Annotated in this window: 66 protein-coding genes and 1 tRNA gene (1 of these 67 only partly in view); 11 read left to right on the forward strand and 56 right to left on the reverse strand. The window is 55.0% G+C overall.

Going from position 1 to position 56,673, the window contains the following annotated elements:
* Positions 1-213, forward strand: a 213-nt coding sequence (locus G583_RS16795; protein ID WP_040895794.1) for a hypothetical protein, incomplete at its 5' end; no start/stop codon positions are given.
* A 151-nt stretch (positions 214-364) separates the two neighbouring features.
* On the opposite strand, the gene G583_RS0111650 is transcribed toward G583_RS16795, so the two are convergent.
* On the reverse strand, positions 365-1,279 hold the full coding sequence (locus G583_RS0111650) for a VOC family protein (protein WP_022871357.1): 915 nt from the start codon (positions 1,277-1,279) through the stop codon (positions 365-367).
* Positions 1,280-1,469: 190 nt separating this feature from the next.
* On the opposite strand from G583_RS0111650, the gene G583_RS15830 reads away from it, so the two are divergent.
* Positions 1,470-2,372, forward strand: coding sequence for a LysR family transcriptional regulator (locus G583_RS15830; RefSeq protein ID WP_022871358.1), 903 nt, complete (start codon positions 1,470-1,472; stop codon positions 2,370-2,372).
* Here the strand turns inward: G583_RS15830 and truA are convergent.
* From truA to G583_RS15840, 35 genes are all read right to left on the reverse strand, one after another.
* A complete protein-coding gene (gene truA, locus G583_RS0111660; RefSeq protein ID WP_022871359.1) occupies positions 2,350-3,213 on the reverse strand; it encodes a tRNA pseudouridine(38-40) synthase TruA in 864 nt (287 codons plus the stop codon). The two genes, G583_RS15830 and truA, sit on opposite strands and share 23 nt — an antisense overlap.
* 82 nt (positions 3,214-3,295) lie before the next feature.
* Positions 3,296-3,814 carry a 50S ribosomal protein L17 gene (gene rplQ / locus G583_RS15835; protein WP_022871360.1) on the reverse strand — a complete coding sequence of 173 codons (519 nt, stop codon included), beginning with the start codon at positions 3,812-3,814 and terminating at the stop codon, positions 3,296-3,298.
* Between the two features lie 60 nt (positions 3,815-3,874).
* Positions 3,875-4,867 (reverse strand): DNA-directed RNA polymerase subunit alpha, encoded by a 993-nt coding sequence (locus G583_RS0111670; protein WP_022871361.1) that lies wholly within the window; start codon positions 4,865-4,867, stop codon positions 3,875-3,877.
* Positions 4,868-5,005: 138 nt separating this feature from the next.
* Positions 5,006-5,404, reverse strand: a complete 399-nt coding sequence (gene rpsK / locus G583_RS0111675; RefSeq protein WP_022871362.1) for a 30S ribosomal protein S11 — start codon at positions 5,402-5,404, stop codon at positions 5,006-5,008.
* 57 nt (positions 5,405-5,461) lie between these two features.
* Positions 5,462-5,830 (reverse strand): 30S ribosomal protein S13, encoded by a 369-nt coding sequence (gene rpsM, locus G583_RS0111680; RefSeq protein ID WP_022871363.1) that lies wholly within the window; start codon positions 5,828-5,830, stop codon positions 5,462-5,464.
* 222 nt (positions 5,831-6,052) lie between these two features.
* On the reverse strand, positions 6,053-6,166 hold the full coding sequence (gene rpmJ / locus G583_RS16655) for a 50S ribosomal protein L36 (RefSeq protein ID WP_084677383.1): 114 nt from the start codon (positions 6,164-6,166) through the stop codon (positions 6,053-6,055).
* Between the two features lie 38 nt (positions 6,167-6,204).
* Positions 6,205-6,426: a translation initiation factor IF-1 gene (infA, locus tag G583_RS0111685; protein WP_029629545.1), complete on the reverse strand. Its 222-nt coding sequence runs from the start codon at positions 6,424-6,426 to the stop codon at positions 6,205-6,207.
* 198 nt (positions 6,427-6,624) lie between these two features.
* Complete coding sequence (gene map, locus G583_RS0111690) at positions 6,625-7,449, reverse strand: type I methionyl aminopeptidase (RefSeq protein WP_022871365.1); 825 nt, start codon at positions 7,447-7,449, stop codon at positions 6,625-6,627.
* 184 nt (positions 7,450-7,633) lie between these two features.
* On the reverse strand, positions 7,634-8,251 hold the full coding sequence (locus tag G583_RS0111695) for an adenylate kinase (RefSeq protein ID WP_022871366.1): 618 nt from the start codon (positions 8,249-8,251) through the stop codon (positions 7,634-7,636).
* Positions 8,252-8,297: 46 nt separating this feature from the next.
* Positions 8,298-9,605 carry a preprotein translocase subunit SecY gene (gene secY / locus G583_RS0111700; protein WP_022871367.1) on the reverse strand — a complete coding sequence of 436 codons (1,308 nt, stop codon included), beginning with the start codon at positions 9,603-9,605 and terminating at the stop codon, positions 8,298-8,300.
* A gap of 191 nt (positions 9,606-9,796) precedes the next feature.
* Positions 9,797-10,258: a 50S ribosomal protein L15 gene (rplO, locus tag G583_RS0111705; RefSeq protein WP_022871368.1), complete on the reverse strand. Its 462-nt coding sequence runs from the start codon at positions 10,256-10,258 to the stop codon at positions 9,797-9,799.
* Positions 10,259-10,260: 2 nt separating this feature from the next.
* The gene (rpmD, locus tag G583_RS0111710; protein WP_022871369.1) at positions 10,261-10,482 is read right to left on the reverse strand and encodes a 50S ribosomal protein L30; all 222 of its coding nucleotides are present in this window, start codon (positions 10,480-10,482) and stop codon (positions 10,261-10,263) included.
* 2 nt (positions 10,483-10,484) lie between these two features.
* Complete coding sequence (rpsE, locus tag G583_RS0111715; protein WP_022871370.1) at positions 10,485-11,213, reverse strand: 30S ribosomal protein S5; 729 nt, start codon at positions 11,211-11,213, stop codon at positions 10,485-10,487.
* Positions 11,210-11,584 carry a 50S ribosomal protein L18 gene (rplR, locus tag G583_RS0111720; protein WP_022871371.1) on the reverse strand — a complete coding sequence of 125 codons (375 nt, stop codon included), beginning with the start codon at positions 11,582-11,584 and terminating at the stop codon, positions 11,210-11,212. The genes rpsE and rplR overlap by 4 nt, the downstream gene beginning before the upstream one ends.
* The gene (gene rplF / locus G583_RS0111725) at positions 11,584-12,117 is read right to left on the reverse strand and encodes a 50S ribosomal protein L6 (RefSeq protein WP_022871372.1); all 534 of its coding nucleotides are present in this window, start codon (positions 12,115-12,117) and stop codon (positions 11,584-11,586) included. The genes rplR and rplF overlap by 1 nt, the downstream gene beginning before the upstream one ends.
* 18 nt (positions 12,118-12,135) lie before the next feature.
* Complete coding sequence (gene rpsH / locus G583_RS0111730; RefSeq protein WP_029629547.1) at positions 12,136-12,534, reverse strand: 30S ribosomal protein S8; 399 nt, start codon at positions 12,532-12,534, stop codon at positions 12,136-12,138.
* 73 nt (positions 12,535-12,607) lie between these two features.
* Entirely contained in the window at positions 12,608-13,189 is a 582-nt protein-coding gene (gene rplE / locus G583_RS0111735) for a 50S ribosomal protein L5 (RefSeq protein ID WP_022871374.1), read from the reverse strand.
* Positions 13,189-13,530 carry a 50S ribosomal protein L24 gene (gene rplX / locus G583_RS0111740; protein ID WP_022871375.1) on the reverse strand — a complete coding sequence of 114 codons (342 nt, stop codon included), beginning with the start codon at positions 13,528-13,530 and terminating at the stop codon, positions 13,189-13,191. The genes rplE and rplX overlap by 1 nt, the downstream gene beginning before the upstream one ends.
* Positions 13,531-13,533: 3 nt before the next feature.
* Positions 13,534-13,902 (reverse strand): 50S ribosomal protein L14, encoded by a 369-nt coding sequence (rplN, locus tag G583_RS0111745; RefSeq protein WP_022871376.1) that lies wholly within the window; start codon positions 13,900-13,902, stop codon positions 13,534-13,536.
* Between the two features lie 396 nt (positions 13,903-14,298).
* Positions 14,299-14,583, reverse strand: coding sequence for a 30S ribosomal protein S17 (gene rpsQ, locus G583_RS0111750; RefSeq protein ID WP_022871377.1), 285 nt, complete (start codon positions 14,581-14,583; stop codon positions 14,299-14,301).
* Between the two features lie 17 nt (positions 14,584-14,600).
* A complete protein-coding gene (gene rpmC / locus G583_RS0111755) occupies positions 14,601-14,873 on the reverse strand; it encodes a 50S ribosomal protein L29 (protein WP_029629548.1) in 273 nt (90 codons plus the stop codon).
* 2 nt (positions 14,874-14,875) lie between these two features.
* A complete protein-coding gene (rplP, locus tag G583_RS0111760; protein ID WP_022871378.1) occupies positions 14,876-15,292 on the reverse strand; it encodes a 50S ribosomal protein L16 in 417 nt (138 codons plus the stop codon).
* Positions 15,292-16,062, reverse strand: a complete 771-nt coding sequence (gene rpsC, locus G583_RS0111765) for a 30S ribosomal protein S3 (RefSeq protein ID WP_022871379.1) — start codon at positions 16,060-16,062, stop codon at positions 15,292-15,294. The genes rplP and rpsC overlap by 1 nt, the downstream gene beginning before the upstream one ends.
* On the reverse strand, positions 16,063-16,434 hold the full coding sequence (gene rplV, locus G583_RS0111770) for a 50S ribosomal protein L22 (protein ID WP_022871380.1): 372 nt from the start codon (positions 16,432-16,434) through the stop codon (positions 16,063-16,065).
* Positions 16,435-16,468: 34 nt separating this feature from the next.
* Positions 16,469-16,747 carry a 30S ribosomal protein S19 gene (rpsS, locus tag G583_RS0111775; RefSeq protein ID WP_022871381.1) on the reverse strand — a complete coding sequence of 93 codons (279 nt, stop codon included), beginning with the start codon at positions 16,745-16,747 and terminating at the stop codon, positions 16,469-16,471.
* A 13-nt stretch (positions 16,748-16,760) separates the two neighbouring features.
* A complete protein-coding gene (gene rplB, locus G583_RS0111780) occupies positions 16,761-17,600 on the reverse strand; it encodes a 50S ribosomal protein L2 (RefSeq protein WP_022871382.1) in 840 nt (279 codons plus the stop codon).
* Positions 17,601-17,633: 33 nt separating this feature from the next.
* Positions 17,634-17,939, reverse strand: a complete 306-nt coding sequence (gene rplW, locus G583_RS0111785; RefSeq protein WP_022871383.1) for a 50S ribosomal protein L23 — start codon at positions 17,937-17,939, stop codon at positions 17,634-17,636.
* An 11-nt stretch (positions 17,940-17,950) separates the two neighbouring features.
* The gene (gene rplD / locus G583_RS0111790) at positions 17,951-18,559 is read right to left on the reverse strand and encodes a 50S ribosomal protein L4 (protein ID WP_022871384.1); all 609 of its coding nucleotides are present in this window, start codon (positions 18,557-18,559) and stop codon (positions 17,951-17,953) included.
* Positions 18,560-18,563: 4 nt separating this feature from the next.
* Positions 18,564-19,214 (reverse strand): 50S ribosomal protein L3, encoded by a 651-nt coding sequence (gene rplC, locus G583_RS0111795; RefSeq protein ID WP_022871385.1) that lies wholly within the window; start codon positions 19,212-19,214, stop codon positions 18,564-18,566.
* A 23-nt stretch (positions 19,215-19,237) separates the two neighbouring features.
* Complete coding sequence (gene rpsJ / locus G583_RS0111800; protein WP_022871386.1) at positions 19,238-19,546, reverse strand: 30S ribosomal protein S10; 309 nt, start codon at positions 19,544-19,546, stop codon at positions 19,238-19,240.
* Between the two features lie 514 nt (positions 19,547-20,060).
* Positions 20,061-21,251 carry an elongation factor Tu gene (gene tuf, locus G583_RS0111805; protein ID WP_022871387.1) on the reverse strand — a complete coding sequence of 397 codons (1,191 nt, stop codon included), beginning with the start codon at positions 21,249-21,251 and terminating at the stop codon, positions 20,061-20,063.
* 268 nt (positions 21,252-21,519) lie between these two features.
* Positions 21,520-23,637, reverse strand: coding sequence for an elongation factor G (fusA, locus tag G583_RS0111810; RefSeq protein ID WP_022871388.1), 2,118 nt, complete (start codon positions 23,635-23,637; stop codon positions 21,520-21,522).
* A 91-nt stretch (positions 23,638-23,728) separates the two neighbouring features.
* A complete protein-coding gene (rpsG, locus tag G583_RS0111815) occupies positions 23,729-24,199 on the reverse strand; it encodes a 30S ribosomal protein S7 (RefSeq protein ID WP_022871389.1) in 471 nt (156 codons plus the stop codon).
* Positions 24,200-24,202: 3 nt separating this feature from the next.
* A complete protein-coding gene (gene rpsL, locus G583_RS0111820) occupies positions 24,203-24,577 on the reverse strand; it encodes a 30S ribosomal protein S12 (protein ID WP_022871390.1) in 375 nt (124 codons plus the stop codon).
* 255 nt (positions 24,578-24,832) lie between these two features.
* Positions 24,833-26,104, reverse strand: coding sequence for a carboxylate--amine ligase (locus tag G583_RS15840; RefSeq protein WP_022871392.1), 1,272 nt, complete (start codon positions 26,102-26,104; stop codon positions 24,833-24,835).
* A gap of 83 nt (positions 26,105-26,187) precedes the next feature.
* Here G583_RS15840 and G583_RS0111835 point away from each other — a divergent pair, with 83 nt between their 5' ends.
* A complete protein-coding gene (locus G583_RS0111835; RefSeq protein ID WP_022871393.1) occupies positions 26,188-27,369 on the forward strand; it encodes a lipid II:glycine glycyltransferase FemX in 1,182 nt (393 codons plus the stop codon).
* Positions 27,370-27,533: 164 nt separating this feature from the next.
* Complete coding sequence (locus G583_RS0111840) at positions 27,534-27,749, forward strand: hypothetical protein (protein ID WP_022871394.1); 216 nt, start codon at positions 27,534-27,536, stop codon at positions 27,747-27,749.
* A gap of 93 nt (positions 27,750-27,842) precedes the next feature.
* Here G583_RS0111840 and G583_RS0111845 read toward each other — a convergent pair whose 3' ends face one another.
* The 4 genes from G583_RS0111845 to moaC all read right to left on the reverse strand — a co-directional run bounded on the left by G583_RS0111845 (position 27,843) and on the right by moaC (position 37,858).
* On the reverse strand, positions 27,843-31,733 hold the full coding sequence (locus G583_RS0111845) for a DNA-directed RNA polymerase subunit beta' (RefSeq protein ID WP_022871395.1): 3,891 nt from the start codon (positions 31,731-31,733) through the stop codon (positions 27,843-27,845).
* Between the two features lie 54 nt (positions 31,734-31,787).
* Positions 31,788-35,294, reverse strand: coding sequence for a DNA-directed RNA polymerase subunit beta (gene rpoB, locus G583_RS0111850; protein WP_029629549.1), 3,507 nt, complete (start codon positions 35,292-35,294; stop codon positions 31,788-31,790).
* 264 nt (positions 35,295-35,558) lie between these two features.
* Entirely contained in the window at positions 35,559-37,364 is a 1,806-nt protein-coding gene (locus tag G583_RS16455) for a molybdopterin-binding protein (RefSeq protein ID WP_022871397.1), read from the reverse strand.
* Positions 37,361-37,858 (reverse strand): cyclic pyranopterin monophosphate synthase MoaC, encoded by a 498-nt coding sequence (gene moaC, locus G583_RS0111860; RefSeq protein ID WP_022871398.1) that lies wholly within the window; start codon positions 37,856-37,858, stop codon positions 37,361-37,363. Before moaC ends, G583_RS16455 begins: the two co-directional genes overlap by 4 nt.
* Before the next feature lie 116 nt (positions 37,859-37,974).
* Here moaC and moaA point away from each other — a divergent pair, with 116 nt between their 5' ends.
* Together moaA and mobA are read left to right on the forward strand one after the other, a co-directional pair.
* Entirely contained in the window at positions 37,975-38,997 is a 1,023-nt protein-coding gene (moaA, locus tag G583_RS0111865) for a GTP 3',8-cyclase MoaA (protein WP_022871399.1), read from the forward strand.
* 3 nt (positions 38,998-39,000) lie between these two features.
* Entirely contained in the window at positions 39,001-39,624 is a 624-nt protein-coding gene (mobA, locus tag G583_RS16460; RefSeq protein ID WP_022871400.1) for a molybdenum cofactor guanylyltransferase, read from the forward strand.
* Here mobA and G583_RS0111875 read toward each other — a convergent pair.
* The 11 genes from G583_RS0111875 to G583_RS0111925 form a co-directional block, all read right to left on the reverse strand.
* Entirely contained in the window at positions 39,621-40,727 is a 1,107-nt protein-coding gene (locus G583_RS0111875) for an ABC transporter ATP-binding protein (RefSeq protein ID WP_022871401.1), read from the reverse strand. The genes mobA and G583_RS0111875 overlap by 4 nt on opposite strands.
* A gap of 2 nt (positions 40,728-40,729) precedes the next feature.
* Positions 40,730-42,454 (reverse strand): ABC transporter permease, encoded by a 1,725-nt coding sequence (locus G583_RS0111880; RefSeq protein WP_022871402.1) that lies wholly within the window; start codon positions 42,452-42,454, stop codon positions 40,730-40,732.
* A gap of 6 nt (positions 42,455-42,460) precedes the next feature.
* On the reverse strand, positions 42,461-43,489 hold the full coding sequence (locus G583_RS0111885) for an ABC transporter substrate-binding protein (protein ID WP_022871403.1): 1,029 nt from the start codon (positions 43,487-43,489) through the stop codon (positions 42,461-42,463).
* Positions 43,473-44,324, reverse strand: a complete 852-nt coding sequence (locus G583_RS15855) for a metallophosphoesterase (RefSeq protein ID WP_022871404.1) — start codon at positions 44,322-44,324, stop codon at positions 43,473-43,475. Before G583_RS15855 ends, G583_RS0111885 begins: the two co-directional genes overlap by 17 nt.
* Positions 44,321-45,037, reverse strand: coding sequence for a tyrosine-protein phosphatase (locus G583_RS0111895; protein WP_022871405.1), 717 nt, complete (start codon positions 45,035-45,037; stop codon positions 44,321-44,323). The genes G583_RS15855 and G583_RS0111895 overlap by 4 nt, the downstream gene beginning before the upstream one ends.
* Before the next feature lie 144 nt (positions 45,038-45,181).
* Complete coding sequence (locus tag G583_RS15860; RefSeq protein ID WP_022871406.1) at positions 45,182-46,075, reverse strand: MurR/RpiR family transcriptional regulator; 894 nt, start codon at positions 46,073-46,075, stop codon at positions 45,182-45,184.
* Between the two features lie 6 nt (positions 46,076-46,081).
* Positions 46,082-46,609, reverse strand: coding sequence for a histidine phosphatase family protein (locus G583_RS15865; protein WP_022871407.1), 528 nt, complete (start codon positions 46,607-46,609; stop codon positions 46,082-46,084).
* A gap of 258 nt (positions 46,610-46,867) precedes the next feature.
* The gene (gene rplL, locus G583_RS0111910; RefSeq protein ID WP_022871408.1) at positions 46,868-47,254 is read right to left on the reverse strand and encodes a 50S ribosomal protein L7/L12; all 387 of its coding nucleotides are present in this window, start codon (positions 47,252-47,254) and stop codon (positions 46,868-46,870) included.
* Between the two features lie 58 nt (positions 47,255-47,312).
* Positions 47,313-47,831 (reverse strand): 50S ribosomal protein L10, encoded by a 519-nt coding sequence (gene rplJ / locus G583_RS0111915; RefSeq protein ID WP_022871409.1) that lies wholly within the window; start codon positions 47,829-47,831, stop codon positions 47,313-47,315.
* 272 nt (positions 47,832-48,103) lie between these two features.
* Positions 48,104-48,775, reverse strand: coding sequence for a response regulator transcription factor (locus G583_RS0111920; protein ID WP_022871410.1), 672 nt, complete (start codon positions 48,773-48,775; stop codon positions 48,104-48,106).
* Positions 48,776-48,807: 32 nt separating this feature from the next.
* Positions 48,808-50,040 carry a sensor histidine kinase gene (locus tag G583_RS0111925; RefSeq protein ID WP_084677384.1) on the reverse strand — a complete coding sequence of 411 codons (1,233 nt, stop codon included), beginning with the start codon at positions 50,038-50,040 and terminating at the stop codon, positions 48,808-48,810.
* A 172-nt stretch (positions 50,041-50,212) separates the two neighbouring features.
* Between G583_RS0111925 and G583_RS0111930 the strand changes: the two genes are divergently transcribed.
* On the forward strand, positions 50,213-51,049 hold the full coding sequence (locus tag G583_RS0111930; RefSeq protein ID WP_022871412.1) for a DUF308 domain-containing protein: 837 nt from the start codon (positions 50,213-50,215) through the stop codon (positions 51,047-51,049).
* A gap of 112 nt (positions 51,050-51,161) precedes the next feature.
* Here G583_RS0111930 and rplA read toward each other — a convergent pair whose 3' ends face one another.
* The 5 genes from rplA to G583_RS0111955 form a co-directional block, all read right to left on the reverse strand.
* Positions 51,162-51,872, reverse strand: coding sequence for a 50S ribosomal protein L1 (gene rplA, locus G583_RS0111935; protein ID WP_022871413.1), 711 nt, complete (start codon positions 51,870-51,872; stop codon positions 51,162-51,164).
* Positions 51,873-51,949: 77 nt separating this feature from the next.
* A complete protein-coding gene (gene rplK, locus G583_RS0111940; RefSeq protein ID WP_022871414.1) occupies positions 51,950-52,381 on the reverse strand; it encodes a 50S ribosomal protein L11 in 432 nt (143 codons plus the stop codon).
* A 133-nt stretch (positions 52,382-52,514) separates the two neighbouring features.
* The gene (gene nusG, locus G583_RS0111945; RefSeq protein WP_022871415.1) at positions 52,515-53,432 is read right to left on the reverse strand and encodes a transcription termination/antitermination protein NusG; all 918 of its coding nucleotides are present in this window, start codon (positions 53,430-53,432) and stop codon (positions 52,515-52,517) included.
* An 87-nt stretch (positions 53,433-53,519) separates the two neighbouring features.
* Positions 53,520-53,705 carry a preprotein translocase subunit SecE gene (secE, locus tag G583_RS0111950; protein ID WP_245540636.1) on the reverse strand — a complete coding sequence of 62 codons (186 nt, stop codon included), beginning with the start codon at positions 53,703-53,705 and terminating at the stop codon, positions 53,520-53,522.
* Positions 53,706-53,820: 115 nt separating this feature from the next.
* A tRNA-Trp gene (locus tag G583_RS0111955) sits at positions 53,821-53,893 on the reverse strand.
* A gap of 224 nt (positions 53,894-54,117) precedes the next feature.
* Between G583_RS0111955 and G583_RS0111960 the strand changes: the two genes are divergently transcribed.
* The 4 genes in view from G583_RS0111960 to G583_RS15870 are tightly spaced (at most 53 nt apart) and all read left to right on the forward strand, a layout consistent with a single transcriptional unit that may run on beyond the window.
* Positions 54,118-55,326: a pyridoxal phosphate-dependent aminotransferase gene (locus G583_RS0111960; protein ID WP_022871417.1), complete on the forward strand. Its 1,209-nt coding sequence runs from the start codon at positions 54,118-54,120 to the stop codon at positions 55,324-55,326.
* Positions 55,327-55,379: 53 nt separating this feature from the next.
* Complete coding sequence (locus G583_RS0111965; RefSeq protein ID WP_022871418.1) at positions 55,380-55,787, forward strand: TOBE domain-containing protein; 408 nt, start codon at positions 55,380-55,382, stop codon at positions 55,785-55,787.
* Positions 55,788-55,813: 26 nt separating this feature from the next.
* The gene (gene modA, locus G583_RS0111970) at positions 55,814-56,575 is read left to right on the forward strand and encodes a molybdate ABC transporter substrate-binding protein (RefSeq protein ID WP_211210764.1); all 762 of its coding nucleotides are present in this window, start codon (positions 55,814-55,816) and stop codon (positions 56,573-56,575) included.
* A protein-coding gene (locus G583_RS15870) for an ABC transporter permease (protein WP_022871420.1) crosses the window boundary here: on the forward strand, positions 56,572-56,673 show its start. 738 nt of this gene lie beyond the right edge of the window; only the first 102 of its 840 coding nucleotides appear in the window; it begins with the start codon at positions 56,572-56,574; its stop codon lies off the right edge, out of view. The genes modA and G583_RS15870 overlap by 4 nt, the downstream gene beginning before the upstream one ends.

Genomic DNA, 56,673 nt, shown 5'->3' on the forward strand with positions numbered 1-56,673 from the left:
TCCGGGATCCTGTCACAGCCCCAGCTTGATGAGTTAGAGGCCCTATATCGCAGTCTCAACCCCGCTCAACTGACCCGGCAGATCTTGACCTACCAGGACCGGTTGATGAGCCGGGCTAAAGATAAAACCCTGGCCATGGTCGCCAACATCGAAGACAAACAACACGCCCGCACCGCCCGCCAGAAAACTGGGGTCAAAACCAAAACCGCCTGACCCGGCCATTTCGCGCTCAAATACTGTGAGGCACAACAACCCGCTCACTTGAGCCTTGGCGCTCACGATCTATGAGGCACCACTTAGCGTTCGCGCTCACCTTGACATGAGGCACTCCGAACGGGACGAGACAAGGGTTCTTGTCTTGGATCTAGAAATCCTCAATGATCAACTTTTTCATGTTCATCATACGTTGGTGCGCATTCGGCCGTTGCAACAGTTCAGCAATATTATCAGGCACGATCTGCCACGACACCCCAAACTGGTCCTGACACCAGCCACAGACTTCGGCTTCCTCAACAGCCGACAGCTCCCTCCAGTACCGGTCGATCGTTGACTGATCCGCACAGGCAACCGCCAGGGATACGGCCTCGTTGAAGGTGAAGTCCTGGTCCACCCCGGCGTCCATGGCGACGAACCACTGTTGCGTCAGCTGGAAGTCGCTAAACATCACCGAACCGTCAGTCGCTGGCCCTACGGGTTCTGGGTAATAGACCCGCTGTCCAATGGTTGAGTCAGGAAATATCTGTGTCCAATGGTCAACTGCTTCAACCGCACGGTTTTGGTTGGGCCCGCCAAACATAAACGCCGGCATGATGAATGGTCGCGGGTCACCGGCGGGGTCGGTCAGGAGCAGTTGCCATGAAAAACCGTACCGATCTTGTACCCATCCGTAGTGCTCACTAAACGGATAGCGGTCCAACGGCATCAGTATTTCGCCGCCGTCGGCAAGTTTTACCCATAGCTCGTCAAGGTCTTGACGGGCAGCGGTGCTATCCGGGTAGTTCAGCGGGTCGAAGTTGAGCATGAAGGAAATCGAGGGGTTGGGCGAAAAACTCTCCTGTCCGGCATTCATCAGAGTGAGCGAGTAGCCCCGCAACGACAACTCAGCGGTTAAGAGTTTTCCAGCTAAGTGTTGTTGAAATTCGGGAAGGTCCGTGTCCGGGTAGTGCGCGGTCTCGATGAGCTCTGAGGCACCACCGAAGCTTGTGACATAGAATTCTGCAGCTTCTGCAGCGTTGCCGGGAAACCAGAGATTCGGGGTGATGGAAGCCGACTGTGCCATGCCTCCCACGCTGCCACCGAGCACCTTTCACCGTCTAGGCAATCGCATGAATGGTTCGTAAAATCCACACTGACGTGCATGAGTAGCTCAGGCTATGGTGAACAATACTGTCGTAGGGCGATCCGGCGTCAAGCGTGTCGGCTAGAGTTATCTTGATCGGCATGGCTTATGCGGATCAGAAGGATATATCGTGGAATTACGCCAACTCGAATATTTTATGGCTGTCGCAGAAGAATTGCACTTCGGCCGGGCAGCAGCACGTTTGCATATCTCTCAGCCACCCTTGACGGTCCATATTAAACGGCTCGAGGAGGAACTGGGTGTCTCGCTGTTTGATCGCACCTCGCGTCGAGTATCGTTGACCTCTGAAGGCGGACGTTTTCGCGATCTCATTCGTCCGATCCTGCAGGACCTCGATGAGGCTGTTGAGGATATCCGTGAGATCAAAGCTGGGCGACGCGGTCGAGTCCGTATCGGCTTCGTTTCGTCGGCCAGCTATGAACTTGTGCCAGCAGGGGTACGAGATGTTCGGCTACAGCATCCCGGCATCCAGCTCGATCTCCAACCCATGGCTACCGGGGAGCAAGTTGAGGCCCTGTTAGAAAATCGCTTAGACATCGGTGTCATGCGAGACGCTCCGCTGCAGGCCGGGTTGAAGTTCACCACCTTGCTCACCGAGCAGATGGTGGCCGTCTTACCGGCGAACCATGCGCTGGCGACTCGGCCAGAAATCGACCCCGAGGATCTCATTGAGGTGCCCTTGGTGCTATTCCCCTACCAGTCCATGCCGGGTTACGTCACCAACATCATGGAGATCTTCCACCCACTGGGCCATCCCCCGCGGATCGTGCAGCGCGCGATAAACCAGGAGAACGTGATGGGCTTGGTCGCTGCCGGTGTTGGGGCATCGATTCTGCCGGCTTCGTTTTCGTCGTTTTCGATTCCCGGTGTGGTGACCAAACCCATTTCTACTGGCCCCACGTCCCGCTTGGAATTGGTGACTGATCAGCAGCAGGTCACCGCTAATACCGCGGCGGTGGTTTCGGTCATTACCGATGCTGCTGAGCGGATCAGTCGCAAGGCAAACACGTAGGATCTCGCCTGGCCCGCGTTTGTTGTGCCCGTTGTTCTACTTCATCGTTGTTGGGGTAGGTCACCGTGTCGAGGATGAGTCCCAGTGCCGGGGCAAGCATCATGTGTGAATCTCGGACCGGGTTGGCTAGGCGGTCTTGTAACCAGCCGCATGGCCTGGTCCCATCTCCCACCTGGACCAGGGCCCCCACCAGCGCACGCACCATGTGGTGACAAAAGGCATCGGCGGCCAGCCATACGGTGGTGAGTTCTTGTGTCACGTCGAGGTCGAACCGGTGCAGTGTTCGCACCGTGGTTGCACCCGACCTGGGTTTACAGAATGACCCGAAGTCATAGAGTCCCTGAATATCAGCAATTTCTTCTGCCATGGCCTCAAAATTTAATGGTCTGCGGTGCTGATAGGTGAAATGTCGGGTCAGTGGATCCGGGGTGCCATTATTGATTCGATAGCGGTATTGGCGAGATAACGGAGAAAACCGTGCGTCAAAGCCTTCGGGCACAATCTGGGCAGACAGGATGCGAATCGCACCTGATTCACGGGCTAGCACACCATTGAGTTTGGAAACCAGGGCTTCTTCTGGCCGTCGTGTTGGCCGATTTCCCACGAGTCTTTGCCATGGTGTTTGTGGAATGTCGCAATGGATGACTTGGTTTGCCGCGTGGACCCCAGCGTCTGTGCGGCCTGCGACCGTTACGCTTAGGGGCTGCCGGAGGATGGTAGCAAGTCCGGTCTCGACGGCTTCCTGCACGGTTGGCAATCCCGGTTGTGTGGCCCAGCCGTGGTATGGCGTGCCGTCGTAGGCTAGGTCAATTCTGATGCGGTAGGTTGTCTGGTCATCCATGGTGTTCATAGTAGTCCCGTTAAATAGCTTCCGGCCCTACACCGTGGGGGTGGAGGGCCGGAATACTACGCGTAGCTACGACTTATTTGTCGTCCTCTTCAGTCTTTTCGGCTGATTCGGTGACTTCTTCAGTCTCTACGGTTTCTTCAGCTGTTTCGGCTGGTGCTTCGTCTGCAGCATGTCCGGCGACGCCTTCAGCTTCGCTGACGACGGCCTGTTTTGGTGAGACGGGCTCCATAACCAGTTCGATGACTGCCATTGGGGCGTTGTCACCGGAGCGGTTACCGATCTTGGTGATGCGGGTGTAGCCGCCTTCACGGTTTGCCATGGCTGGGCCGATGACGGTGAACAGTTCGTGCACAACAGATTTGTTGGTGCGCGAGTTCCCGGCGATGAGCCCCTGCACTTTACGACGAGCGGTCAGGTCACCCTGTTTTGCAAAGTTGACGAGACGCTCAGCGTATGGCTGGAGGCGCTTAGCCTTGGTCACCGTAGTTTTGATGGACTTGTGCTCGAACAGGCTCACCGACAGGTTAGCCAGCATGTGACGCTGGTGTGACGGTCCGCCACCCAGGCGCGGTCCTTTTGTTGGGGTAGGCATGAATACTCCTTGTATGATCTTCGGCTGTTAGAGCCGAAGCATCAGTGGTTCAAAATTGACTTACAGCCCGTACTCGTTTGACTCCTGGGAGTCAAAAGGCGATTCGAAGCTGCCAGGGCCGCCGTCTTTGAGGGACAGGCCCAGACCTACTAGCTTTTCCTTGACTTCGTCAATGGACTTTGCACCGAAGTTCCGGATGTCCATGAGGTCTGTTTCGGAACGAGCTACGAGTTCGCCAACGGTATTAATGCCTTCACGTTTGAGGCAGTTATAGGACCGTACGGTGAGTTCTAGGTCTTCTACAGGTAGTGCAAGGTCTGCTGCAACGGTTGTGTCGACCGGCGATGGGCCAACCTCGATGCCTTCGGCTTCGACGTTGAGTTCGCGGGCAAGACCGAAGAGTTCCACCAGGGTTGAACCAGCCGAGGCCAGGGCATCACGTGGTGCCATGGAAGGTTTGGTTTCAACGTCGATGGTGAGTTTATCGAAGTCGGTGCGCTGTTCCACACGGGTGGCATCGACTTTGAAGGTGACAACCATGACTGGTGAGTAGATCGAGTCAACCGGGATGCGGCCGATCTCGGCGTCTGGTGACTTGTTCTGTGCAGCGGTGACATACCCACGGCCTCGTTCGATGGTGAGTTCCATATCGAACTTACCTTTTTCGTTGAGGGTGGCGATGTGCTGGTCCGGATTGTGGACCTCTACACCTGCCGGTGGGGTGATATCTGCTGCAGTGACAACACCTGGACCCTGCTTGCGCAGGTAAGCAACTACTGGTTCGTCGTGGTGGGATGACACAGAGATTTGCTTGACGTTCAAGATGACTTCGGTGACGTCTTCTTTTACACCCTGAATGGTGGTGAACTCGTGCAGTACCTGGTCGATACGTACCGAGGTGACAGCAGCACCTGGGATCGATGACAGCAGGGTACGACGCAGTGAGTTACCCAGGGTGTAGCCGAAGCCCGGTTCTAGTGGTTCGATGACAAACCGGGAACGGGTTTCCGAAACGGGTTCTTCAGTCAACGTGGGGCGCTGTGCAATGAGCACTGACATTTCCTTTCGGCACGCTATCCGCCATTTGATGCGCGCAGTTGGGGGAAACGATGGAAATTAGTTTCTTAGGGTTTTCCACAACCGTTGTCGAACATGGCTGTCCTCCAACGGTTCTGGGGTGCTCAAAAAGCCTTAGACGCGACGACGCTTTGCCGGGCGTGCACCGTTGTGCGCAACCGGGGTGACGTCTTGGATGGACCCAACTTCGAGGCCTGCGGCCTGCAATGAGCGGATCGCGGTTTCGCGTCCAGATCCTGGACCCTTGACGAAGACGTCAACTTTGCGCATGCCGTGTTCCTGGGCGCGCTTAGCTGCATGTTCAGCCGCGGTTTGAGCAGCAAACGGGGTAGATTTACGGGAACCTTTGAAACCCATCTCTCCGGCTGATGCCCAGGAGATCACAGCACCGGTGGTATCTGTGATGGAAACGATGGTGTTATTGAAGGTTGATTTAATGTGGGCTTCGCCCTGAGTTACGTTCTTCTTGGAGCGACGTCCCTTACGAGGGGCCGCACCGCGTGCCTTTGCCATAGAATGCTCTCCTACAAAAAGCTTGGTTTATCAAATACTGAGTGGGACGGGAAGTCGTTACTTCTTGCGTCCAGCAACAGTCTTCTTCGGGCCCTTACGGGTACGTGCGTTATTTTTGGTGCGCTGTCCGCGGACTGGCAGACCACGACGGTGGCGCAGACCCTGGTAGGAACCAATTTCAACTTTGCGACGAATGTCTGCTGCAACTTCACGACGAAGATCGCCTTCGACCTGAAGGTTGCCCTCGATGTAGTCGCGCAGCTTCACCATTTCGTCATCCGAGAGATCTTTGACGCGGGTACTTGCGTCAATGCCGGTTGCGTCCAGAATCTGGACTGCGCGGCTGTTGCCAACACCATAAATGTAGGTGAGAGCGATGACGACACGCTTTTCACGTGGAATATCAACGCCTGCTAGACGTGCCATATGGCCGTTCTCCTGTTCTTTATGACAAAGGTCTTCAACAACACGTCCTTACCCGATAGTCGTTCTGCTGCGAAGAGCTGTGACGGATATGAAGAACTCGACACATCCATACACAATTCTCGTCAGCGGGTAAGTCTTCGGCCTTTGTCTTGTCCGAAGGTTGAGTCTTGAACTCTGTGTTGCTGTGGCCCGGTATTGGGCCAATGTCTTTCGCGTTAGGGCTTAGCCCTGACGCTGTTTGTGGCGTGGGTTAGAGCAGATCACCATGACGTGGCCATGGCGGCGAATAACCTTGCAGGCATCGCAGATCCGCTTCACGCTTGGCTGAACCTTCACAGGGTTCCTCCTTGAGCGTTCCAGAGGTGGATAGTTATTTATTTATAGCGGTAGACAATACGGCCTCGTTCGAGGTCGTATGGGCTAAGTTCAACCACCACACGGTCTTCAGGCAGGATGCGAATGTAGTGCTGACGCATTTTGCCCGAAATGGTGGCAAGTACGACGTGGTCGTTATCTAACCGGACCCGGAACATTGCGTTCGGCAATGCCTCAGAAACGGTTCCTTCAACTTCAATGACGCCTTCTTTTTTAGCCATGTCCTCCACAATCTGTTATCTTTCGCCGTCCAACTAGACCGCACAGCGATAGAGTCGAAAGCAAAAGCATGAGTGTATGCGCTGACTTCGGCCTTGACCGCAGATTATTGGGCACACCAAGAATCTTAAAGGCAGAAACAGCCAAGATACTATGTTAGCGCATCTTTGCAAATAATGCCAAGTAGTGTTGACAGTGACTTACTTTTGTGGGATTGGGACGGGTACGACACCGAAACGGGCCAGCTCGGCCGCTCCCCCATCAGGCGACGTAATCACCCAGATGCCCTCTTTGTGCCGTGCAACCGAGTGTTCCCATTGTGAGGCGTTGGCGCCGTCTACGGTTACAACGGTCCAATCATCGCTCAAAGTCTTAGTCGCGATATCACCGCGTACCAGCATCGGTTCGATTGCTAATACCATGCCAGCTTTAATCTTTGGCCCGCGCATACCTGATCGGTAGTTGAAGACATCGGGCGCTTGGTGCATGGCTGAACCAATGCCGTGACCAACATAGTCTTCGAGGATACCGAGGTGCGCACCGTCTTGAGCACGAACATAATCTTCGATTGCATTCCCGATTTCGCCCACATGTTTTGCCTTCGCATATGCGGCAATACCGGCCCACATGGCATCCTGGGTTACGGCGGACAGGCGTTGGTCTTCTAGACTCACGTTGCCCACAAGCACGGTGCGAGCTGAGTCCGAATGCCAGCCATCTATGATGGCACCGGCATCCACGGAGATAATGTCGCCGTCTTGTAGGACACGGTCGCCGGGGATGCCATGAACAACTTCGTCATTGACCGACGCACAGATGGTCGCGGGAAAGCCGTAGTAGCCCAGGAAGTTCGATGTGGCACCATTATCTGCCAGGACTTTGCGAAAGACCTGGTCTAAGTCGTTGGTGGTTGCTCCTGGCTTTGCCGCTTCCACGACGGCGTCTAAGCCTTGATGCAGGATGAGTCCTGCCTCGTGCATTTTTGCGATTTGGGCATTGGTTTTGAGTTCGATGTGACGTGACATATGTGGTGCTACCTTTATAACCCGTAGGTCACGCCGACTCCGAGGTTGGCTGCGACCAGCGATATTGAGCAGTTTTCCAGCGCAGTGTCGATCAGTGTGAGACCACCTGCTAGATGTGATCATTCTACGACCAACGAAAAACCGACCCACGGTTTGTGGATCGGTTTTCAGACGCTGTGATTAGTTATTTGTCATTGCGCGGCTTAACGGCTGGCAATGTTCCGGTGCGTGCCCGGATATTGTAGATCGTCTGCAGGAGCCGCTCGGTAATATCGTCGATTGCTCCGGTACCATCAACACGTCCGACGATGCCGAGGTCGATATACGCTTCAATAAGGTCGGAGGTCTCTTGATGGTAGAGCTCCAGACGACGCTTGATGACATCTTCGGTGTCGTCTGAGCGTCCTTCAGTTTCAGCGCGAGCTAGGAGTCGCTCGACGATCTCTTCATCTGGAACTTCAAGCACGAGCACTGCGGTAAGGGTTTCACCCTGTTCTTGCAGCATTTCGGACAGCGCTTCTACCTGGCCCGAGGTGCGTGGATAACCGTCGAGCAGGAAACCGTTCGAGACGTCGCTCCGGTTCAATCGGTCAGCCACCATACGGTTGGTGACATCGTCCGGTACGAAGTTTCCGGAGTCAATGTAGGTCTTTGCTTCTTTGCCAAGCTCTGTGAGCTCTTTGACGTTATACCGGAAGATGTCGCCAGTGGAGATAGCTGGGATAGCCATCTTGTCGGCAATGCGCACTGCTTGCGTACCCTTACCCGACCCTGGAGGGCCCATGATGAGCAAACGAGTCATAATTTGTCCTGTCCTTGCTAGGGAAACATGTGGTTCTGAAAACAGCTTACCGGAGCAAACCTTCGTAATGACGCTGTTCCATCTGTGCGTCGATCTGTTTGATGGTGTTCAATGCGACACCAACCATAATCAGAATTGAGGTACCGCCGAATGGGAAGTTCTCATCGGCACCAATCAGTACGAACGCGATCAGCGGGAGCATTGCGATCATGCCGAGGTACAGGGCGCCCACAAAGGTGACGCGCGAGATGACGTATTCGAGGTACTGGACGGTCGGACGTCCTGCACGAACACCTGGAATAAATCCGCCCTGGCGTTTCATGTTATCTGACACATCTTGTGGGTTGAAAGTAATCGTCACGTAGAAGTATGTGAAGAAGATGGTCATGAGGAAGAAAGTGGCCATGTAAATCGGATGTGACCCGCTACCGAAGTACTGCTGCAGGAACACAACCCATCCGGCTGGTTCCGACCCGTCTGTTGGCATGTTGAACTGGATCAGAATCTGGGGCAGCATCAAAATCGAGGATGCGAAAATTACTGGTATGACCCCGGCCATGTTGACCTTGATTGGAATATAGGTCGTCGTTGATCCGACGGTGCGTCGTCCAATCTGGCGACGAGCGTACTGGACTGGCACGCGACGCTGGGAATCTTCCACGAATACGATCAGCATCATCACCGCGATACCGATGACCATGACCAGCGCGAAGGTGCGCCAGCCCTGGGTCTGCCAGATGGCTCCTAGTCCAGCCGGGAAACCCGCTGCGATGGATACGAAGATCATCAGCGACATGCCGTTGCCGACGCCGCGTTCGGTGATCTGTTCACCCATCCACATGATGACGATGGCTCCCATTGCCAGGGTCATCACAAGCAGCAGGGTGGCCCAGATGCCACTATCGTTGAGCAGGGACTGGTTACAGTTCAACAATGCGCCAGAACGTGCCAGCGTCGCAATCGTTGTTGCGTTGAGGAGCGCGAGCCCGACGGTGAGATATCGTGTGTACTGGGTCAGCCGAGCTTGACCCTCGGGTCCCTCTTTTTGCAGACGCTCAAATGCTGGAATCACGACGCGCAGCAACTGCGTGATAATGGCCGCGGTAATGTACGGCATGATGCCGAGTGCAAAGATGGAGACTTGGAGTAGCGCCCCACCTGAGAACATGTTGACGAACGAGTACAGGCCCCCGGAGGTATCTCCTTGAGCCAAACACATCTGGACGTTACCGTAGTCGACACTGGGCGCCGGAATGAATACACCGATGCGGTAAATCGTGATGATACCAAGTGTAAACAGGATCTTGGTCCGCAGATCTGGGGTCTTAATAACCCTGGCTATCGCGCTGAACAAGTGTCCTCCTGAAAGTAGTGCTGAGCGCACTTTGATGGATCCGGTGAACACCAGATCGTTTGTACACACTCGCGCCTATTCTAGGCACGAGTAGAATTCTAACGTTAAAACCTGCGGCCCTCGACCTGTGACGAGACTCGTCAGAGATCGAGGGCCGCAGTCAGATAACACCGCCATATTAGTGGAGAGTGTTATGCACTGGTTGTAGATCCTCCGGCAGCAGCGATCTTCTCGACTGCAGACTTGGAGAATGCATCAGCGGTAACGTTTACAGCTACCGAGATGTCGCCGGTGCCCAGCACCTTGACCGGCTGGTTCTTGCGAACCAAGCCTTTTTCCACGAGTGCGTCGACGGTGACGTCGCCGCCTTCTGGGAAAGCCTCGGACAGCTTGGCCAGGTTGACAACCTGGAAAGTGACCTTGGCTGGGTTACGGAAGCCGCGCAGTTTTGGAAGGCGCATGTGCAGCGGTAGCTGTCCACCTTCGAAGCCTGCTGGCACGGTGTTACGAGCACGCGTACCTTTGGTACCGCGGGTCGCGGTTTTACCGCCCTTACCCGATTCACCACGACCATAGCGCAGCTTGGACTTGTTAGAGCCTTTTGCTGGGCGTAGGTCGTGAAGTTTGATGGCGTCTTGTTGTTCTTCAGCCATTACTAGACCTCCTCGACCTTTACCAGGTGGGACACGGCGTTGACCATGCCCACGGTGACGGCGTCGGCCGAACGGGTAACGGAATTACCGATACCTTTCAGACCGAGTGACCGTAGGGTTTCACGATGCTGTGGTTTACGTCCGATTGCCGAGCGCACCTGGGTGATGGTTAGGTTTGCTGCGGATGGGGAAATGTTTTTCGGTGTCGAATCGAAGTTAGACATTCCTATGCACCTGCCTTTTCTTCGGCACGCTTGGCGCGGTCTTCAGCGATCGTACGCAGCATGTAGCTTGGCGCAACTTCATCAACTGGGAGTCCACGACGAGCAGCGACCTCTTCTGGGCCCTCTAGCTGACGCAGAGCTTCGACGGTTGCACGCACAATGTTGATGGCGTTTGCCGAACCCATGGATTTAGACAGTACGTCATGGATACCTGCTGCTTCAAGTACCGCACGTACCGGACCACCGGCGATAACACCGGTACCAGCTGACGCTGGGCGCAAGAGTACAACACCAGCGGCATCTTCACCCTGTGACAGGTGAGGAATGGTGGTGCCAACCATTGGAACGCGGAAGAAGTTCTTCTTGGCTTCTTCTACACCCTTAGCAATGGCTGCTGGTACTTCTTTTGCTTTACCGTAGCCAACGCCAACCATGCCGTCGCCATCGCCGACAACGACGAGTGCGGTAAAGGCGAAACGACGTCCACCCTTGACCACTTTGGCAACACGGTTGATCTGTACAACGCGCTCCAAGAACTGATCGCGGTTGTCATCGCGGCCACCTTTACGTGAACCACGATCACCGCGGTCAGAACGCTGGCCACGACCTGATCGGCCGCCACGTTCTTGACGTTCGGTGCTCTGGCTTTCGGAGCCTGATGAGGTCTCCGATACAGACTCTTGAGTTGTTTCGGTTACCGTAGTGTCTTTTTCGTTATTTGCTTCGGTCACAGCTGCAGTCCACCTTCCCGTGCGCCGTCAGCAACAGCGGCTATACGACCGTGGTATCGGTGACCTGCGCGGTCGAAGACCACCTGAGTCACGCCAGCGTCGTCTGCGCGCTGCGCGATGATTTCGCCTACTTTGCGGGCTTTTTCCGTTTTCTCGGCATCCAGTGCTCGCAGGTCAGCTTCCATAGTGGATGCTGAAACCAGGGTGACACCGGCTTCGTCGTCGATGACTTGAGCAAAGATGTGACGCGCCGAACGGTTCACTACCAGACGCGGACGTACCGCGGTGCCGTGAATCCGTTTGCGGACACGAGAGTGACGGCGACGGCGGGCAGCGCTTTTGCCTTTGCCTTTGATACTGACAGTTGACATTACTTACCTGCCTTTCCGGCCTTGCGGCGGATGGTCTCACCCTCGTAGCGAATACCTTTGGCCTTGTAAGGTTCGGTAATACGCAACTTACGGATGTTGGCGGCTGTTTCGCCGACCAGTTGTTTGTCGATACCCGAGACGGTCACGGTGTTGCCTTCAATGGCGAACGTGATGCCCTCTGGGGCGGCGACGTCGATGCTGTGCGAGAAGCCCAGCTGCAATTCGATGTCATTGCCCTTTGCAACTACGCGGTAACCCGTACCGTGCAATTCCAATTTTTTGGAGTAACCCTCGGTTACACCGACGATCATGTTGTTGATCAGGGTACGCGTCAGACCATGCAGTGAACGTGATTCGCGTTCCTCGTCTGGGCGCATGACAGTAATAATGTTCTCTTCAAGCTTGGCTTCAATCGGGCCGTCAATTGACATGCCCAGCTCACCTTTGGGTCCTTTGACGGACACATCGGAGCCGTTGATTGCAACTTCAACGCCGGAAGGTACGGTGATCGGAAGCTTTCCAATACGTGACATTGTTTTCCTTCCTTTCCGTTACCAGACGTAGGCGAGGACTTCCCCACCTACACCTTTGGAAGCTGCTTGACGGTCGGTCAGCAGGCCTGACGAGGTCGACAGGATGGCGATGCCCAATCCACCCAGCACATGTGGCAGGTTGTTGGATTTGGCGTATACGCGCAAGCCTGGTTTAGAGATGCGGCGTAGACCAGCAATGGAACGTTGACGCTGTGGACCGAACTTCAGGTCCATGACGAGGTTTTTACCTACGCGTGCGTCTTCTTCTTTCCAGTCGGTGATGTAGCCTTCGTTTTTCAGGATCTCGGCGACACCGGTCTTCAATTTTGAAGACGGCATGGTCACGACATCGTGATGCGCCGAGTTGGCGTTGCGCAGACGAGTTAACATGTCTGCGACTGGGTCGGTCATACTCATATGTGGCTTTTGCCTTTTCTCGTTGTGGTTTCCTGAGTCGGTACACCGAAACAGGACCTATAACGTAGTTGGATTACTGGTCTGCCTTGAACGGGAAGCCCAGAGCGCGCAATAGCGCGCGGCCTTCTTCGTCGTTTTTTGCGGAGGTGACGACGGTGATATCCATACCGCGTACGCGATCAATTTTGTCTTGATCGATTTCGTGGAATACGGACTGTTCGGACAGACCGAAGGTGTAGTTGCCGTTGCCATCGAACTGGCGTGGGCTGAGGCCTCGGAAGTCACGAATACGTGGCAATGCGAAGGTCACCAGGCGATCCAAGAATTCCCACATGCGGTCGCCACGCATAGTAACGTGCGCACCAATTGGCATTCCTTCACGCAGTTTGAACTGTGCGATGGATTTCTTGGCTCGGGTTACCTGCGGTTTCTGACCGGAGATCTGTGTCAGGTCTGCGATGGCACCGTTAATGACCTTCGAGTCACGTGCGGCTTCACCGACACCCATGTTGACGACGATCTTTACCAGACCTGGAATCTGCATAACGTTCGAGTATTCGAAGTCTTTTTGCAGTTCTGCTTTAATTTCGTCCTGGTATTTGGTCTTCAGACGAGGTGTGACCTTTGGGGCTGCGTTTTCAGATACCTGGGTCATTACAGCTCCTTTCCAGAGGCCTTGGCAAAGCGGACCTTTACGGTCTTGGTTTCGCCATCTACTTCGACTTCTTCAAAACGGTAACCAACGCGAGTCGGTTTTTCAGTTTCAGGATCAACGACTGCGACGTTGGAGATGTGCAGCATAGCTTCTTGAACTACGAGTCCACCTTCTGTCGAGCCGTCTGGGCCCTGTCCAGCGCGCACGTGCTTGGTGACACGGTTGACGCCTTCTACCAGTACCCGGTCTTCTTTAGGAAGTACGCGCAGGACTTTGCCCTGTTTGCCGCGGTCTTTACCTGAAATAACCTGTACGAGATCATCTTTTTTGATCTTAGCCATGGGTTAAATCACCTCCGGTGCCAGCGAAACGATACGCATGAACTGCTTGTCACGTAGCTCACGGGCCACAGGGCCGAAGATACGAGTTCCGCGCGGTTCGTTATCCTGACGGAGGATGACGGCTGCGTTTTCGTCGAATTTGATGTAGGAGCCATCTGGACGGCGCACTGATTTCTTAGCACGCACGACAACTGCCTTGACGACGTCGCCCTTTTTGACGGCACCGCCTGGAATGGCGTCTTTTACGGTAGCGACGATGACGTCGCCGATTGATGCATAGCGGCGTCCAGAGCCACCGAGGACACGGATGGTGAGAATTTCCTTCGCACCGGTGTTGTCGGCAACTTTGAGCCGCGATTCTTGTTGAATCACTTGCTTACTCCTGCTTGTCTCGCTGGTTCTCGTCCCTCGGTTGGGCCGAGCCTTGCGGAACGGTCATGGAAATAGTCTTGCTGTGCTTACCCCCGACTAGGTGAGACGTATGTGGTCGACCTACACACAGAGGCAAGTCGTCACACAGTGCTTTTGAGCCGGGGCCGAGGCACGTTTGTGCAAGATGTTGTGCTTACTCTTCGTCAGATGCTCAGTGGATGGCCGAGCTATGAAAAGGGCACAGCTACAACAGCATACCCCAATGGTCATAGTTTTGAAAAATCGCAACCGACAGGGCAACAGTCATGGGATAGCGGTTACACCATCTGTTAAACACGCCATCCGCACCAGTTGCCTGATGCGGATGATGTGTACGTATTTACGTGAGCGTGTCGCTTACTTGGCGCGTTCGACGATTTGTGTCAGACGCCAGTTTTTCGACTTCGACAACGGACGGGTCTCAGCTAGACGAACACTGTCGCCGATGCCGGCGGAGTTTTCCTCGTCGTGTGCTTTGACTCGTTTGGTCCGACGCATGATTTTGCCGTACAGAGCGTGCTGTTTGAAGTATTCGATTTCGACGACGATGGTTTTGTCCATCTTGTCGGAAACGACTACTCCGCGCAAAGTTTTGCGGTAGTTACGATCTGGTGCGGCTGCGGTGTCAACAGACTCAGTCACTGTGTTTCCTCCTCAGCCTACTTGCGGCTTTTCTTTTTGTCTTTGATGTCTTCTTCGCTGGCTTCGGTCTCTTCGCGGATACCAAGTTCGCGTTCGCGCAGCACGGTCATAATACGTGCGATGTCGCGTTTGACGACTTTGATACGACCGGTGTTTTCAATCTGACCGGTTGCCGCTTGGAAGCGCAGGTTGAATAACTCGGCTTTGGCTTTGTCGAGTTCTTCACGCAGACGAGCGTTGTCGTAACCGTCCAAAGCATCTGTGGATAGTTCAGGTGTACCCAATGCCATGTTTATTCACCACCCTCTCGGCGTACAATGCGAGCCTTGAGTGGCAGCTTGTGTGCGGCCAGGCGAAGGGCTTCGCGTGCAACTTCATCACTAACGCCGGAGAGTTCGAACATGACGCGGCCGGGCTTGATGTTGGCTACCCAGAACTCTGGTGAGCCTTTACCGGAACCCATGCGAACTTCGGCTGGTTTCTTTGTCAATGGACGATCTGGGAAAATGTTGATCCAGACGTGGCCGCCACGTTTGATGTAACGAGTCATCGCGATACGAGCTGCCTCGATCTGACGGTTCGTGACATATGCGCGACCGGTTGCCTGTAGTCCCCATTCACCGAACGATACTTCAGTGCCGCCTTTGGCCATACCTTTACGACCTGGACGGTGCTGTTTACGGTATTTTACTCGACGTGGGATAAGCATTAGGCGTTGCCTCCTTGAGCGCCTGAGCGTGCGCCCTGCTGGGCGCCACCGCGACGACGGCGTGGACCACCACGACCACCGCGGCCACCACGGCCGGATGGCTGAGCTGCTTCTTGAGCTGCCAATTCTTTATCGGTGAAGTCGCCCTTGTAAACCCATACCTTGACGCCGATGCGTCCGAATGTGGTTTTGGCTTCGAACTGTCCGAAGTCGATGTTGGCACGCAAGGTGTGCAGCGGTACACGACCTTCACGGTAGAACTCGGTACGGCCCATGTCGGCACCGCCCAGTCGGCCGGATACCTGAATACGGATACCCTCTGCGCCACCGCGCATTGCTGACTGGATGGAACGACGCATTGCGCGGCGGAATGCCACACGTGCGGTGAGCTGTTCGGCAACACCTTGTGCTACCAGCTGTGCATCGAGTTCTGGTTTCTTAACTTCTAGGATGTTGAGCTGAATCTGCTTTCCCGTGAGTTTTTCGAGTTCACGGCGAATGCGATCAGCTTCCGCACCACGGCGACCGATGACGATACCAGGGCGAGCAGTGTGTACGTCTACGCGGACACGATCGCGGGTACGTTCGATCTCAACTTTGGAAATACCGGCACGTTCCATGCCATCCTGCAGCAGGCTGCGGATATGCACGTCTTCTTTGACGAAGTCCTTGTAACGCTGGCCAGCAACGCTGGAATCAGCGAACCAACGGGAAACGTGATCTTTGGTAATGCCGAGGCGGAATCCGTGTGGGTGAATCTTCTGACCCATTTAGTTGGTCCCACCTTTCTGATCTTCATCGATTGCAACGACCACGGTTACGTGGCTGGTGCGTTTGTTGATTTGGAAGGCACGTCCTTGAGCGCGTGGTTGAAAGCGCTTCATGGTTGGTCCCTCGTCAACGAAGGCTTCACTGACGAACAGTTCTTCTTCGTTGAAGGCCAGTCCTTCACGATCGGCTTTGTCCCGTGCGTTGGATACTGCGGATGCGAGTACCTTGTAGACGGGTTCTGAAGCGCCCTGCTGGGCGAACTTCAAAATGGCCAGGGCTTCATTCGCTTGCTTACCACGAACAAGGTCGACGACGCGCCGGGCCTTCATTGGCGTAACACGCAAGTAGCGTGCAATTGCCTTGGCTTCCATTGCTTAATCCTCTCTTACGATCAGCCAACCGCTATTAGCGGCGGCCTCTCTGGTCGTCCTTGGAGTGGCCGCGGAAGGTACGCGTTTGCGCGAATTCTCCCAGTTTATGTCCGACCATGGATTCAGTGATGAATACCGGCACGTGCTTGCGACCATCATGGACAGCGATGGTGTGACCCAGCATGTCCGGAATGATCATCGAGCGACGAGACCAAGTGCGGATAACGTTTTTGGAGCCCTTTTCGTTCTCAGCAAGAACCTTCAGGTACAAGTGCTGATCTACGTAGGGGCCCTTCTTCAGGCTGCGTGGCATCTGAGATCAGCTCCTATCGATTCTTCTTGCTTTTCGGACGACGACGCACGATGTACTGGTCGCTGGCCTTCTTAGGACGGCGTGTACGGCCTTCCTTCTTGCCGTTCGGGTTGGACGGGTGACGTCCACCTGATGTACGACCTTCGCCACCACCGTGTGGGTGATCCACAGGGTTCATGGCGGCACCGCGGGTCTGCGGACGGACGCCTTTCCAGCGCATACGGCCAGCTTTACCCCAGGAAATGTTGATTTGTTCGGCGTTGCCGACTTCACCAACGGTGGCGCGGCAACGGATATCAACGTTGCGGATTTCGCCGGATGGGAGACGTAGCTGTGCGTACTTACCTTCACGAGCAACGAGCTGGATTGAAGCTCCAGCTGAACGTGCCATCTTTGCGCCGCCGCCTGGACGGAGTTCCACAGCGTGGATCACGGTACCCAGTGGCATGTTGCGCAGTGGCAGGTTGTTGCCTGGTTTGATGTCGGCGTTTGGGCCAGACTCCACCATGTCACCTTGCTTCAGACGAGCAGGTGCCAAGATGTAGCGCTTAGCTCCATCGACATAGTGCAACAGTGCAATGTTGGCAGTACGGTTCGGGTCGTATTCAATTTCTGCGACCTTGGCCTGGATGCCATCTTTGTCGTGACGACGGAAATCGACCAAGCGGTATTGACGCTTGTGTCCGCCACCACGGTGACGTGATGTGATGCGTCCGAGGTTGTTGCGACCGCCGCTCTTAGAGAGTGGACGTAGCAACGACTTTTCAGGCGCATTTCGAGTTATTTGTTGAAAGTCGGATACCGACGAGCCACGTTGGCCCGGTGTAACCGGCTTATGTTTACGAATTGCCATAGTTATATTCCTCGATTAAGTGGTCTCCGGCCCTTACAGAACCGGACCTCCGAAGATGTCGATGGAACCTTCCTTCAGAGTGACGACCGCACGCTTGATTGAGTTGCGCTGGCCGTATCCGAAACGGGTACGCTGACGCTTACCCTCACGGTTCATGGTGTTGACTGAAGCCACTTTGACGTCGAAAATCTTTTCGATAGCCAGCTTGATTTCAGACTTGTTGGAACGCGGATCAACGACGAAAGTGTAACGTCCTTCGTCCATATCCGAGTAGCTCTTTTCGCTCACGACGGGAGCAATGATCACGTCGCGCGGATTCTTATCAATGTTGGTGCTCATGTGGTCTCCTTTTACTTCGCGCTTGCAGCGGCCACGAAGGCGTCGTATGCAGGCTTGGTAAAGACCACGTCATCAGCCTTCAACACGTCGTAGGTGTTGAGCTGATCAGCATACAGGGTGTGAACATGCTGCAGGTTACGAGTTGACAGCGCAGCGACGTCGTCGGAACGTTCGATGACAACTAGGAAGTTGCGACGTTCGTTCTGGACTTCAGCCAGTGCAGTCTTTGCAGCTTTTGTTGACGGGGTATCCTGTGCCACAAGTGACTCGATGACATGGATGCGTCCGTTACGGGCACGGTCAGACAGTGCACCGCGCAAAGCTGCGGACTTCATTTTCTTAGGTGTACGCTGCGAGTAATCGCGCGGTTGTGGACCGTGGGCAATACCGCCACCAGTCATCTGAGGTTCGCGGATGGAACCCTGACGTGCGCGACCGGTACCTTTTTGACGAAACGGTTTACGTCCACCACCAGAAACCTCAGAACGGGTTTTGGTCGAGTGCGTCCCTTGGCGTGCAGCAGCAAGCTGTGCGTTGACAACTTGGTGCATCAAAGCGACGTTTGATTCGACGTCAAAGAGCTCTGCTGGTAGATCCACCGATACTTTCTTGACAGCCATGGAGTTAGGCTCCCTTCACTGCATCGCGAACCAACACAACACGGCCGCGAGGACCAGGTACTGCACCTTTGATGAGCAGCAAGTTGTTCTCTACATCGATGCCGTGCAGAGTGAGGTTCTGGGTGGTTGTTTTGACGTTGCCCATACGGCCTGGAAGTTTCTTGCCTTTGAAAACACGGCCTGGAGTGGCAGCGCCACCAACAGAACCCGGTTTACGGTGGTTCTTCTTCTGACCGTGAGATGCGCCTGCGCCGCCGAAGTTGTGACGCTTCATGGCACCGGCGAAGCCCTTACCCTTGGAGTTCGCGGTGACGTCAATGAGCTGTCCTGCTTCGAACTGCTCAACGGTCAGGTCCTGGCCGAGGGTGTAGTCGACTACGTCGGAGGTACGGATCTCGACGACGTGACGACGCGGTGTAACACCGGCTTTGTCGAAGTGTCCGACCAATGGTTTGGAGACCTTACGAGGGTCAATTGCACCGTATGCAATCTGGATGGCAGAGTAGCCATCTACTTCGTCGTTACGAAGCTGGGTCACTACGTTCGGCTCAGCCTGAACCACAGTCACGGGAATGAGGTTGTTGTTCTCGTCCCATACCTGGGTCATGCCGAGCTTCGTGCCCATGAGTCCCTTGATTTTTGGGGATATGGTCATAGTTCTCTCAGCACCTCCCTAGTTTAGAGTTTGATTTCAATGTTGACGTCCGCTGGCAGGTCGAGGCGCATAAGCGAGTCAACAGCCTTCGGAGTCGGGTCTACGATGTCGATAAGACGCTTGTGAGTACGCATTTCGAAGTGCTCACGGCTGTCTTTGTATTTGTGCGGAGAACGGATCACGGCGAACACATTCTTCTCAGTAGGTAGTGGAACCGGGCCTACTACCTGTGCGCCTGCGCGTGTGACCGTATCAACGATCTTCCGCGCTGAAGTGTCGATCACTTCGTGATCGTATGACTTCAGCCGGATGCGGATTTTCTGTCCCGCCATGGCGTCTGCCTCATTTCCGTACTAGTTGAGTACCTGTCCCTGTGTACATGACTACAGCAATTGCTGTCGCATGCTTTTGTTTTTGCTCATATGGTCGAATCCGTATACCGGGTTCCTCGGCCCTATGAGACCATCAAGTTTTTGCTCGCCAGACACTGCGTCATACACTGTCTGGGAAAGTTGACGTCTGCTCAAGAAGTAACGCCCTGGAACCAACTACTGCTGGCATTCCAGGCACAGCTGTTTTGAGCAACCTGTCCATTATGACAGAAAATTGTGTGTATTGCGAATTCAACGGAGCAACGTGGTAGAACACACGATCTCCGCTTCTGACCGCTCCCTACCTTAGCAACAAGCTTCAACTTGCGCATCCTGGCGGACCAGACTCTACCGACCCGCCTCCGGTAGCGGGTACATGCGAGCAGAGAAGTTTTGAACAAAACAAAACCCCCGCACATGGCGGGGGTTTCATTTGAGTCTAGCTAAAGGCTAGTACGTCAGTGGTGCATCAAGTTTATTTGATCACCTTGGTTACACGACCTGAACCTACGGTACGTCCACCTTCACGAACTGCGAAGCCAAGACCTTCTTCCATAGCGATTGGCTGGATCAATTCAACAGTCATTTCGGTGGTGTCACCTGGCATGACCATTTCGGTACCTTCTGGCAGGGTGATGACACCGGTTACGTCAGTGGTACGGAAGTAGAACTGTGGACGGTAGTTCGAGTAGAACGGGTTGTGACGGCCACCCTCGTCTTTCGACAAGATGTAGACGTTTGCTTCGAAGTCGGTGTGTGGTGTGATCGAGCCTGGTTTTACAACAACCTGGCCACGTTCAACATCTTCACGACGCAGACCGCGCAGCAGCAGACCACAGTTTTCGCCTGCCCAGGCTTCGTCGAGCTGCTTGTGGAACATCTCGATACCGGTAACGGTAGTCTTCTGGGATTCCTTGATACCAACGATTTCAACTTCGGAGTTGATTGCGAGGGTACCGCGTTCTGCACGACCGGTGACAACAGTACCGCGACCGGTAATGGTGAACACGTCTTCAATCGGCATAAGGAATGGCTTGTCACGGTCACGAACTGGCTCTGGAATGAAGTCATCGACTGCTTCCATGAGTTCTTCAACTGACTTGACCCATTTTTCGTCGCCTTCGATGGCCTTGAGTGCGGAAACACGGACAACTGGTGCGTCGTCACCGTCGAATTCCTGGGAAGATAGCAGTTCGCGTACTTCCATCTCGACCAATTCCAGCAGGTCTTCGTCATCGACCATGTCGGATTTGTTCAGTGCGACAAGCAGAGCTGGCACGCCAACCTGCTTGGCCAACAGAACGTGCTCACGAGTCTGAGCCATTGGACCGTCAGTAGCAGCAACAACAAGAATTGCGCCGTCCATCTGAGCGGCACCGGTGATCATGTTCTTGATGTAGTCAGCGTGACCTGGGGCGTCTACGTGCGCGTAGTGACGCTTTTCGGTTTCGTACTCAACGTGGGAGACGTTAATAGTAATACCGCGCTGGCGCTCTTCTGGCGCGCCGTCGATATCGGAGTAGTCGCGCTGTTCGTTGAACTCTGGGTACTTATCGGCAAGTACCTTGGAGATCGCAGCGGTCAGGGTGGTTTTACCGTGGTCAACGTGACCAATGGTACCGATGTTGATGTGCGGCTTTGTCCGCTCGAACTTTGCCTTCGACACAGATTCCTCCTAGAACTGTTCGACTGGAGAAGGACATGCAGCCGCTTGTGGCGGTCTGACTTTGGTCCAGTCTACGTCAGATGTTGTGTTTACTGAATTTTCCCCGGTGGGTAGGACCGGTCCGTGGATTGCATAACAATCTTGGCCGCAGGTGCGGACCGGACCCTTGTCCTAGACCAAACCTCATGTTCGGGGATACATGGTGCTTGGTAGGTGGTGGATCTATACAGATCCACCACCCAAAATCTAGCCGGCAAACTATTCTAAGTTATGAGCCGGAGTATTTCTGAATAATTTCCTCGGAGACCGAGCCAGGAACTTCGCCGTATGAGTCGAAGGTCATGGTGTACACGGCGCGACCCTGTGTACGGGAGCGCAGGTCACCGATGTAACCGAACATTTCAGACAGCGGAACCTTGGACTTGATAACTTTGACACCGGCGGCGTCTTCCATCGATTCGATGGTACCGCGACGAGAGTTCAGGTCACCAATAACGTCACCCATGTACTCTTCAGGAGTACGGACTTCAACGGACATAACTGGTTCTAGAAGAACCGGTTTTGCGCGCTTGATGCCTTCCTTGAAGACCTGCGAACCTGCAAGTTTGAACGCCATTTCTGACGAGTCAACATCGTGGTAAGCACCATCGAGCAATGTTGCCTTGACGCCAACCATTGGGTAACCGGCAAGCACACCGAACTGCATGGCTTCCTGAATACCCTGATCGACAGATGGGATGTACTCGCGAGGAATACGTCCACCGGTCACGGAGTTCTTGAACTCGTAGATTTCGCCGTCTTCAGTTTCCAGTGGTTCAAAGGTTACGACAACCTTCGCGAACTGGCCGGAACCACCGGTCTGCTTCTTGTGGGTGTAGTCAACAGATTCAACGGTGCGACGAATTGTTTCGCGGTAGGAAACCTGTGGGTTACCAACAGTAGCTTCAACCTTGAACTCGCGCTTCATGCGGTCCACGAGAACGTCGAGGTGCAACTCGCCCATACCGCCGATAACGGTCTGACCAGTTTCTTCGTCCTGGCTGACGGTGAAGGTTGGATCCTCCGCCGACAGACGCTGAATAGCGGTCGACAATTTCTCCTGGTCACCCTTGGAGTTTGGCTCAATTGCAACCGAGATGACTGGCTCTGGGAATTCCATGGATTCCAGCACGATCGGTGCGTCTTTTGCCGAGAGGCTGTCACCGGTCGTCACGTCTTTGACGCCGACAATCGCGTAAATGTGACCGGCCTGAGCTTCGTCAACAGGGTTCTCTTTATTGGAGTGCATCTGGAAGATCTTCGAGACGCGTTCCTGCTTCTGCTTGGTAGCGTTCAGGATCTGATCGCCAGCCTTGATCTTGCCCGAGTAAACACGAACGTAGGTCAAGGTACCGAAGAACGGGTGCGCTGCAATCTTGAAGGCCAGTGCAGAGAATGGTTCCTGAGTGCTTGGCTTACGAGTCAGTTCCTGCTCGGCGTCGTTCATAGCGATGCCTTTGACGGACTCAACGTCCAGTGGGGATGGCAGGTAATCAACAACAGCGTCGATGATTGGCTGCACACCACGGTTCTTGAAGGCCGAGCCACAGAACACTGGGTACGCTTCATCAGCAACGGTCAAAGCGCGGATACCGGCTTTGATTTCGTCATTGGTGAGGTCACCTTCGTCGAGGTACTTCATCATCAGTTCCTCCGATGATTCAGCAGCCGACTCGATGAGCTCGTTACGGTACTGTTCAGCACGTTCCTGCAGTTCAGCAGGGATGTCTTCAATCTCGTAGCTGGCACCGAGCTTGGTGTCACCCTTGGCATCTGCTGGCCATACGAAGGCTTTCATGCTGAGCAAGTCGACTACACCGATGAAGTCGTTTTCAGCACCAATTGGCAACTGCATAACCAGTGGCTTGGCACCCAGACGTGACTTGATGGTCTCCACGGTGTGGTAGAAATCAGCACCGAGCTTGTCCATCTTATTGACGAAACAGATACGAGGTACACCGTATTTGTCTGCCTGACGCCACACGGTTTCAGACTGTGGTTCTACCCCTTCCTTGGCGTCGAATACAGCGACTGCACCGTCGAGAACACGCAGGGAACGCTCAACTTCAACAGTGAAGTCAACGTGACCCGGAGTATCGATGACGTTAATCTGGTTACCTTCCCAGAAGCTGGTTACAGCTGCTGAGGTAATGGTGATACCGCGCTCTTTTTCCTGTGCCATCCAGTCAGTTGTGGACGCACCATCGTGGGTTTCACCCAGTTTGTGGTTCACACCGGTGTAGAACAGGATCCGCTCGGTTGTAGTAGTTTTACCGGCGTCAATGTGAGCCATGATGCCGATATTACGAACTTTGTTGAGGTCGGTAAGCACTTCTTGTTGTGCCACAGGGTCTCCCTTTGTTGTTGCCTAATTTCCTTGAGCCACAGACTCCTGGATGAGGCAACGGCTCGGAATGAGTACTGAGTTGGTGTTTGATTTACCAGCGGTAGTGGGCAAACGCCTTGTTAGCTTCAGCCATCTTGTGTACGTCTTCACGACGTTTTACAGCTGCACCCAATCCGTTGGAAGCATCCAGAATTTCATTAGTCAGACGCTCAGTCATCGACTTTTCGCGGCGTGCGTTCGAGAAGGTAACCAACCAACGCAGTGCCAGAGCGGTAGCGCGGCCAGGCTTTACCTCAACTGGTACCTGGTATGTGGCGCCACCAACACGACGTGAACGGACTTCGAGGGCGGGGCGTACGTTGTCCAGGGCCTTCTTCAAGGTTGCTACTGGGTCGTCGCCGCCTTTGTCACGAGTGCCGTTCAGGGCACCGTAGACGATACGTTCGGCAGTCGATTTCTTACCATCGACCAAAACTTTGTTAATTAGCTGGGTGACCAGGGATGAACCATAAACCGGGTCAATTACCAATGGGCGCTTGGGCGCAGGTCCTTTACGTGGCATGGGTTACTTCTTCTCCTTCTTGGCACCATAACGGCTACGAGCTTGACGACGGTCTTTAACACCCTGGGTATCCAGAGCACCGCGAACAATCTTGTAGCGGACACCTGGAAGGTCTTTCACGCCACCGCCGCGTACGAGCACAATGGAGTGCTCCTGAAGGTTGTGACCCTCACCTGGGATGTAGGCGGTAACTTCAATACCACCAGCCAGGCGGACACGTGCGACTTTACGCAGCGCAGAGTTTGGTTTCTTAGGGGTCGTGGTGTACACGCGAGTGCACACACCACGGCGCATTGGGCGCGAATTAAGCGCTGGCGCACCAATACGCTTTGCCTTTGGTGTGCGGCCCTTCCGGACCAACTGCTGAATTGTTGGCAAAATACTCTCCGTATATTCTCATCTTCATTCGAACGGATCGAGACGGCGCAGTGCCGCAACGATTCGAAAGAAAGCTTGGTCTTTTTTCGACGCACCGAAGGCTTTGCCTTTGGACGTGCAAAAAGGTGGCATTTGTTGCGCAAGATCCCCGCAACCCGGACAGAGTCCTACTGCCACTTTGAAACGATCGTTCCCAGTGTAACAGGTTCAAGCACGAGTGGAAAATTCGGGTATAGCATGCGACGACACTAATAGCTAGGTATTCATAGTGCCTGGAACATGGTCAATTTCACGAGCAGCCTTCGTGAGACGGAGTCGCTGATACAGGTCGCGTTTCACGTTGCGGTCCTGACCGTAACGTAGCGGCCACCCCACCCGCTTGGCACGTTTTGCAGCCCGCAGCTGAGCTGCTTGGTCTTCGGAAGCATACTGATAAGCAAGCTTCATGGGAATCGTCATGGATGCCGCAGGTCCGTCAGTCACCTTGGCGGGCGGATGCTCTGCTGCTTCAACCAATTCGCGTACGAGATATGGCGAAGGGTTGGCGCCCGCGACCGTCAAATAATAATGGTGTCGTCCCAGGCGCGGGTTCATCTCCAGGAAGTATGGCTCCCCGGTATGTTGATGAATCTTGATATCGAACATGCCAAAGCCATGCCACTCCAAGGCATCCAGCAGTTCAGCACCCTGGGCTTCAACCTTTGGATCGGCTGCAGCAATGAGTGCACGGGAATTGCCCTCTAGCCCTGATGCATGATCTTCAACAATGACCTGGGCAAGACCGGTCAGGGCAAGATTGCCGTGACGGTCGCGGAAATGTGTGAGGATCCTCAAATTAGAATCTGGCCCCGGGATAAATTGTTGGATAATCAGGGTTCCCTCATAACCAGCATCTATCGCCTTGCGCAGTACGTCGCCTAGCTCATCGGAGGTTTCGACATAGTGCACTTTCCGACGACCTTCGAAGCGAGTATTGGCCCATGCACCGCCATCACCCGCTTTAACAATCAGGGGGTAGTGCCAGTCAGGGGCCACGAGTTCATTGACGAACTCTTCAATTGGTTGGTTCGTGCCTGCACAGTCGTAGATTGCTGTACGGGGGTAATGGATCCCTAATTTTTCACACAAGGCATAGAAGTTCTCTTTCAGGGAAGCCTGATCCAGTTGTTCAACGGTCAACGTGGGAAAGACGTACCCCATGTCTCGCAATTCGGCGTCGTGGTCAACCATGATTCGTACGAGATGGTCGTATCCGGCCAACAGGATGAGCGGACGCGGCCCTTCTTGTTGCAGCATGTTGGCAACATCACCCAAATGTCGGACTACACGCGCTGGGTCAAACATTTGACCTGCGGGGAAAAGCTGTGTGATCTTGCTGCCACCGACGACCAGATTATCGGCTGTCGGAACAATGGCTGACTGCACGCCATATGCTTCGTGAAATTCGCGTGCAAGGCTATACGCTCCGAGGTCTCCACCGGTAATCACTGGAACGAACGTTTGGGACGCTGGGATCAGGTTGCTCATAGACGTCGAGTGTAGCAACTGTCACTCGGCCTGCTGTCTGCCAACACCCCGCCACCAATGCCTCACTGGGGTACGCTGGAAGGGTGACACATCATAAGACTCTTCGCATCCAAGAGATTTCCGTTGAACAGCATCACGACTTCATCGCCGAACAGGCCCGGGCGTCGTTTTTGCAGAACCCCGTCTGGCCGCAAACGAAGCCGGCTTGGCGAAGCCAGTCGCTTGGATGGTTCGACGATGACGAGCTCGTAGCTGTCTCTTTGGTGCTGTACCGTCCCATTCCTGTGCCGGGCTTACGCGGACGTTCTCTTGCGTATCTTGCAGACGGTCCATTATTTGATCCAGATCTCTATGAACTTGACACGCTACTTGAACCGCTGGTGCCTTATACTCGCAGTCAAGGGGCCTTTATGATCCGCATGGGGCTGCCCTTTGTTTTGCGCCGGTGGGATGCTGACGACGTTCGCAAGGCGCTTTCAGCGGGCGAACACGGCATGATCCCGGAGCTCCAGCCAGTAGAGACCAACAACGCAGCGTGGACTATGGAAGATACCTTGGTCCGTCACGGCTGGGAGAAACCAGAGCTATCTGAAGACTTTGTTGCTGGCCAAGCGCAATTCCAGGCCCGCATCCCACTCCCCCAGCTCACTCCTGAACGGCGCGCTAACCGCGACTCACCCGAGTTCGAGCAGGCCGTGGAAGAAGTCCTGAAGCGGATGGACAGCACGTCACGTCGACAGACAAGGAAATCCACCCGTTCCGAGCTCACGGTCACGTCCGGCGGTCTCGCCGATGTCGCTGCTTGGCAGGCGCTCTATGAGGAGACTGCTGAACGGGATGACTTCATTGGGCGTCCCCAAAGCTATTTTGAGTCGATGCTAAAAGCACTGAATGATTCGCCGACTGCCCAGTGCAAGGTGTTGTTCGCGCACTATGAGGACCAGCTGCTGGCTTCGGCCATCTACGTACAGCAGCAGGACACCGGCTGGTATGTTTACGGTGCGTCCACACGCGCGGAGTCGAAACGCTATGCACCACGGGCACTACAGCTGGAGCAGATTAAGCTCAGTCTTGAAGCAGGTGCTGCGTGGTATGACCTAGGCGGCGTGTCGGCTACTCTCAACAAGGAGCATGAGCTGGCGGGTCTCACCAGGTTTAAAACCACCATGGGTGCCGATGTCGTACAAACCATGGGCGAATGGGATTACCCAATCAACAAGCTACTTGCTCGTGCCTTCAATATGTATTTAGCACGCCGAGGTTAGATCGACCTTCGAGTAGCGTCTATAGGCCACCGAATGGGGATCTTTTCATTCGGTGGCCTTTGTCGTTCTTGGTCAGCGATCGTATTCGTGACGTGCTCTTGGGCAGACTACTGTTGTACCGAAGACATTTGGTTTGCTAGTTACATATGAAGGTATAAGGGCTGATGGCACAACACGACACGAAATCCTCAACGTCGCCTTCAACGGCACTGTTTCTCCTGCTCAATGCGTTGGGCTTCCTACTATTGATCATTGGGTTGATCGCGACCGTTGCCATGACCCCACCACATTGGCTCGGCATTGGGATTACCTGGTTTGCCGGTCTCTACAGTTTGGTGATGGCCCAGATGGTGAAACGTCGGCCGCTGCGGCGCCGCTGACATCTGCGAAAAGTTACTTAAGATAAGAGAGCCAGTGCGAATCATCGCACTGGCTCTCTTCTTGTTTAGGGCCGGTTTAGTGGGCCTACTGGTTTAGCGGAATTCTCCACCCATCCCGTAGTCTTCCAGCGGAATAGCGTGGAAGTCCCCACCGATTTCAGTATCCATGCCCGGGTAATCGAAATCCGGGAATGCTGCGGCACCGGTGAACATGTTCGCCTTGGCGTCGTCGGTTGGTTCCACGGCAACATTGGTGTAGCGATCCAGGCCGGTACCGGCTGGGATGAGCTTACCGATGATGACGTTTTCCTTCAGACCAAGCAGTGGGTCAGCCTTGCCTTCCATGGCGGCCTGTGTCAGGACGCGGGTGGTTTCCTGGAAGGACGCGGCGGATAGCCATGAGTCGGTTGCCAAGGAGGCCTTGGTAATACCCATGAGCTCGTCACGACCGCTAGCTGGACGCTTGCCTTCGGCGACGGCAGCACGGTTGGAAGCGACGAACCGAATACGGTCAGTCAGTTCACCAGGCAGCAGGTCTGTTTCACCGGAGTCAATAATGGTGATTCGACGCAGCATCTGACGAACGATGACTTCGACGTGCTTGTCGTGAATGCCAACACCCTGTGACTGGTAGACCTCTTGGACCTCGTCGACCAGGAATTTCTGGGCGGCACGTGGACCAAGAACACGCAGTACCTGTTTTGGATCGATGGCACCGGCCACAAGCTGGGTACCGACCTCGACGTGCTGACCGTCTTCTACGAGGAGACGGGAGCGACGTAGAACCGGGTAGGCCATCTCTTCAGAGCCGTCATCGGGAGTGAGCACAAGGCGTACTTGCTTGTCCTCTTCTTCGATGTTCACACGACCGGCAACCTCGGAGATTGGAGCGACACCCTTTGGTGTACGTGCTTCGAAGAGTTCCTGAATACGTGGCAGACCCTGGGTAATATCGTCGGCCGATGCAACACCACCGGTGTGGAAGGTACGCATAGTCAGCTGGGTACCTGGTTCACCAATGGACTGGGCAGCGATAATACCAACGGCTTCACCGATGTCGACGACCTTGCCGGTGGCCATGGAACGGCCATAGCAGTTCGCACAGGTTCCGACGCTTGATTCACAGGTCAGGACCGAGCGCACACGGATTTCGGTAATACCGGCTTCGAGCAACTGGTTGAGCTTGGTGCTGCCGACGTCTTCTCCGGCTTCGGCAACAACATTTCCATCGGCATCTTTGACGTCGGTGGCCAGAACACGTGAGTACGAGGATGTCTCGACGTCATCGACCAAGACCAGCTCGCCGTCGGCGTTTGGTTCGGAGATGGTGACGTTGAGGCCGCGGCGCGTGCCACAGCTTTCCTCACGCACGATGACATCCTGGGAGACGTCAACGAGACGACGTGTCAGGTAACCCGAGTTCGCGGTTTTCAGCGCGGTATCGGCGAGACCTTTACGCGCACCGTGGGTAGCGGAGAAGTATTCCAGAACCGACAGGCCCTCACGGTAGGAGGACTTGATCGGACGTGGGATAATCTCACCTTTCGGGTTGGCAACCAGACCACGGATACCGGCAATCTGGCGAACCTGCAGCCAGTTACCGCGGGCACCGGAGGTGACCATGCGGTTAATGGCGTTCTGTTTACCCATACCGTCCTGCATTGCTTGTGCAACTTCGTCGGTGGCGTTGTTCCAGATGTCGATGAGTTCAGCGCGGCGTTCTTCGTCTGCGATCAGACCGGTTTCATACTGAACCTGTACCTTTGCGGCTTGGTCCTCGTAAGATTCCATGATCGAAGCTTTATCGAAGTTCGACGTGATATCCGAGATTGCAACGGTTACACCGGAACGGGTACCCCAGTAGAAACCAGCGTCTTTGAGGTTATCCAAAGCGCCTGCGGTTTCAGCCAACGGGTACCGTTCGGCGAGGTCGTTGACCAAATCGCCAAGGGTGCCTTTGGTGGCAACCATTTCGACCCATGGGTAGTCAGCTGGCAGCAGCTGGTTGAACAGGACGCGTCCAAGAGTGGTCTCGAGGTTTACGCGCTGTCCTGGTTCCCAACCTTCTGGGGCTGACTGCGCGTCTGATGGAACAAATCCGTCGACGCCGATGGTGATGGTGGCGTTGAGGTGTACCTTGCCTGCGTCCATGCCCATGATGGCTTCGCCGAGTGAGGAGTAGGTGTTGCCTACACCTTCGACGTCATCGCGCACATCGGTCAGGTGGTTGAGGCCAATGACCATATCCTGTGACGGCACGGCAACAGCGCGACCATCTGATGGCTTCAGGATGTTGTTCGACGACAACATCAGAACACGAGCTTCCGCTTGAGCCTCTGGGCTCAGTGGCAAGTGCACGGCCATCTGGTCACCGTCGAAGTCAGCGTTGAATGCAGCACAAACCAGTGGGTGCAGCTGGATGGCTTTACCTTCAACCAGTTGTGGTTCGAACGCCTGAATACCGAGTCGGTGCAGGGTGGGCGCACGGTTGAGCAGTACCGGGTGTTCGGTAATGACTTCTTCCAGTACGTCCCAAACCTGTGGACGGGTACGTTCCACCATGCGTTTGGCGGACTTGATGTTTTGTGCGTGGTTGAGATCAACCAGGCGCTTCATCACGAACGGTTTGAACAGTTCGAGTGCCATCTGTTTTGGCAGACCGGCTTGGTGCAGTTGCAGCTGCGGACCAACGACAATAACCGAACGACCTGAGTAGTCGACTCGTTTACCGAGCAAGTTCTGGCGGAAACGTCCTTGTTTACCCTTGAGCATGTCAGATAGTGACTTCAACGGGCGGTTACCCGGTCCGGTCACTGCACGGCCGCGTCGACCGTTATCGAACAGAGAGTCAACGGATTCCTGGAGCATGCGCTTTTCGTTGTTCACGATGATCTCGGGAGCACCGAGCTCAAGCAGACGCTTCAGGCGTGAGTTGCGGTTGATCACGCGACGGTAGAGGTCGTTGAGATCCGAGGTCGCGAAGCGACCACCGTCGAGCTGCACCATTGGGCGAAGCTCTGGTGGAATAATCGGGACAGCGTCCAGGACCATGCCTTCTGGCGAGTTGTCGGTGGTCAAAAATGCGTTGACCACTTTCAGACGCTTCAGGGCACGGGTCTTGCGCTGGCCTTTTCCGGTCTGGATGATTTCGTGCAGTTTTTCTGCTTCACCCTGCAGGTCGAAGGTTTGCAAGCGGCGCTGGATTGATTCAGCACCCATGGAGCCTTCGAAGTACTCGCTGTACTTGTCGCGCATTGCACGGAAAATGTGCTCTTCGCCTTCGAGGTCGCCAACTTTGAGGTTCTTGAACCGCTCCCAGACTTCTTCCATCTGGTCGATCTCTGCTTCGGAGCGTTTGCGAACCTGTGCCATGGTCTTTTCGGCCAGGGACTTGGCTTTTTCGCGTTCTGCGGCTTTGGCACCCGATTTTTCGAGTTCAGCAAGTTCTTCTTCGAGGTCGCGAGAAATTGCTGCGATATCGGAGTCGAGCTGCTTCTTGAGGAAGTTGACTTCCTGGTCATGCTCAGCCTGCAGGTTCGGCAGATCGGTGTGACGAGCTTCTTCGTCGACACTGGTGATCATGTAGGCAGCGAAGTAGATGATCTTTTCGAGATCTTTCGGTGCCAAGTCCAGCAGGTAGCCGAGACGTGAAGGAACACCCTTGAAGTACCAGATGTGGGTAACTGGTGCTGCAAGTTCGACGTGGCCCATACGGTCACGGCGTACTTTGGAGCGGGTAACTTCTACACCACAGCGTTCACAAATGATGCCCTTGTAACGGACACGCTTGTATTTACCGCAGTAGCATTCCCAGTCACGGGTTGGACCGAAGATGCGTTCACAAAAGAGGCCGTCTTTTTCTGGCTTCAGTGTTCGATAGTTAATGGTTTCAGGTTTTTTGACCTCACCGTAGGACCACTCGCGGATTTGGTCGGCGGTGGCCAGGCCGATGCGCATGAGGCCGAATGAGTTTTCTGTGGACATAGTCCGATGAACTCCTGGTTCTTAAGTGGATAAAGACTATTGAGTGTTGTGAACTTAGACTTCTTCTACCGAGCTGGGTTCAGCGCGGGAGAGATCGATGCCTAGTTCTTCAGCAGCACGGAATGAATCTTCATCCGAGTCACGCATTTCTATGTTGCGGCCGTCGGCGGAAAGGACTTCCACGTTCAGGCAGAGCGACTGCATTTCTTTGATCAATACTTTGAATGATTCTGGAACACCTGGCTCCGGAACATTCTCGCCCTTGACGATCGCTTCATAGACTTTTACGCGGCCATGAACGTCGTCAGATTTGTGGGTGAGCAGTTCCTGCAGGGTGTATGCGGCACCGTATGCTTCCAGTGCCCAAACTTCCATTTCACCAAAGCGCTGACCACCGAACTGTGCTTTACCACCCAGTGGCTGCTGGGTAATCATCGAGTACGGTCCGGTCGAACGTGCGTGAATCTTATCGTCGACCAAGTGGTGCAGCTTCAGCATGTACATGTAGCCGATGGAGATCTCTTCTGGGAAAGGTTCGCCAGAGCGACCATCATGCAGTCGTGCCTTGCCGTTGCTTCCAACCAGACGAACGCCGTCGCGTGTTGGGTGGACGTGTTCCAACAGACCTGTGACTTCTTCGGCTTCTGCACCGTCGAAGACCGGGGTGGCCACATTGACCGGTCCGGTTTCGCGTGGCAGATTCGGCAGCTTCTTGAGGAAGTCTGGTTCGCCTTCGATCTTCCAACCGTTGGCGGCAGCCCAACCGAGATGGAGCTCCATAACCTGACCCAGGTTCATACGTCCTGGAACACCGAGTGGGTTCAGGATCATGTCAACCGGGGTACCGTCTTCCAAGAACGGCATGTCTTCAACGGGAAGGATCTTCGCAATAACACCCTTGTTACCGTGACGACCGGCCATCTTGTCACCGTCGGTGATCTTACGTTTCTGTGCCACGTAGACGCGCACCAACTGGTTTACACCGGCTGGCAGGTCGTCGTCTTCGTCGCGGTCGAAAATACGTACACCGATAACAGTTCCGGATTCACCGTGTGGGACCTTCAGCGAGGTATCACGGACTTCCTTGGATTTTTCACCGAAGATAGCGCGTAGCAGGCGTTCTTCTGGTGTCAGTTCGGTTTCACCCTTCGGGGTGACACGTCCAACCAGAATGTCGCCAGCTTCAACTTCAGCACCAATGTGGATGATGCCGCGTTCGTCGAGCTGTGACAAGACTTCGTCGGAGACGTTTGGAATGTCACGGGTGACTTCTTCAGCACCGAGTTTAGTGTCACGGGCATCGACTTCGTACTCTTCGATGTGAATCGAGGTGAGGACGTCGTCTGAGACCATGCGCTGGGAAACGATGATCGCATCTTCGAAGTTCAAGCCTTCCCATGGCATGAAGGCCACAAGAACGTTCTTACCAAGTGCCAGTTCACCATTGTCAGTGGATGGGCCGTCGGCCAACACCGCACCGTATTCGACACGATCACCTTCGGAAACGCGAACAACCTGGTTGTAGGCGTTGCCCTGGTTAGAGCGCTGGAATTTGTAGAGCGGGTAGTGGCGGGTGGTGCCTTCGTCTTCCATGACGGTTACGAGGTCAGCAGCCACTTCGGTGACGACACCTGGTTTCAACGCAATGGTTGAATCTCCGGCGTCGATGGCGATTGGTTTCTCCATGCCGGTACCAACCAGCGGTGCTTCGGCTTCCACGAGCGGGACAGCCTGACGCTGCATGTTGGCGCCCATGAGCGCGCGGTTCGCATCGTCGTGCTCCAAGAATGGAATCAGCGCGGTTGCCGCAGAGACCATCTGGCGCGGTGAAACGTCCATGTAGTCAACGTCAGTTGGTTCGGCGAGGATTGGCTCACCGTCACCGCCGCGCTGACGGGACATGACGAGTTCTTCTGCAAACGAACCGTCTTCGTTGAGTACCGCATTGGCCTGAGCGATCTGCACGTGCAGTTCGTCATCGGCGGTGAGGTATTCCACGACGTCAGTGACTTTGTTGTCAATGACTTTGCGGTAAGGAGTTTCGATGAAACCGAATTCGTTGATACGACCGAACGTAGCCATCGAACCGATCAGGCCAATGTTTGGACCTTCCGGAGTTTCAATTGGACACATACGCCCGTAGTGCGATGGGTGAACGTCACGGACTTCCATACCGGCGCGGTCACGAGAGAGACCGCCGGGTCCAAGGGCCGAGAGGCGACGCTTGTGGGTCAGTCCGGCGAGCGGGTTCCCCTGGTCCATGAACTGCGATAGCTGCGAAGTACCGAAGAACTCGCGAATGGCGGCAACTACCGGACGGATATTGATCAGCGTCTGCGGGGTAATGGCCTCAACGTCTTGTGTGGTCATGCGTTCGCGGACCACGCGTTCCATACGGGATAGACCGGTGCGAATCTGGTTTTCAATGAGTTCGCCAACTGCACGGATACGACGGTTACCGAAGTGGTCAATGTCGTCGACTTCCACTGGAATATCAACGGTTTCGCCCTTGCGTTCACCCTTGATGCTGGAGTCACCGTTATGCAGTGCTGCGATGAAGTGCACCATCTGGGTGACATCTTCTTCGGTGAGTACCATCGAGGATGGATCCGAAAGTGGTGCATTCACACCGAGCTTGCGGTTGAGCTTGTAACGACCGACCTTGGCCAGATCGTAGCGACGCTCGGTGAAGTAGAGGTTGGCCAGCAGGCTTTGCGCGGCGTCAACCGAGACTGGTTCACCCGGACGCAGCTTGCGGTAGATGTCCTTGAGTGCTTCTGCCTGGTCGTCGATGCCGTCTTTTTCCAGGGTGAGCATCATGGAGTCGTAGTTGCCGAATTCTTCGCGAATGCGAGCTTCGGTCCAGCCCAGTGCCTTCAACAGCACGGTGACTGGTTGCTTACGACGGCGGTCCAGGCGAACTGAAACCTGGTCACGGCGGTCAATTTCCAGCTCGAACCAGGCACCGCGTGACGGGATGATTCGTGCGGTGTAAATGTCTTTGTCCGTGGTCTTGTCCGGGGTGCGTTCAAAGTAGGCGCCCGGGGAACGAACCAGCTGGGACACGACGACACGCTCAGTACCGTTAATAACGAAGGTACCTTCGTTTGTCATCAGCGGGAAATCACCCATGAAGACGGTCTGCTGCTTAATTTCGCCGGTGTTGTAGTTCATAAACTCGGCTTTGACGTACAGCGGTGCAGCATAAGATGCGTCACGTTCTTTTGCTTCCTCAGCACCCATCTTGGGGTCTGAGAATTCCGGGTCGGCAAACGAGAGGGCCATGGTGCCCTGGTAATCCTCGATCGGTGAGATTTCTTCAAAAATCTCGCCGAGACCCGACGTCGTGATGACTGAGTCGTCGCCGATTTCTTGAGCGTGTGCGACCTGTTCGGCCCAACGCTCATTGCCAACGAGACGGTCAAAAGATTCCGTCTGGAGGGCAAGCAGATTAGGAATATCTAGTGGTTCACTAATCTTTGCAAAAGAAATTCGACCGGACGAAGAGCCATGTCGATAGTTTGTAGCGGTTGTGTTGTCAGAGGTGCTAGAAGCGACCAACAGCGATCCTTTCACAGACCTTCCAAGATTTATCTGTACGCAGTGCCTGTACGTTCTCTCGGGTACGCCACATTTTCTAAGACACGGGACCCACCGCTATATGAAGGTCAACCGGTCTTGTGTATGATCCTGTGGAGATGGAGTCACTCGACCGCGAAGTCGAGGACACCAAAACGACCTGGAGTCAGGGATACGCAAAGAATCAGTTTAGCTTGACGCATCTCAATTTGTCCAGTACTTTCAGGCGCCTATGACAAAGATCGCTCAGCGTCTGTGGTCTTCGCCACGAATTTGCTCCACAATGTGGTCGATCAGTTCGTCCAGGACGCTGATTCCATCGGCCACTCCCCCAGATGATCCGGGTAACGTTGCGACAAATGTCGTGCCGATTAGCCCCGCGATCCCGCGCGAAAGCGCCGCATGGGGCGTGGTTTTGAGACCTTCTAGCAGCACCGAGGTCATGACATTTGGCATGGTCTGCTCCAGATACTTACTGATGACCTCCACCGTTTGGTCGGTGGGTGAAACGCCGGTTCCGCCGCTGGTGATTAACACGTCTGGCATCGGTCCGTAGTCCCCGGCGATGACGTGTTCCATGGTGGCTGCTAAGTCGTGGTCGGCCACGACAAGCGCTTGCTGTGTAGCGTAGCCCCTGGCTTGCAACCATTTGACAAGTTGTGGTCCGGCGTCGTCTTCATAGATCCCGGCAGCGGCACGAGTCGAGGCAATAATGACCAGAGCTCGGTGATCTTCATCGCGCTTGCTCTCTGCCACCTGGGGCTTGTGCGGCTGTGACGTTACGGCAGGGATTGGCTCAACTGGCGCGTCCCACTTCGTGTCAGCGAAGAGATGAGCTGTCACGATCTGGCCCGGTTGCAAGCGTGCCATGGGTGGAATTTCCAGCAGTGCGTTGGCTCCAACGGCTTGGGCCAATAAGTGCGATCCGGCTGCACCTTGCAGCTGGGCAACCACTTCGGATCCGTGTAGACCAACGACGCCTCGACGGTATTGGGTTTTGCCCTGGATACCGGTAACAGAGGTATTGAGTCGCGCTTGAACTTGGACGAGTTTGTTCCCAGCTTTGAAGGCTTGCCAGAGCGCGGGCAGCACCAGCATGCGCATCGACACCAAGGTTGAGATGGGATTGCCCGGTACCGCAATGATCGGCGTGGAACCATAGATTCCGTAACCTTGTGGTCCACCGGGTTGTTGGGCGACTTTACCGACCCAGGAGCCATCGAGGCGTTCTAGCATTTGTCGTACGACCTCATATTTACCTTCGGAAATTCCACCGGAGGTCACGATGAGATCTGGTTGATGGTCACGAATCATGCCATCTAGGACACTGCGGAAGTCACGCAGATCATCGGTCGTGGCACCGGTGGCCACGATGTCGACGTCATGGGTCTGAGCCAGACTGCGGATCAACGGGGTGTTCGCGTCAAAGATCTTCGCAACAGCTGGATTCGTACTGCTTACGACTTCGTCACCGCCAGCGATCACTGCGATCCGTGGCCGGGCCCGCACCGGAAGTTCGGCAATCCCCTGGGAAGCCGCCGTAGCGACAAGTGCCGCGTCGATGACTGTCCCTTCGCTGGCCAGTCGCGTACCTGCGCGCATATCGCTGCCAGTACGGCGGATGAATCGGCCGACTTCCACCGCCGGTAACTGCACATAGTCGCCAACCTGCACGAACTTAGCAGGTTCAGCCTGCTCGACCGGGATGATCGCTACGACGTCGTCAGGAATTTTTGCCCCGGTCATGATGGGAACCGCAGTGTCATGACCATAGCCATTGACGCCGTAGTGGTAGATCGTGGCTGGATCAGTACCCGCGGGCACATCGGGGCCCACTCGGAAGCGTCCACCGGCTAGGTTGGCGTAACCGACGCCATAGCCGTCCATTTGTGAGTTATCGAATCGGGGCGATGGGTATTGGGTGACCACATTTGCGGCTAGCTGCCGTCCGACAGCCTGCGTCAGTGGCACCGTGATGACCGGAAGCTGACCGATCGTATCGGCCAGGAGTCGAGCCAACCTTGTGGCATAATCTGCCGAGGAGATACTCATGCAGACTCTCCACTTGTTTCAGCCGACCAGTCCCCGGATTTGCCGCCAGTTTTTTCCAAGACTTTGAGTTCGGAGATCACCGCTTGCGCGTCGACGGCTTTGATCATGTCGTAGACGGTCAACGCCGCAGTCGAAGCCGCGGAGAGAGCTTCCATTTCTACACCGGTCACGCCCACGGTCTTGACCAGCGTCGTCACCCGAAGCGTTCCTTCGGCAACATCGGATGCAAAGTCGACGGTGATTTTACCCAGCGGAATGGGGTGGCACAGCGGAATGGTTTCCCAGGTTTTCTTCGCGGCCATAATCCCAGCCACCCGCGCGACCGGCAGGGCATCGCCTTTCGGCAGGTCGGCTTCCATGATCATTTCAATAACATCACTGCGAGTACGCACAATAGCCTGGGCTCGAGAAGTTCTTGAGGTGGTACCTTTTGTCGTCACATCTACCATATGCGCCGAACCATCGGCGCGGACGTGGCTGAGTTGCTGGTCCATCGGTCCCTTTCATCCACATATCAGAGCGTCTAGACTAACTATAATTCCAATCACACCGTACTCGCCCCAACATTCCACGCAACCGCTAGAGCCGTTGCGCTGGCAAGGAGCATTCATTGTCAGGCTTGATCGATCAATTTGGCCGTACCGCCACAGATCTTCGTATGTCGTTAATCGACAAGTGCAATCTGCGGTGTCAATACTGCATGCCAGCCGAAGGCCTGGACTGGATGAAAAAGGACGACATGATCGCCGCTCACGAGGCGATTCGGCTTGCAGATATTGCCGTCAGGCTCCTGGGGGTCGACGAAATTCGATTCACTGGCGGGGAACCGCTAGTTCGCGCTGATCTCGTCGATATCATCGGCGGCGTCCACGCTCTGCACCCGGAAGTGGATTTATCGCTAACAACCAACGGCATTAACCTCGAACGCAAAATCGACGCGCTCGTAGAGGCAGGACTATCGCGGATTAACGTCTCATTGGATACCGTGTGCCCCGAAACGTTCGCCAAAATCACCCGCCGTGATCGACTGACCAAAGTGCTCTCCGGGCTGCATGCTGCCAAAGCAGCAGGCTTGGACCCGATCAAAATCAATGCCGTACTCCTTCGCGGCATTAATGATCAGGAAGCCACCGAGCTGTTGACCTGGACATTTAAACACGGGTACAAGCTCCGCTTTATCGAACAGATGCCCTTGGACGCCGACCAGAGCTGGAAGCGGGCCAATATGGTCACCGCAGCTGAAATCCGCGATCAAATATCGCAGACGTATACACTCAGTCCGCATGAGGAAGAGCGCGGTTCTGCACCAGCCGAACGATTCAACGTCAGCGACCCGACAACCAATGAAGTACTAGGGACCGTTGGCATTATCGCTTCAGTAACCGAGCCCTTCTGCGCTGATTGCACGCGTACTCGCATTACCGCAGATGCCAAGATTCGATCATGCTTGTTCTCGCATACTGAGACCGACCTGATGGACCTCTTGCGTGATGGCTCCTCAGATGAGGCAATCGCCGATGCATGGCGCCAGGCTATGTGGCATAAACCCAAAGCCCACGGTCAAACCAAAACTGGTCTCGGCATGCCTGGGTTTGTGCAACCAGAACGCAGCATGAGCGCCATCGGCGGTTAGCTTGTGGCCTCCGCTGAAGACCCAACCCTGTTCGCCATTGTCCTGGCCGGTGGCGCTTCGTCGCGGCTCCACGCCTCCAGCCCAGTACCCACCGTTGATAAACCCCTTTTAGTGTTTCAGGGCAAACCCGTACTCACCCACGTCCTTGAAGCCGCTGCTACTCGTGTCACAACCCAACGTATCGTGGTCGTGGGGCCCGAGTCTCTGCCAACCGGGGAGATCGCCACGGTTTATGAAGAACCGCCACGATCAGGCCCCTATATGGGCGTGTATACGGGGCTGCAATACTTTACCGAACGGTTCGGCCCAGCCATCGATTCCGAAGGCGTTCTGCTCCTTGGTGCCGATATGCCGCGTATTACCCAGGGGCTCCCGTACCTTTTCGACCATCACGATGCTGCAACCCCTGCCAAAGTGGCCATAGCGCAGGCTGCCGGTCGACCCCAACCGCTGTTATCGTATGTGCCGCGACCGGTTGCTGAACAGATCTTTGCCAAGCCAGTGGTCAATGCGGGCCTGATGCAAGCGCTACGAACCACTCAGTACCGGATAGTGGATGTGCCAACCGCCGCCGTGGCCGACTTGGATACGTATCAAGATGCGATCGATGCTGGCATTAACTTCTAGGCGTACGCTGCGTGCGGCGTCAGCTCAGCATCTTGGAACACATGCATCCGTTCGATATGGATGACCACCCGGTCCGAGATTTTAGGGACGACTCCCCCAATGGGTGCATAGACGTCGAATGTTCCCCCATCCCAGTCGACCGAAATTTCGGTGCCAAATCTACCAGCCAATACCGAGGTCACTGTTCCAATGGTCGCATCGGATGGCGCGTTGCCGTGGAACGTCTCCAAACGGATATCTTCCGGTGCCACAGTAGCAAGGCAACGAATAGCCGAAGTCTGTCCTTCAGGGCGTGCGACAACGACGTCGTCAGGAACCTGAAAGTTTTTGTTGTCGGGATAGAATCGCCCTGCTGCCCAGGACCCTTGCAGCACTGCAGCATCCGACATGAATGCGGCAACAAAAGAATTTGCCGGATTGGCAAGAATCTCCGAAGGTGGAGCATCTTGAATAATCCTGCCGCCATTGAGCACAATCACGCGGTCTGCGAGCGCCAACGCCTCAGTACGGTCGTGTGTCACGTGGACGGTCGTAAGACCTTCATCCTGGGTGAGCCGCCGCAGTTGTTGCCGCAACCTGGCACGCAACGGTTCATCAAGCGCGGATAGCGCTTCATCTAACAGTAGTACCTGGGGCTTGGAGACAATCGCTCGAGCAAGCGCAACGCGCTGGCGTTGGCCGCCAGAGAGTGCGGCGGGCTTCTGCTTGGCGAGGGCAGCTAGCCCAACCTCTTCCAAAACGGCAGTCACCTGCGAAACGATTGCGGCTTTGGCTAGGCGTTGCCGTTGAAGCGGATAGGCCACGTTCTGCAAGACCGTCAGGTGTGGCCAGACTGCATGTTCTTGAAACACCATGCCCAAATCGCGCCGTTCAGGCTCCACCCACGACTTCTCGTCCGCCACCCGGATGGCACCGATATCCACGCTGCCGTGGCTGGGCTGGAGAAATCCGGCAATGGTACGTAAGAGTGTTGTTTTTCCTGAACCAGAGGGGCCAACCAAGGTGATGAACTCGCCGGGTTCGACACTCAAGTTGATATCCTTCAGTCCGCGATAGCCATTCGGGTATACATGGTGGACATCGGTGAGTTGGAGCTTGGCCATAGTTAGTTTCCTTGTCGTTTCGAAGTCACGGTTGCGGTGATGCTGAGGCCAGCTATCCCCACGATGGCTACAATCAGTGCCAAAGCGGACGCCGCGTTGTAGTTGCCAGCTTGTTGTAAGTTAAAGATCGCCACTCCGAGGGTTTGCGAACCGGGCGCCACGAGCAGAATGGAGATAGTCAGTTCTCGCACTGCGGTCAGAAAGACCATGATCGCACCGGTCAGGACAACCGGTGCGACAATCCTGCCGGTGGTACCGATGATGGCCCGCAGTCTGGAGGCTCCAGAAATGGTCGCGGCTTCTTCCAGCGCAGCGGAGACACTGGCCAATGGTCCGCGCAGTTGTTGCACGACCAACGCAAGAAACGCCATCACATAGGCGACCAAGATGACCACCGGTGTGTTGAAAATTCCTAGCGCCGGAGCAACCAGCAGCCAACCGACGGCTATCACCAGGCCGGGTAGTGCTTGTGGCAGATTGGCGACGACATCGATACCCGGGTTGATCGGGTGTTTGGAACGAGCCAATAATAACGCCACACCGAGACCGAGTATCGAGGTAATGCCCGCGGCACCGGCGGCCAACATAACCGAGTTTTGGATACCAATTACGGCGGTGGGTGAGGTCACTGCAGTGACGATATTGTCCAGCGTGATGGTTTCCAGCGTGAGCGGAACACCGGGCGCCGGTAAGAGTGCCTGAGATGCCAGAGCCATCAGCGGCAGGGCGGATACCACTATGACCCACAGCCAGGTAACCACCATGCCCATGGCACCAAACACACCGGTTTGGTAATGCCTTGCCGAAGCAGACGCTGTCATTTGTGTGGAGTGGGCACGACCGCGCTGGGCCAGAATCGCCACCAGGGCGACCGCCATCAACACCATAGAGATGGCTGACACCTCTGGAAGCGGGTTCGTGGCCGATGGCGAGGAGAGTTGCCGGTACACTAGCGTCGTCAATGTTGTGTAGCGTTCCGGCAAACCAATGAGCGCGGGAATGCCAAAATCTGAGAGACTCGAAACAAATGTCAGCATAAATGCGGCCATCATCCCCGGTCGGATCAGTGGCAAGGTAACCGTGCGTAAAACCGTCCAGTTGCTTGCACCAGCTATCCGGGCGGCCTCTTCCAGGTTTCCGGGCACCTGTCGGATTGCTGCTGAGATCACCAAGTAGGCAATCGGATAGGAATGGATGGTCAATAAGAAGATCACGCCGGTCCCACCGAAAATTGAGAACGTCTGTTCTATACCCAACCGGGACAACAGTTGGTTGACGGGACCGTTGACCCCCAGCAGTGCCATCCAAGACATCGCCCCGATAAACGGTGGAATCAAAAATGGGATAAGCAGCAACCAGCGCAAGAGGTTTTGCCCTGGGAAACGGAAGCGTTCAAAAATGACGGCGAACCCGACACCCAGTGCGGTAGCCGCCAGCGCCGAAACCGCTGAAGAGACCAACGAGTTCCGAGTCGCATCATGTACGGCCGGGTCTGACAGCAACGATTCGAAATCGGCTCGAGATCCCATCACGATGGTCGCCACAATGGGGACGATGACAAAACCGATCAGCCCCAACACCACTACAATGCGCAGGAGGCGAAGACCATCTTTACCGTCGATCCACTGGCGCCAACGTTGCCTAGGACCAAGACCTATTGACTCAGGTATAGCCAGCTGCGCATCGTTGACCGCAACACGACCGGGTGCGGGTTTGGTGTCAAGCATAAGGAGTTAGTCCAAAAGGGAGTTGAATTGGTCTACTGACTCAGACTGGATATCAGCGATACGGTCCAGGTCCGGGTCCAAAAGTTCGAGTTCATCCATAGATGGGGCACCTTCGGGCACACCAACGTCAGAGCGCACAGGCAAGTACGACTGTTCCACCGCAGTGGTTTGGCCTTCTTCTGAGATGAGGTAGTCGACGAAGGCATTTGCAACTTCAGGGTTTTCACTAGCTGAGAAGATGCCGGCCGGCTGCGATACATATGGTGCACCGTCTGACGGGTAGACCAAATCAATTGGAGATCCTTGCTCACTCATTTCCCGGGCGAGGTAGTCGACAACAACACCCACTCCAGAAGTGCCATCAGCGACGGCTTGGCCGACCGGACCGTTTGATTCGAGAATGGTTGGATCATTGGCCATGAGTTCTTTAAGCCATGCTTCGCCGAGGTTCTCGTCGTCAAGCCAGACGGCTGCGTTGAATGCAGCAGCACCGGAGACGTCGGGGTTGGGCATGGAGATTTGTGCCTGGTACTCGTCATCGGTCAGTTCTTGCCATGACTCGGGCGGCGCGTCCATGAGGTTGGTGTTATAGGCCAAGACGGTTGGAATAACACGTGTGCCAACCCAGTACCCTTCGGGATCAACATAGGTGTCGTCGACCTCTGCTGCGTTGTCAATTTCGAGTGGGGCCAGTACGTCGTCTTCAACATAGGCTTCAAACGTCGGAACATCTGCGGCCAGCAGCACGTCTGCCTGAATTTCACCGGTTTCTTGTTCTGTTGCGATTCTTGCGGTGAGTTCGCCGGTGCCAGCACGGAAGGTCTCTACGGTGACCTCAGGGTGTTCGCTGGTGAAGTCTGCGACAATTTCGTCGATCTTTTCTTGCGGCTCGGAGGTGTAGAGCGTGATTGTGCCAGAGAGTTCATCGGATGTGTCTTCGGCGTTTGCTGTGTCAGAGGTGTCGCTGGAGCATCCGGCCAGGACCAAAGCGGAGAGGAGCGCGAATGGCAGGGTGGCTTTAGTGAGACGTTTCATGGTGTTCTCCTGAGAGCTGTGTGATATCGGGTTCGTTGGGTAGTGGACGGCTGAACAGTGCAGTTGGGACCTCGAGCGGTACCGGCACGATGGCGTGCGTGTCGGCGAAGAAGTCCAGGACACTGATGCCGGGGGCATCGATGCCCTGCAACGTACCGTGTGGTGCGTACGCATTTTGTTGGTATGCCAGAGCCGGGCCGGCCCAGACGGGGATGGTTCCAAGCATCGAGGCAGTGGGGAAATGCAGATGTCCGCTGACAATCAACCGAACATCGGTCGCGTTTAACACCCTGTTGAGCCGTTGCGGTTCAGCAAGTCCCACGCTCGAGAGAAACTCGTGAGCAGTTGGTGTCGGTGGATGGTGCATGGCTAGCACGGTGCCCAACGACGCCTCCGCTTGGAGTATGGAGCTGAGCCATTCCAGTTGGCTATCGGTGAGATACCCCTGCAGCGTATTCTGGCCGTGAGTGTTCAGCGTAACCACGCGCAGGTTGCCAATAAAATAGACATGGTCGCCAGACTCTGGCCCAGAGGACACAGCGCGGCGGGATCCATAGGCCGCGATCTTCGAGTCGTCGTGATTACCCGGTAGCGCGATAACGGGACACGCTAACTCGTGGCTAGCTTTGTCGAACAGGACGGCGAGTTCTGTACTGGCTAAACTTGCGTTGTTATAGAGATCGCCGGTCACCAAGACGGCATCGGGGCTGAAGTGATCGGCCGCCGATAGCGCGGTACACAATCGCTGCCACGTGTCGATCCGGTCGTACAGTAGATGGCTGTTCGTAGTGAGATGCAGATCCGTAATCTGGAGCATTCGAGTGTGACCGGTCATAAGACGTTCTTCCCCTCGCCAAAATGAGTCGCGAGTGCCGCCAACTGTGGTGCAGTCACACCATGTGCAGCCAAATACTGCTGCGCAGCTCCGAACTCAGCCCCAACCAGGTCTAACGCGCGTTGCAGTGCCGCTGCGGGGGACGCCATGTGCAGCTGCATCGCGGTCTTGAGTCCCGTAGGATTCCCAACAAGTTGCGTCTCGAGTTGACGTGTCATTTGACGGCGATACGCCTGTGAAAGATTGGCAGCTGATTGTTCGTAGTCGACCGTGATCACCTCAGTTGAAACGCCAACGGCAGCCATCAATAGCGCCACAACTAGTCCGGTTCGATCCTTTCCAGCTTTGCAATGGACGACAACACCACGATCTGCATAATAGGAAATAGCTTGGACTGCAGCAGCTATCTGGTTTCCCCGCTCCATCAGCAAAAGCCGATACACATCGTCAATCGTGGCGGCAAGCGGCACCTGTCCACGATAGAGGGGTATGTTGATATACGTGAGCTCATCAATGAAGTCTGGCGCATCGGCGATTTCATATGGTTCACGAAGATCCACAACACAAGCAATATCGTGGTTGCGTAATTCTTCCTGTCCACAAGCGGCTAGTTCAGACAGTGCACCTGAACGGAAAATTTTCGGTGTCGATTGGTTTGGGAGTGCGCGGAAATTCGGCAGCTGCACCACCTGGGCCGTTGGCTGTGAAGCCAAAACCTCACCTCGTTACAAGATTTCTAAAGGGCTGTAATTTGCTTACATCCTGCATTGCAACGAACCAAAGTAAACGTTAGGTGTCACCTGTATCTATCTTGAGTAAAACCTCAAACAACTATTCACAGACTTCTGCGAGAGACGCTACATATCGTCCTGTGGTGTTTTGAGTGTGCGCGCAAAAACATCAGCTAGCGCTTCTGAAGGGCCGAAGGCTTGGGGCTGGCCCTGTAGTGAGACCGCATGGTTGAGACCATTGAGCACCAATGAATGGGCTATACGGCCTATCAGCGGTTCCGTCGCTGCAGTCGGTGACGCCATAACGAGCAACATATCCGCCAGTTCAGCCAGTGGTGTGCGCGCGTTGCTGGTGATGCCAATAACCGGCACCCTGGAAATCCGTGCTGCCTCGACTGCTTCGAGGGTGTGCTTATTTGCGCCACTATAGCTCACGGCAACCAGCGCATCTCGTGAGGTCAGTAAGCGTGATCCGAACTGTTGTTGGAGCACATCGGTGGGGGCAATGGCATCTCGGCCGTGCATCATAAACCGCAAGGCAGCTTCTTGGGCGGGCATTGATGATTCACCAGAACCAATAAACATGATCTTTCGTGCAGCATCTAAGACCTCTACCGCATCAGAGAACTGCTGCCTATCCAAGGTATCTGAAGCGGTCTGCAGCTCTGTTATGGCCGTCGAAAACACGTGGTGCATAATATCCTGCTCCGCATCGTCGCGGGCCGTGTCGCCAACTGTATCTCCAATGGGTTCTTGCATACCGAACCGAATGATGTCGCTGCGAAGCGCGTTATATCCGGCATACCCGAGCTTTTGTGCTGTTCGCACGACGGTGGCTGACGAGGTGCGTGCTTGTTGGGCGATAGCCAGTGCACTGGATTCCGCGATGCCGTTCGTGTCGGCTAATAGCACCTCTACAACGCGCTGCTCAGTTGGGGATAAGCGGGAAAAGGCTGCTCTCAGATGACCATTAAATGCCCTGCGAGTTTTAGGTGTCGACTGTTGATACTTATGTGACATCGCCTATTAGAGTTCCCGGAAGCGTTCGGCAGGGTACTCACAGATATCGCCGTTGAGAATTGGCGGATGGTCATACCCTAAGGCGGCTGATAGTCCGAGGCGAAAGAGCGCTCCGTGCCCCACAAGAATGACGTTGTGGCTGCGGTGTCGTTCTGCGATGTATCGAAAGGCATGTAGCGCACGTTGTTGTACTTCTTCGTCAGATTCTTTTGCACACATGAGCTCGGTGAGTGTTTCTTCGTCGAAGTCCCCAAGGTGCACACCCTCGGCTGGTCCGAAGTCGCGTTCAACGAGGTTCTCCACGGCGTGCACCCGGACAATATCGAGGATTTCGGCGGCCCGTTGAGCGGTTTGGACAGACCGCATGAGCGGTGACGAGTAAATAGCGTGCCAATGACCCATCCGTTGCAGAGTCTGGGCAGCTTTCGTGGATTCAAAGTAGCCTTCAGCACTGAGCGGGTTATCGGTACGACCTTGAAGGAGTCGTTTCTTGTTCCACTCGGTGCGTCCGTGACGGACAAAGGCCCATTTCATAACCGTTCCTCGTCTAAAAGTCAGCTGGTATCTCTATTTGTACGCCGCTGATATTACCTGCGCCCGAGGTGTTGCCTACCCACAGGTGAATAATCGGCGACCAATAGATGACAAGGACGCTTTGTTGGCTTAACGTGAGTGAAACCAATTACGATACTGCGGTTTGCAGCTTAAAACACTCGACCCCCGCTGTTTATATACAGCGGGGGTCGAGTTGAAATCAGATCAAGACTGATGCTGACCGTAGTGAGCTGAAGCTTACTTCAGGGTTACGGTAGCGCCTGCGCCTTCGAGAGTTTCCTTGGCAGCGTCTGCGGCAGCCTTGTCGACGCCTTCGAGGACAGCCTTTGGTGCGGCGTCAACGAGGTCTTTTGCGTCTTTCAGACCGAGGGAGGTCAGAGCGCGTACTTCCTTGATGACACCGATCTTGGCGTCGCCAGCGGATTCGAGGACAACGTCGAATTCGGTCTGCTCTTCTTCAGCACCTGCATCGTCGCCACCGGCTGGGGCGCCTGCGGCAACTGCAACTGGAGCTGCAGCGGTTACGTCGAATTCTTCTTCAAAAGCCTTGATGAATTCGGACAGCTCGAGCAGGGACAGTTCCTTGAACTGATCCAACAGTTCTTCAGTTGACATTTTTGCCATGGTATTGGCTCCTTAAAAGTCGTGTGTTTGTTTGGTCCGGCACGCAGGGTGCCACGAGTTAGGCAGCTTCTTGTTTCTCGCGCAGTGCTTCTGCGAGACGAACAGCCTTTTCGATTGGGGCCTGGAACGTAGCGGCAGCCTTGGACAGGGAGCCCTTCATTGCACCAGCCATCTGAGATAGCAGAACCTCGCGTGATTCGAGGTCAGCCAGTTGAATAACGTCAGCTTCTTCAAGTGGCTGGCCATCCATGTAGCCGCCCTTGATGACCAACTTGTCGTGGCCTTTGGCGAAATCACGCACAACCTTAGCAACGTCTACGGTTTCACCCGAGACGAAGGCGATTGCGGTAGGACCGGTGAGCTTGCCTTCAAGGGCAGTAACTCCAGCCTTTTCTGCCGCAATGGCAGTCAGCGTGTTCTTCGCCACGGCGTAAGTAGCGTTCTCACCCAGATCGCGACGCAAGGTCGTGATCTCGTCAACGGTGAGACCACGGTATTCTGTGACTACAGCCGAGGATGAGTTGCGGAACAGTTCCGTCAGCTCTTCCACGGCTGCAGTTTTTTCAGCATTCGCCATGGCACTCCTTCCTTCGTGGATATGCCGGCCGCTCAAACACAAAAACGCCCCGTGCAGGTGCACAGGGCGCAAAGATTCTTGACTGTTTAGAAGACACAGTTTGTCTATTGCTCTCATGTTCACCTGCGCGGGCCGCTCATATGATGAGCTTTTACAGTGTCATCCATTTTGCACAGATGAATACGACCGGCGGTCTTCGGTAGGTATGAGTTTATAGAGTTCGGGCGTTGAATTGCAAATCGATGACACTGGCGAGCTTTGCTCTACAGCCTTTAGAGCGCATCGTCGATGTCCATCCGGGCTTGCCCCACAAAGTACGCTAACTGTGCGCCGTTGTCAGCACCCGATTTCTGCAATGCTCGGGTTACTGTCGATTTGACGGTATCGGGTGCAATATTTAGTTCCGTTGCAATCTGTTTATACGCCTTTCCCTGCCCAATCAGGAGTGCGACTTGCAGTTCTCGAGGACTCAAACTCCCGATGCGTTCCCGTGCCTGCAGAACCTGGGGTGTTGTTGTGGGCTTTAGGAAGTTTTTTATGAGACGGCTGGTGGTCTGTGGAGAAACTATTACGTCTCCCTCAGCGGCAGCCCGGATCGCCGGGATCAGATATTTCTCGGCATCGTTTTTGAGGATGAATCCCGCGGCCCCGGCCTGAAGCGCTCCACGGGTATAGGATTCCAGATCAAAACTTGTTGCTGCAATGACTCTGGGAGGAGTCATGAGGGTGTGGATCCGTCGGATCGCTTCGACCCCATCAAACGCCCCGGGGAGGTAGAGGTCCATGACTACGACGTCGGGACGAGTTTTTCGGATCTGCTGGAGGGCGTCTACGCCACTTTGGGCGGTTGCCACGACTTCCAATGATGCATCGCTGTCAACGATCGACACCAGATTCCGCAGCGTCATCGTCTCGTCATCTACTATCAATACCCTCGTGCGCACACGCAAAGCCTAGCACCGCGGATGACACTCCCTTAAATGTCGGTTGGTTGCCCCGCAGCCCAAGGGAGTTGAACCTTCAGCCGGAACCTATCTTCTGAAATTTCTTCTTCCACCGTCCCACCAACCAGGCTGGCGCGTTCGGTGATGCCCAACAATCCCGTACCACTACCACCGGCGAAGTCCGAAGTGGGATTGCGACGGTTCGTGAATTCTAATGCGATGCCGCGGCCTGGCTGGCCGTCAATGCGGATGTGCACAGTGTTGTCGGTACTATGGCGCATCACATTGGTTAACGCTTCCTGAGTGATTCGTACTACTGCTCGTTGCAGTTCATCAGGTGCCGAATCGTAGCTATCCAACAGGACCTGCGGGTGAACCGTGAGCCCTTGATGCGTGGCATCGTCTAATAAGGTGCGTAGGTCCTGAAACCCCTCTGGCGCAACCGAAGGCAGCACGGGTTCTTGTTCGCCTTGAGCTCGTAACGATGACACCAGGGTTCGCAGATCCCGCAGTGCTTGATCCGAATATTGTTGCGTTTCCTGTAAGGCTGCGGAGAGCTCACTTTGACCTTTGCTGGCCAAGGATCTTTGCATTTGTCCGGTCTGTAATGACAATGCGGTCAGCCGCTGGGCTAAGGTGTCATGGACCTCGCGTGCTAAATGCTCCCGCTCAGTCTGGCGCGTCATTTCTGAAGAGATAACGGCTCGGTCATGCTCAACAGCCTCCACTGCCGCATGCGCCTGCTCTATTCTTCGACGCTGACGAGTCATCAACGAAATGGATAAGACCAAACCGATAGCTGCAAACCCCAGGATGACAACAAGGAGAATTGCTTCGGCTGTCGGTGCATCAGCACCCTGACGCAATACACCGAAGATATGCCAGCCCATGTTGAGCAATACCGCTGCGAAACCCCCACCCGCAATAAACCACTGCCAACGATGACGTGCACGCACAATCCAGACCGTTAGTCCAACGGACAGAACAAACGGGTCGCCCTGCACGACTACGGCGAAGAAGCCTCCGAGGATGATCAATACCAACGGAATGTGCCGATACCAAGGCAGAAAAAGTAGCAAGAGAAAACCCATTGCTGCCCGTAAAGCCCCTAGGTCACTAACCTCTTGCATCGTGGAGTCGGTGTAATTTTCTGGGGCGCTCATAGTCGCCAACACCGCAACGAGAAGACCCGTGAACATCATCAGGGCTATGGCCAGTATCTGCTGCAGCACTGGCCAAATGCGGCGCTTAATCATTCTCGTCATGATGACTTAGTCTATCCAGCCCTTATCGCTTCTGCGATCACACCTTTGGGGCAGCGAGCATACCCATTCGGGTATCAAAATCTACCTGAACCGCCCTATAGCAAGTCAGGGCTTATTCGTAACGTGAGAAGCGTCCAATATTTTCGAACTCACATCTGCAAGAAAGGCTGTTATGACTACCGGTTCAGACACTTACACTCCCTCCCAACAGCAGACACCTCCCCCGAAGAAGAAATCGCGAAATGTCGTGGGACTGATCGCGCTGATCACAGCCATTGTTGGTACTATCTTTGCCGTCATCCCGGGCGCACTGATCCTCGGCTGGATCCTTTTGCCGGTCGCTTTTATCCTCTCTATCGTGTCACTCTTCCTGAAGCACCAGAAACGTGGGCAAGGCATTGCGGCACTGATCATTTCCATTGTTGGCACGATCATCGGTGCCATCGTCTTTTTCGCAGTGGTGGCTACGGCCGTCGATGAGTCCTTCAACGAGGACGTAGAAATCCAGTCACCCGTTGAAGGCGGTGAGGTTGAAGAGAGCGTCGTCGACGAGGATGCTGCTGCAGATGACGGCGAAGAAGGAACTCGGGGTAATCCACTGGATTTAGGAACCACAATCACCGAATCTGACTGGGAAGTCACGGTAAATAGTGTCGATTTGAACGCTACCGATGCAGTCTTGGCCGAGAATCCGCTCAATGACGATCCTGCGGAAGGACACGGCTACATTCTGGCCAATGTCACTGCGACATATATCGGCGACGACGCATCTGGGGACACGCTTGGTGGCGTTCGTGTGGAATTTGTATCGTCTGCTGGCAACTCTTTTGACAGCACGGCCAATATGGTGATCGCTCCGGATTATTTTAACCGTTCTGAAACGCTCTACGAGGGTGCTTCAACGACCGGGAATTTTGCATTTGAGGTGCCGATGGACGATGTTGCCAATGGTCATATTCTGCTGTCGCCCAGCATGTTTGGCGACGGAGTCTTTTTCAACGTGCAGTAAGCCCCTGCGCAATCTGACGTCGCAGCAGTAATCACGCACAAAAAAGCGGGCCAGGAAGAAACTCTTCCTGGCCCGCTGTAATCCTTAGAACCCAAGATGCTTGGGTACCGGTTTACTCGTCGTCTTGTGGAAGCACGCGAGTAACGTTTGGATCCATCTGCACGCCGGGGCCGAAGGTGGTGGTTACACTCGCTTTGGTGATGTAACGGCCCTTGGCTGCGGATGGTTTCAGACGAAGGATTTCGTCAAGTGCGGTTGCGTAGTTTTCGGTGAGCTGTTCAGCGGTGAAGCTGGTGTTCCCGATGATGAAGTGCAGGTTCGAGTGACGGTCGACGCGGAAGTCGATTTTGCCGCCCTTGATGTCTTTGACTGCCTGCGCAACGTTTGGTGTGACGGTGCCGGTACGTGGGTTTGGCATCAGGTTACGTGGGCCAAGGATTTTACCAAGGCGGCCAACCTGGCCCATCATGTCCGGTGATGCAACGGCGGCGTCGAAGTCAGTCCAGCCACCCTGAATACGTTCAACCAGGTCATCAGAACCTACGAAGTCTGCGCCAGCTTCTACAGCTGCTTCTGCGTTAGCGCCAGTTGCGAAAACGACTACGCGTGCGGTTTTACCGGTTCCGTGCGGCAGGTTCGCGGTTCCGCGAACCATCTGGTCGGCTTTACGTGGGTCAACCGAGAGACGCATTGCGACTTCTACAGTGGTGTCCTTGGAGGACGGGTTGATCTCTTGGGCTAGAGCAATTGCTTCGGCTGGTGCGTACGGACGGTCTTCGACCTTTGCCGCGGCTGCCTTATATGCTTTGCTGCGCTTTGCCATCTGCGTTTTCTCCTTATGCAGTTGTGGTGTCGTCGGGCCGCGCTCGGCCCTACCACGGGGATTTGAGAAGTTGTGAGTTAGTCTTCGACGGTGATGCCCATGGAGCGGGCAGTTCCGGCAACGATCTTGGTTGCGGCGTCGATGTTATTGGCGTTGAGGTCACGCATCTTGGTTTCGGCAATTTCTGCTGCCTGAGCCGTGGTGATCGAGCCAACTTTGACGGTGTGTGGTGTACCAGAACCTTTAGCAATGCCAGCTGCTTTTTTGATCAGCTGTGATGCAGGTGGGGTTTTGGTGATGAAGGTAAATGAGCGGTCTTCGTAGACGGTAATTTCTACCGGAACGATGTTTCCGCGCATGGATTCAGTTTCGGCGTTGTAGGCCTTGACGAACTCCATCATGTTGACACCGTGCTGACCAAGTGCTGGGCCAACTGGTGGAGCAGGTGATGCTGCACCCGCTTCGATCTGGAGTTTGATCAGACCGGAGACCTTTTTCTTTGGGGCCATTTTGGGGTCCTTTTCTTCTTTGGATAACGCCAACCACAGGAGCGTGGGTGACGGGGCGATCACCGTGGCGCGGCGATCTGAACATTACAGGCCCAAACAAAGCCTTCGGACCTGCAATGAAGTCTTTATGCGATTATTCTGCCTTGGACACTTCGTGGAAGCCAAGCGTCACTGGAGTTTCACGTTCGAAGATCGTCACAAGGACGACAAGCTGACGAGACTCGACTTTGACCTCAGAAATCGTCGCTGGCAAGGATTCGAATGGGCCTTCCTTGACGATGACGGAGTCGCCAACCTGGTAATCCACCGATACCTGTGGTGCAGCTTCTTCAGCGGCTTCACCTTTGAGTGGTGCGCCAGCCTTCTCAGCTTCTTTCGCGGCTTCTTGCATGAGCGACGGTGCCAGCATATCGAAAACTTCTTGCTGCGTCAGTGGCACTGGATCATATGCGTTGCCGACAAAACCTGTAACACCTGGTGTGTGGCGTACCGCGGCCCAAGCGTCTTCAGTCATGTCCATCCGAACCAGAACATAGCCTGGCACACGTACACGGTTGATAACCTTGCGTACTGTGTTTTTGATTTCGACGACTTCTTCCATCGGAACTTCGATTTCGTAGATGTCATCTTCGACCTCGAGTGTCTGACTACGAGTTTCAAGGTTCGCTTTGACACGACGCTCGTAACCCGAGTACGTGTGAACGACATACCAGTCGCCAGGGGCACGGCGTAGTCGAGTGCGCAATTCGTCTGCGACTTGCTCAGGATCTTTTACAGCAGGTTCCTGCGGAGCTTCGGTATCAGCAGATGCAGCTTCGAGATCTTCCTCGGCCGCGATTTCTTCTGCGACGTCAGCTGGGTCTTTGACGGCTACCTCGTCGGCTTCAGCATCAGCTTCATCGTCTACTTGCTCGTCGCTATTTTCGACGTCAGCAGCGGCTTCAGCGGGTTCCTGCTTTTCCTGTGCGACGTCGTCGTTCGCCTCGTCAACCGAAGCGGCTACTTCTTCAGCCTCGGTTTCGAAATTTGGATCGAGTTCGTTCTCCGACACTAGGTATCCTGCTTTCTCAACGGTCAATCACGGGTATTTACTGACATCTTCACTAACGGGAAGTCCCCCGCGATGCATGTGAAGTTTTTAGAGGCCGTCAGAACTACCGAACACCCAGGATGCACCCATACCGAACAGCCAGTCGAGCAGGCTCACCAGCGCAATAATGATGACCACGAAGACCAGGACTGTGCCAGTCATTTTAACCAGTTCTTGCCGGGTCGGGGTAACGACCTTGCGCATCTCGTCGACGACTTGACGCAAGAACATCATGATGCGAGCAATGAACCCACGCTTTTCAGCGTTCTGGGATGCTGATGTATTGCTCACTAATCCTCGCTACATACGGTTTGCTGATAGGTTCTTCGATTCTTTCGAACCTCATGCGCAGGGCAGACAGGACTCGAACCTGCAACCTACGGTTTTGGAGACCGTTGCGCTACCAATTGCGCCACTGCCCTAGGTCGTGACCGCACACTAAATCCGGTGTGCGACCTACACCAGAGTCTTATCATAGCTAATGCAAGCCGCCTCGACAAATCCGGCGGATCCGTGAGGCCAGGACCTCAGGCAGCATACGTCAATAGACCGCAGGCCGCACAGGCTGATGCAGTATCATAACCCTCAGGAAAAAGCTTGCGAGCTGCACATCAGTCCGCCCCAACTCGAAAGGCTCAGGCCACCCATGGTTGAACCCGCACGTCGCGTTTCTGCCCGTCTGCAATCCATTCCCGAATCAGCGACTCTCGCTATTACCGCGAAAGCAAAACAGCTGCGGGCCGCAGGCGAGCCCGTGATTGGCTTCGGCGCTGGCGAACCTGACTTCCCAACGCCGGACTATATCGTCAAAGCGGCGCAAGAAGCCGTGGTCGACCCCGCGAATCACAGGTACACACCTGCCGCAGGCCTCCCTGAGCTGCGGCAGGCAATCGCCGATAAAACGCTGCGCGATTCTGGCGTATCCGTTGAAGCATCCCAGGTGATCGTCACCAACGGCGGAAAACAGGCCGTGTACAACACATTCGCTGCGCTAACTGATCCGGGCGACGAGATTCTCCTACCCGCCCCCTACTGGACGACCTACCCCGAAGCCATCAAGTTGGCTGGCGGCACTGCCGTGGATGTCTTTGCAGGTGCAGAGTCAGACTACAAGGTCACCGTAGAGCAACTTGAGGCGGCCCGGACTGAAAGCACCAAGGCTTTGGTCTTTGTCTCCCCCTCTAACCCTACCGGCGCGGTCTACACGCCGGAAGAAACTGCGGCCATTGGTCAATGGGCCCTGGAACACGGCATCTGGGTCATCACCGATGAAATTTATGAACACCTGGTCTACGACGAGGCGGTCTTTACCTCGATCCTTAAAGCCGTGCCGGAACTCGCCAACCAGACGGTTATCCTCAACGGCGTAGCCAAAACCTATGCTATGACCGGTTGGCGCGTCGGCTGGATGATCGCCCCTGCGGATATCATTCAGGCCGCCTCAACACTGCAGTCACACGCCACTTCAAACGTAAACAACGTTGCTCAGAAAGCTGCTCTAGCAGCCGTGTCTGGCCCGTTGGATGCAGTCAACGACATGCTCAAAGCCTTCGACGAACGTCGTAAAACCATGGTCAAGATGCTCAACGAGATTGACGGCTTCCATTGCCCAACGCCAAAGGGTGCGTTCTACGCCTACGTAGACGTGACTCGAGCTATCGGCAAGGAAATTGCTGGACAACGTGTTGACACTTCGACTGAGCTAGCACAAGTCATTCTCGAGAAAGCCCAGGTGGCGGTCGTGCCGGGCGAAGCCTTCGGAAAGACCGGCTACTTGCGACTCTCATATGCGCTGGGTCTCGATGAACTCATCGAGGGCGTGGAGCGCATCCAGAATCTCCTCAATAACGATTAAACGCAGCGCAAAACCTTTACTTTCAACGTAAATACGCCATAGACTTCGAGTTTATGGCGTATTTACGTATTTCTGAGGCTGCCGATTATCTCGGTGTCTCACAGGATTCCGTTCGCCGCTGGATTGCCAACGAAAAACTGTCAGCCCACCGCGATGCCAGTGGCCGACAGGTAGTCTCGGGAGCCGAAGTGGCAAACTTGATTCGTGCAGCAGCAAAAGGACACCACAATGTTCCCGGGGAACTGACCTCCTCAGCCAGGAACAAACTCACCGGCCTCGTCACCAGAATAGCGTCAGACAAAATCATGTCCCAAGTCGAGCTGCAATGCGGACCGTTCCGGGTCGTGTCACTCCTCTCCACTGAAGCCGTGCAGGAGTTGGGCTTAGAGGTCGGGTCCCCCGCCGTTGCAACGGTCAAGGCCACCAACGTGGTGGTTGAAACGACAGGGCTTGCAACATGAGACACCGCTTTGCCACTCTGCTGACTGTGACCGCACTGGTTCTCACCGGTTGCAGTGGTGCAACGGGTGGCGGAAACGCAGATTCTGCAAGAGACCGTTCGTTGACTGTCTTTGCTGCCGCGTCGCTGCAACAGGCATTTGATGATATGTCTGAAGGCTTCACCGCTGAGCACCCCCGCATCAGCATCGAATTCAATTACGCCGGTTCTTCCACACTGCTGCAGAACCTAGAGTCCGGCGCACCCGCAGATATCTTGGCTACCGCCGATGAAGCCACCATGGAGATGGCCCAGCAGGCAGGGCTCATCGATCGCCCAACGCGAGAACTGTTTGCAGCCAATACACTGGTGGGCATTGTGCCGGACGATAACCCTGCGAATATCGCCACACTCGAAGACGCCAATGCCAACGGTGTGAATCTGGTTGTGTGCGCATCCCAGGTCCCCTGCGGAGCATTAGCGCAGTCAGTCGCAGATGCCACGGGAACGACGCTGAACCCCGTATCCGAAGAACAGCAAGTCTCAGACGTCCTCGGAAAAGTTCGCTCAGGCCAAGCCGACGCAGGACTCGTCTACGCGACCGATGCCGCACTAGCTTCCGACGAAGTCAGCACCTTCGAGCTCGAGGGCGCCCAAGATCAGCCGAATAACTACCCCATCGCCCAAACGGCAAACTCCTCAGATCGCGAAGCGGCTGCAGCATTCATCGAATACGTTCAATCCGATGCGGGCCAAGCCGTCCTACAAGACCTTGGCTTCGCCGCCCCTCAGGATCCGGACGACTCGTGACGACGAGGGAAGATAGAACTCGCTCCCGGCGCCGTCGCGAACTGGCCGTCGGTGTTCCCGGAGTTGCGGTGGCACTGGCCCTGCTGGCAGCAACGTTC

It is taken from the genome of Yaniella halotolerans DSM 15476, from assembly GCF_000420805.1.
Classification (GTDB): Bacteria; Actinomycetota; Actinomycetes; order Actinomycetales; family Micrococcaceae; genus Yaniella; species Yaniella halotolerans.

Excerpts from the sequence above, each read along its gene's own strand:
- map (WP_022871365.1), bottom strand. The coding sequence starts at position 7,449 with ATGTCACGTCACATCGAACTCAAAACCAATGCCCAAATCGCAAAAATG.
- G583_RS15855 (WP_022871404.1), bottom strand. The coding sequence starts at position 44,324 with ATGACCGGTCACACTCGAATGCTCCAGATTACGGATCTGCATCTCACT.
- rplX (WP_022871375.1), bottom strand. The coding sequence starts at position 13,530 with ATGGCTAAGATCAAAAAAGATGATCTCGTACAGGTTATTTCAGGTAAA.
- rplE (WP_022871374.1), bottom strand. The coding sequence starts at position 13,189 with ATGACCCAGGTATCTGAAAACGCAGCCCCAAAGGTCACACCTCGTCTG.
- rpsC (WP_022871379.1), bottom strand. The coding sequence starts at position 16,062 with ATGGGTCAGAAGATTCACCCACACGGATTCCGCCTCGGCATTACCAAA.
- rpsK (WP_022871362.1), bottom strand. The coding sequence starts at position 5,404 with ATGGCAAAGGCACGCGGTGCGGCCCCTCGTAAGGGACGTCGCTCCAAG.
- infA (WP_029629545.1), bottom strand. The coding sequence starts at position 6,426 with ATGGCTAAAAAAGAAGGCGTCATTGAAGTTGAAGGAACCGTTTCTGAG.
- rpsS (WP_022871381.1), bottom strand. The coding sequence starts at position 16,747 with ATGCCACGCAGCCTGAAGAAGGGCCCCTACGTAGATCAGCACTTGTAC.
- moaC (WP_022871398.1), bottom strand. The coding sequence starts at position 37,858 with ATGGACCAGCAACTCAGCCACGTCCGCGCCGATGGTTCGGCGCATATG.
- G583_RS0111650 (WP_022871357.1), bottom strand. The coding sequence starts at position 1,279 with ATGGCACAGTCGGCTTCCATCACCCCGAATCTCTGGTTTCCCGGCAAC.
- G583_RS0111885 (WP_022871403.1), bottom strand. The coding sequence starts at position 43,489 with ATGAAACGTCTCACTAAAGCCACCCTGCCATTCGCGCTCCTCTCCGCT.
- G583_RS0111925 (WP_084677384.1), bottom strand. The coding sequence starts at position 50,040 with ATGACGAGAATGATTAAGCGCCGCATTTGGCCAGTGCTGCAGCAGATA.
- G583_RS15860 (WP_022871406.1), bottom strand. The coding sequence starts at position 46,075 with ATGTCACATAAGTATCAACAGTCGACACCTAAAACTCGCAGGGCATTT.
- secE (WP_245540636.1), bottom strand. The coding sequence starts at position 53,705 with ATGATGTTCTTGCGTCAAGTCGTCGACGAGATGCGCAAGGTCGTTACC.
- rplR (WP_022871371.1), bottom strand. The coding sequence starts at position 11,584 with ATGTCAACTGTCAGTATCAAAGGCAAAGGCAAAAGCGCTGCCCGCCGT.
- rplJ (WP_022871409.1), bottom strand. The coding sequence starts at position 47,831 with ATGGCGAATGCTGAAAAAACTGCAGCCGTGGAAGAGCTGACGGAACTG.
- rpmD (WP_022871369.1), bottom strand. The coding sequence starts at position 10,482 with ATGTCTAACTTCGATTCGACACCGAAAAACATTTCCCCATCCGCAGCA.
- rplL (WP_022871408.1), bottom strand. The coding sequence starts at position 47,254 with ATGGCAAAAATGTCAACTGAAGAACTGTTGGATCAGTTCAAGGAACTG.
- G583_RS15865 (WP_022871407.1), bottom strand. The coding sequence starts at position 46,609 with ATGAAATGGGCCTTTGTCCGTCACGGACGCACCGAGTGGAACAAGAAA.
- truA (WP_022871359.1), bottom strand. The coding sequence starts at position 3,213 with ATGGATGACCAGACAACCTACCGCATCAGAATTGACCTAGCCTACGAC.
- rplP (WP_022871378.1), bottom strand. The coding sequence starts at position 15,292 with ATGCTTATCCCACGTCGAGTAAAATACCGTAAACAGCACCGTCCAGGT.
- rplV (WP_022871380.1), bottom strand. The coding sequence starts at position 16,434 with ATGGAAGCCAAGGCAATTGCACGCTACTTGCGTGTTACGCCAATGAAG.
- rpsM (WP_022871363.1), bottom strand. The coding sequence starts at position 5,830 with ATGGCACGTCTAGCAGGCGTTGATATTCCACGTGAAAAGCGTGTCGTC.
- rpsJ (WP_022871386.1), bottom strand. The coding sequence starts at position 19,546 with ATGGCGGGACAGAAAATCCGCATCCGGCTGAAGTCATACGATCACGAA.
- G583_RS0111880 (WP_022871402.1), bottom strand. The coding sequence starts at position 42,454 with ATGCTTGACACCAAACCCGCACCCGGTCGTGTTGCGGTCAACGATGCG.
- G583_RS0111840 (WP_022871394.1), top strand. The coding sequence starts at position 27,534 with ATGGCACAACACGACACGAAATCCTCAACGTCGCCTTCAACGGCACTG.
- G583_RS15840 (WP_022871392.1), bottom strand. The coding sequence starts at position 26,104 with ATGAGCAACCTGATCCCAGCGTCCCAAACGTTCGTTCCAGTGATTACC.
- G583_RS16455 (WP_022871397.1), bottom strand. The coding sequence starts at position 37,364 with ATGAGTATCTCCTCGGCAGATTATGCCACAAGGTTGGCTCGACTCCTG.
- rpmC (WP_029629548.1), bottom strand. The coding sequence starts at position 14,873 with ATGGCATTGGGTACACCTGAACTATCCACAGATGCTTTGGACGGTTAC.
- G583_RS0111960 (WP_022871417.1), top strand. The coding sequence starts at position 54,118 with ATGGTTGAACCCGCACGTCGCGTTTCTGCCCGTCTGCAATCCATTCCC.
- rplC (WP_022871385.1), bottom strand. The coding sequence starts at position 19,214 with ATGACCATATCCCCAAAAATCAAGGGACTCATGGGCACGAAGCTCGGC.
- rplO (WP_022871368.1), bottom strand. The coding sequence starts at position 10,258 with ATGGCTGAAGAACAACAAGACGCCATCAAACTTCACGACCTACGCCCA.
- rplW (WP_022871383.1), bottom strand. The coding sequence starts at position 17,939 with ATGAGCACCAACATTGATAAGAATCCGCGCGACGTGATCATTGCTCCC.
- rplA (WP_022871413.1), bottom strand. The coding sequence starts at position 51,872 with ATGGCAAAGCGCAGCAAAGCATATAAGGCAGCCGCGGCAAAGGTCGAA.
- rpsG (WP_022871389.1), bottom strand. The coding sequence starts at position 24,199 with ATGCCACGTAAAGGACCTGCGCCCAAGCGCCCATTGGTAATTGACCCG.
- G583_RS0111845 (WP_022871395.1), bottom strand. The coding sequence starts at position 31,733 with ATGTCCACAGAAAACTCATTCGGCCTCATGCGCATCGGCCTGGCCACC.
- rpsH (WP_029629547.1), bottom strand. The coding sequence starts at position 12,534 with ATGAGTATGACCGACCCAGTCGCAGACATGTTAACTCGTCTGCGCAAC.
- rplQ (WP_022871360.1), bottom strand. The coding sequence starts at position 3,814 with ATGCCTACCCCAACAAAAGGACCGCGCCTGGGTGGCGGACCGTCACAC.
- rplD (WP_022871384.1), bottom strand. The coding sequence starts at position 18,559 with ATGGCTGTCAAGAAAGTATCGGTGGATCTACCAGCAGAGCTCTTTGAC.
- rplK (WP_022871414.1), bottom strand. The coding sequence starts at position 52,381 with ATGGCCCCAAAGAAAAAGGTCTCCGGTCTGATCAAACTCCAGATCGAA.
- rplB (WP_022871382.1), bottom strand. The coding sequence starts at position 17,600 with ATGGCAATTCGTAAACATAAGCCGGTTACACCGGGCCAACGTGGCTCG.
- G583_RS0111965 (WP_022871418.1), top strand. The coding sequence starts at position 55,380 with ATGGCGTATTTACGTATTTCTGAGGCTGCCGATTATCTCGGTGTCTCA.
- G583_RS0111875 (WP_022871401.1), bottom strand. The coding sequence starts at position 40,727 with ATGGCCAAGCTCCAACTCACCGATGTCCACCATGTATACCCGAATGGC.
- G583_RS0111695 (WP_022871366.1), bottom strand. The coding sequence starts at position 8,251 with ATGACTCGTTTGCTCATCATGGGCCCTCCAGGGTCGGGTAAGGGTACG.
- G583_RS0111930 (WP_022871412.1), top strand. The coding sequence starts at position 50,213 with ATGACTACCGGTTCAGACACTTACACTCCCTCCCAACAGCAGACACCT.
- rplF (WP_022871372.1), bottom strand. The coding sequence starts at position 12,117 with ATGTCACGTATTGGAAAGCTTCCGATCACCGTACCTTCCGGCGTTGAA.